This window comes from Ruminococcus sp. YE71 (assembly GCF_900119155.1).
Lineage (GTDB): Bacteria > Bacillota > Clostridia > Oscillospirales > Ruminococcaceae > YE71.
Genome location: NZ_FPIR01000012.1, coordinates 57,277 through 114,947, shown reverse-complemented (window position 1 = coordinate 114,947; position 57,671 = coordinate 57,277). Strand labels below are relative to the sequence as shown.

Sequence of the window (57,671 nt, the reverse complement as noted above, 5' to 3'; positions counted from 1 at the left end):
TCGCTCTCGTCGGGGGTGAACAGCGGTCTGTAGCAGTCGCGCAGGTCTTCGGGCAGGTAGGCGATAAGCCTGTCGGCAGCCTTCTGCTCGATCTCCTCGTAAACGGAGCGTATCTCTTTGTTGTAGTACTTGATGGGGGTCGGCAGGTCGCCCGTGATTATCTCGGAAACGTCGTGATACATGGCGAGCAGGGCGCAGCGCTCGGGGTCAACGCTGCCGCCGAACCGCTTGTTGCGTATCAGTGCGAGAGCGTGGGCGATGAACGCCGTTTCAAGGCTGTGCTCGCTGATGTTCTCGGTGATGGTGCTGCGCATGAGTGCCCAGCGGTTGATATATTTCATGCGCGAAATGAATGCGAAAAACTGTGCGGACATGATATTCTCTCCTTTACTCGTCGGTCTCGTAGACTATGCTGCCCGAATGGCAGATGCAGATGTTCATCTCAAGGAAGCCGTCGGTATCGGGCAGGTCGAGAAAGCCGCCGAGACTGACTGTATCATACCCGAAAGTCTCGTCCACTATCTCGAAGGTGAACTTCCAGTAACGCCCGATAAAATCGGTGAGCATCATCTTCTCGCCGCCGAACTTCCCCGTCTCACCGTTTCGGCTGAGGATGTAGACAACGCAGAAGTCGGGGTCGGGATGTTCGTAAGTGACGGTGCCGTTCACCCGCGGATACGGTTCGAGCACCGAGGTAAGACCGTTCTCAAAGCTGAGCCGTATCCCCGACTCAACGATCTCTATCCTGCTGACCCTCGCGTCGTGCAGACTGTAGGGAGCACCCTTTTTCGGCTTGAAATTCGTGGTCATCGTTCTCACTTCCTCAGACAAAAATGACGGGAGCATAAGTTCCCGTCATTGTGATTATTAACCGATCTGTACGATGCTGAGCAGTACGCCTGCCGCAACTGCGGAACCGATAACGCCTGCAACGTTCGGACCCATAGCGTGCATCAGCAGATAGTTTGTGGGGTTCTCTTCCTGACCGACCTTCTGAGCAACACGGGCAGCCATCGGAACAGCCGAAACGCCTGCCGAACCGATCAGCGGGTTGATCTTCTTGCCCGAAGCGAGGTACATTACCTTACCGAGCAGCACGCCGCAGGCAGTAGCCAGCGAGAATGCGATAACGCCGAGAAGGATTACCTTGCCGAATGCAAGAGTGATGATGTTGTCGGCTCTGGTGGTAGCACCAACCGAAGTGCCGAGGAAGATTGTGATTATGTTCATGAGCTCGTTCTGAGCGGTCTTTGCGATTCTGTCGCAGCAGCCAGATTCCTTCAGCAGGTTACCGAACATCAGCATACCTACCAGCGGAGCAGCGTCGGGTATCATCAGCGCGATAACTACGGTAACGAGGATTGGGAAGAGGATCTTCTCGGTCTTGGATACCTTTCTGAGCTGACCCATAACTACCGCACGCTCCTTCTTGGTGGTGAGCGCTCTCATTATAGGAGGCTGGATGATCGGCACGAGTGCCATGTAGGTGTAAGCCGCAAGTGCGATGGTACCAACGCCGATATTATCGGTCTTGGACAGCAGCTTCGAGGAAACGAAGATAGCGGTAGGACCGTCAGCACCGCCGATGATAGCGATGGATGCGCACTCCGCAGCGGTCATGCCGAGCAGAGCTGCACCGATGAAAGTGAAGAAGATACCGCCCTGTGCAGCCGCACCGAGCAGGAAGCTCTTGGGGTTAGCGATCAGCGGACCGAAGTCGGTCATAGCGCCGATGCCGAGGAATATCAGCGGCGGATAGATCTGGAGCTTTACGCCCAGGTAGAGCATATCCAGCAGTCCTCCGTGCCGCAATATGTATCCGAAGTCTAAGTAGTGGTCGTTAACGAGCTCGTTGCCTGTAACGGGGTCAAGTTCTGTTCTGGTCGCGTACTCCCAGAATTCAGAGTGATACATCCCTGCGCCGGGAAGGTTGGTCAGCAGCATACCGAAGGATATCGGCAGCAGCAGCAGCGGTTCAAAGCCTCTTGCGATAGCGAGGTACATAAACACGAACGAAATGAGTATCATGATTATGTTCTTCCAGCCGCCGTCAACTAAGAAGCCTGCGAAGCCCGATTTTACACACAGATCGTAAAGTGTGTTCAAAAAGCTCTCAATTATAGCCATATCGGTCAAACATTCCTTTCAATTGAATTTTCTTCAGAACGGTCTTGTCGCTTCGGCGAGACCGGCAGCACTCCACGCATTCCTGCCCGAAGGTGCGCCGCCCGAAGCCTTTATGCTCCGTACAGCGAGCTTTTTGCCTGTCTGTGCTCCGTATGCGGCGATCGCTGCCGAGATGACAGCCACGATCTCTTCCTCGATACCGTCCTCGACTACGGGTGCGGGTGCAGCCTTTACCGCGACCTCAGCGGTCTTGGGAGCTGCTTCGGCTTTCTTTGCGAGCTCTGCCTCGGCTTTTGCGGCAGCCTTGGCATTTACCGTCTCAAAGATCTTACCGTAGCACCATACGAGTGCGATAAGCAGGATGAGTGCCACAAAGACAACTGCGATACCCGTGAATACGACCGATGCGACGGTCTCACCGCCGAGATTTTTGTCGGAGGTCTTCAGGAAATACGCAGCGTTCATGCAGAAACTGTTGTTCATACATATTCTCCTTTGCTTGCTTTTTTTGGATATTCTTACAACCAATCACTATTTATTATACACCAAACTATCATAAAATGCAAGTCTTTCGACAGAGTTTTTGTTATTAATTTATCAAAATCATTTTGAATTTTCATGTCCTATATGATGAATATTTGTTTAATTGGTATTGTACACACTTTGTCTACACCGCGTTAAAGGATTATCTCCATCAGTCTGTTATAATGTAGTATCATACTATGTCAAACACCCACGGAGGTACCCCATGCTCAACAAGCTCAACGAAAAGATCACCGATTATATCCCGAACATACTTTCGGCGCTGATGATACTCATCATCGGTTACGTGGTGATAAAACTGCTGCTGAAACTGCTGAAGACCGCTTTTTCCCACTCGAAGCTCGACGAAACGGGCTGGACTTTCCTGCTCTCGCTGACCAAGGCGGTGCTCAACGTCATCCTCGCGGTCATGATACTCGCCCAGCTGAAAGTCCCCATGTCCTCGATAATCACCGCACTCGGCACCGCGGGACTTGCCATCGTCGTGGCGCTTCGTGACAGCCTGACAAACGTCGCAGGCGGCTTCATCGTCATGTTCTCCCGCCCCTTCAAGGTCGGCGATTACGTCGAGATTGCGAAGAAAGAGGGCACCGTCAGCCAGATCTCGATCCTCTACACCAAACTGCTGACCCTCGACAACAAGGCGGTCATCATCCCGAATTCGACTGTCTCCTCGGCGACGGTGACGAACTACACCCAAGAGGAGCTCCGCAGGCTTGAACTGCGTTTCAGGGTACCGCTCGACTGCGATTTCCGCCTTGCGGAGGAGGTCATCCTCGCGACCGTAGAGGCTCAGACCCTCGCGCTTCAAAAGCCCGACAAGCCCTACATCCGCGTCAACGCCCACAACGAGGACTCCCTCGAACTGCTGCTGAGGGTCTGGGTCCGCTCCGAGGACTACTGGGAGCTTCGGTTCGGGCTGCTCGCCGATGTCAAGGTCGCTTTCGACGAAAACGGTATCGCCATCCCCTTCCCCCAGCTGGACGTCCACGAGAAATAAGTCACCCGAACAGCTCGTTTTTCAGTTTCGCAAGCTGAGCCGCTATCCGAAGCTGACCGTCCAGCACGCTCCCGAGTTCGTCAAAACGCTCGTGCGACAACAGCCCCCCGACACTCTCGCAGGTCTGCATCGCGGTGCGCTTTGCGGTCGTGAGCACGGCTTCGACCGCCGCTCTGTCATTGTCCATCCGAGTCACCGCCTTCCATCACACTTCGTATCAGCGCCGAATGCCCCGCCGCTGCCGCCGTCAGCTTTTGCAGCTCGTCCCGAAGATACGGCGACACCGCCCGCCCCGCACACAGCCGCAAACTACACTCCAGCTCCGCCGAAGCCGCCAGCATCCTCTCAAGATTTTCCTTCTCACTCACAAAATCACCCCGCCAGTAGTATGCACTGACGGGGCGTTCTTATTCACTCAGGCGACTTTTTAAGCTTCAAGAGTGCTTTTCTCTGGGGGAAACCTTTCTGAAGAAAGGTTCTCCCCCAGACCCCCTTCCAAAGACTTTTAATATGTCGTTCGTTTGTTGTGGTCGGAAATATAGTCCCTTGACATTTCAAGAGATGTCAAATGACAAATACTCTCAAATGGTGCGTTACACTCTACCTAACGTCTTTTTGGCAAGTGACGCGCAATTGAAGAGAAGAACCACTATCTTCCCGACCAATACTACCTGCGAAAGAACCACCCACAGCCAAAAAGTATTAAAAGTTTTAGTGAGGGGGTTTGGGGGAAGACCCTTTTTCAAAAGGGTCTCCCCCAAGACGTCCCGCACTCTCCCCCCTGCCGAAGGAATCGGTAAGGCAGATAGTGAGGACGCCTACTTTTTCTGCGGCGGACTTTTTGAGGAGGGAGGCGCATTTGTCGAGGGTAGCGCCTGTTGTGAAGATGTCGTCGCAGATGAGGATGCGCTTTCCTTCGAGGGTGCGGGCGGGGTCGGTGAGGAAGTAGGTCTTGTCCGCCGACGCGAAGCGTTCACTCATGCCGCGTTCGTGCTGAGCCATGCGGCTCCGACGGCGACCGAGCAGGGTGCCGTCGTAGGGGACATTCAGCTGTTCCGCCATCGCTTCCGCGAACACGCGCGCCTGGTCGTAGCCGCGTTCAAGGCGTTTCGAGCGGTGCATCGGCACGGAAGTCACCAGGTCTATCCTGTCGAAGCCGTCCGATTCGAGTTTCAGCACCAGCCGTTCCGCAGAATACGCCGCAAGACTGAGGGCAGCTTTGTCCTTGAAGTTCAGCACCGCCTCTCTCGCCGTCCCGTCGTAGAAAAACAGGGCGTTAGCATAGTCGAAGGACGGGTGAGCGCCGTTTATCTCGGGCGGGAACATCGCCTGCCACGGTGTCTCGGGCAGGTATTCGAGCTTCGCCGCGCATTCCTCGCAGAACACCATATCCATCGGCACCGCCTTGTTGCAGGCGACGCACTGATTCGGGAAGAATACGTCAAGTATCAGTTCCGAAAAGCGTTTCATCGTTAGTTTCACCGCTGTCAAGCTCCCTGAGCATCTCTTTCAGGCAGGTATACCTGAGCATACGCCTGTTGTTGTCTATCATGTGGTCAACAAGCTCGTTGTCGCCGACGATTATGAGCAGTTTTTTCGCTCTCGTGACCGCCGTGTACAGCAGATTGCGGTAGTAGAGCTTGTCGAAGCCCTTGAAAAGGGTGAGGATGACCGCCTCATACTCGCTGCCCTGACTCTTGTGGACGGTCACGGCGTAGGCGAGTTCGAGGTTTTTGAGCATATCATATGTGTAGTCGGCGATGCGCCCCTCGAAATCGACTTTCAGCGTCTTGTTTATCTTGTTGCAGGCGATTATCCGCCCGATATCGCCGTTGAAAATGCCTGCGCCGCTCTCCGACTTCGAGCCCACCGTCTTTTTCCAGACGATGTCGTAGTCGTTCTTCGTCTGCATGACCTTGTCCCCCGTGCGGTAGGTGAAAAACTCGTTTGTGAGTTCGCTCTTGCCTGCCGCAGCAGGATTCAGCTCGTTCTGGAGCAGCTTGTTCAGCTCGTTCGTGCCTGCGGGGCCTTTCCTCGTGGGGGAAAGTATTTGTATATCGTCAAATGACGAGTAGCCGTAGGCTTCGGGCAGGCGCTTCTTGCAGAGCTCGGCCGTAAGCTGCTGCAAGTCCGCGAAATCCGTCCTGCGCATGAAGAAAAAGTCGCTGTCCTTGCGGGTCAGGTCGATATGTTCGCCGTTGACTATCTTGTGCGCGTTGGTGACGATGGCGCTCTGCTGAGCCTGTCGGAATATCCTCGTCAGGCGGACGACGGGCATAACTCCGCTGTCCATGATGTCTTTGAGCACGTTGCCTGCGCCGACACTCGGCAGCTGGTCGGAGTCGCCCACCAGCACCAGCTTACAGGTGAGCTTGATGCCTTTCAGCACCGACTCGAAAAGCCGCGTGTCCACCATCGACATCTCGTCGATGATGAGCGCGTCGCAGTCGAGCATATTCTTCTCGTCGTGAGCGAATTTCAGTTCCCCGTCGGCTGTGGGCTTGACTTCGAGCAGACGGTGGATGGTCTTGGCTTCGCAGCCCGTAAGGTCGGTGAGCCGCTTCGCCGCCCTGCCTGTGGGGGCAGCCACCATGACATTCATGTTCAGCTTGTCGTAGAGGTCGATTATCGCGTTGAGAGTCGTGGTCTTGCCCGTGCCCGGGCCGCCCGTGATGACGAGAAAACCGTATGACAGTGCAAGATTTATCGCCTCACGCTGTTTTTCCTCGTAGCTGATGCCGTTTCGCTCCTCCGCCTTTTCGATGACGTCGGTAAAGTCCATCCTGCTGTCGTAGGAGCACTCCTTCATGACGGTCAGCCGCTGAGAGATGTAGTTCTCTGCCGCGAAATAATCGGGGAGCATGATGAATTTCCTGCCGTCCTTTATGTAGCAGAACAGCTGTTCGTCGTCGAGAAGCTCGGTCAGCACCCTGTTGAACAGCGAAGCGTCTATTTTCAGGAAGCCGCAGGTCAGCGGCGACAGCCTGTCGAGGGGCAGGCAGGTGTGCCCCGAGTCGGCGTTGAAGGAGAGGGCGTACTTTATCCCTGCTGACACGCGCTCGTCACAGTCAGGCGCCATCCCGAAGGTCTTTGCCGCCGCGTCGGCGTTCTCGAAGGGGACGTCGATGCCGTGGCCGCACAGCAGATACGGGTTCGAGCGTATCAGCTCCTCTGCCCTGCCGCCCCACTTCCTGTAGGCGGCGATGCCTGCCTCCATCGGGATGCGGAACTCGCTGAGGAATATCATCAGCGACCTGACCGCGAAGGCTTTCTTGAACTCCGCGGCTATCTTTTTCGCCCTTCCCATCCTGATGCCCTCTATCTCGCAGAGGCGTTCGGGCTCGTTCTCCATTATCGTGAGGGTATCCTCACCGAAGCGATCGACGATGAGTTTCGCAGTCGCCTTGCCTACGCCCTTCATCGTGCCGCTGGCAAGGTATTTCTGTATCGCGGCGGCGGAGCTCGGCAGGCGGCGCTCGCATATCTCGCACTGGAACTGCTCGCCGTACTTCTGGTTGACGGTGTAAAATCCCGTGCAGGAGAGTTCCTCGCCCTCCTCCACCATTCCGAGATTGCCGACCACGGGCACAAGCTCTGATTCGCTTTTGAGCATTATCACGCAGTAACCGTTACTGTCATTCGAGTATATGACGGCGTCAACTTCGCCCTCTATCTTTATCAGTTCTTTGTTTTCCATTCTGCTCCTAAGTGTAGTAATTCCTGATCATGTAGTCTCTGAGTGCCGAGATATGCACCGTCTCGACCTGTGAAAGTTCCTGAGCGAGTTCCTTGGCAAGGAATGCGTTCGGACAGCTCGTATTCGTGACGAGAAGTATCTTCTTCGCGTCGATATCATCCGCGAACAGCTCATCGTGACGGCAGGCGCGGACCCTCAGTTCAAGCCTGTCATCGTCGGGCTGAACGGGAATGAGTATCAGCGCGTTCACACGGGTGCGTTTCAGACCTTTCCGCACGCGGACCGTAACGCTCACCACCGCCGCCAGCACGAGTGCCGCCAGAAATACCGCTTCAAACATAGTATCACCGCCTGTGGGTTTTACTACATTCTATGCGGAAGAAATTGCAGCTGTGAATCCGTCACCTACAGCTGTCACCTCTGACAGACTGCGGATCATCCCGAGACGTGACAGGTTCCGTATCAGACGCCGCGCCACTGTTGTCAGCACTGTTCAGAAGCTCGTCGAACGCCTTCCGAAACCGCTCCCTGTTCCTTCGCTTCAATTTTATGGTGAAAACGCCCAGCACGATGACTGCGGCAGCAAACAATAAAAACGGCATGACTATCTCCCAAGATCAAATGTACCAAATAAAAACGGGACGCTCCCGTGACCGAAAGCGTCCCCTATTACGCACAGACTATCAGCCCTTAGCCTTCTTAGCTGCGATGTCAGCAAGAGCGTCCTTTCTGGAAAGGCTGATCTTGCCCTGATTGTCGATGTCCATTACCTTAACGAGGATCTCGTCACCGATGGAAACAACGTCCTCGACCTTCTCAACTCTCGAATTGTCGAGCTTCGAGATGTGGCAGAGACCGTCCTTGCCGGGAGCGATCTCAACGAATGCGCCGAAGTTCTTGATGGAAACTACCTTGCCCTTGTAGATAGCACCGATCTCGGGGTCGTTTGCGATGGTGTTGATGATCGAGATAGCGCGGTTAGCCTTGTCAAGATCAAGACCCGAAACGAATACGTTGCCGTCCTCGTTGATGTCGATCTTAACGTCGCAGTCAGCGGAGATCTTCTGGATGACCTTTCCGCCAGAACCGATGACCTCACGGATCTTGTCAACAGGGACCTTGGTGGTGAGCATCTTGGGAGCCCACTTGTTAACGGTAGCGCGGGGCTCGGGGATAGCCTTGAGCATGATCTCATCAAGGATGTAATCTCTTGCCTTGTGGGTCTTAGCGAATGCTTCCTTGATGATATCGTAGGTCAGACCGTCTACCTTAATATCTACCTGGATAGCGGTGATACCGTTCTTGGTACCGCCTACCTTGAAGTCCATATCGCCGTAGAAGTCCTCAAGACCCTGAATGTCTACCATAGTCATCCAGCTGCCGTCCTCCTTGGTGATAAGACCGCAGGAGATACCTGCAACGGGAGCCTTTATCGGAACGCCTGCGTCCATCAGAGCGAGAGTCGAACCGCAGATAGAGCCCTGAGAGGTCGAACCGTTGGAGGAAAGGACCTCGGAAACCATTCTGATAGCGTAGGGGAATTCTTCAACAGAGGGGATAACGGGCACGAGAGCCTTCTCAGCCAGTGCGCCGTGACCGATCTCACGTCTTCCGGGGCCTCTGAAAGGCTTGGTCTCGCCTACCGAGTAGCTGGGGAAGTTGTAGTGGTGGATGTATCTCTTGGAGGTCTCCTCGTCGATGCCGTCGAGTTTCTGGCAGTCGCTTACGGGACCGAGTGTGCAGATGGTGAGCACCTGAGTCTGACCTCTGGTGAACAGACCCGAACCGTGAACTCTCGGCAGCAGACCAACCTCGGAAGCAAGCGGTCTGATCTCGTCGATTCCTCTGCCGTCAACACGCTTGCCCTCGTAGAGCCAGTTGCGGACGATCTTCTTCTGGAGCTTGTAGAGAACTTCGTCGAGCATAGCAGCCTGATCGGGATACTGCTCGTCGTACTTCTCGTGAACAGCGTCGTAGATGGGCTTGAGTCTTGCGTCACGAACGGTCTTGTCGTCGGTATCGAGAGCAGCCTTTACCTGCTCGCCGACCATAGCGTCAACAGCGTCGAGCAGATCGTGGTCGATCTCCATGGACTGGAACTCGAACTTCGGCTTGCCGATCTGAGCCTTGATATCGTTGATGAAAGCGATCATCTTCTTGATCTCGGTGTGACCTGCAATGATAGCCTCAAGCATCTGATCGTCGGGGATCTCGTCAGCGCCTGCCTCGATCATAACGACCTTCTCCATCGAGCCTGCAACGGTCAGGTTCAGGCGGTTGTTAGCTCTCTGCTCAAGGGTCGGGTTGAGGACGATCTCGCCGTCAACGAGACCAACGCTGATACCTGCGATAGGGCCGTTCCACGGGATATCCGAAATGGAGATAGCGATGGAGGCAGCGCACATACCTGCGATCTCGGGCGAGCAGTCGGGGTCAACAGCCATTACGGTCATGACTACCGAAACATCATTTCTCATGTCCTTGGGGAACAGAGGTCTGATGGGGCGGTCAACCATTCTGGAAGCAAGGATAGCCTTGTCGGTTGGCTTGCCCTCACGCTTGGTGAAGCTGCCGGGGATCTTGCCTACAGAGTAGAGCTTCTCCTCGAAGTCAACGGAGAGGGGGAAGAAGTCGATACCGTCACGGGGCTTAGCCGAAGCGGTAACGTTCGCCATAACGACGGTCTCGCCGTAGCGTACCCAGCAGGAGCCGTTCGCAAGTCCGCAGGTCTTGCCTGTTTCTACAACGAAGGGGCGACCTGCATATGTAGTTTCAAATTTTCTGTAGTTTTCAAACATCTTAGCAACCATTCCTTTCGATTTACGATGTGGAAACGGTGAACATTTAGCAATAAACACAGCGCAAAAACATTCATATTCTTGCACTCTGTTTATCGCTAAGGGCGTTCACCGCCGCCGTTTCAAATGACCTTAAAAAACACGCAAAGGCAGAGGCGGTAAAAAAATACCGCTCTGCCTGCCTGTTTTTATCGAATTACTTACGGATACCCAGCTTGTCGATAGTAGCTCTGTATCTCTCGATGTCCTTGCTCTTGAGGTAGTTGAGAAGGTTTCTTCTCTTACCTACCATCTTGAGAAGACCTCTTCTCGAGTGGTGATCCTTCTTGTGTACCTTCAGGTGCTCGGTAAGATCGTTGATGCGCTTGGTAAGGATAGCGATCTGTACCTCGGGGGAACCTGTGTCGGTCTCGTGAGTTCTGTTAGCTTCGATAACAGCTGTCTTTTCGTCTTTTCTAAGCATTTTGAAATACCTCTTTCTCGGGGGTCTGCCCCATGATTTCCTGCAAGGAAGTAAACGGCAGGTATGATTCTCCGTGCGGAGCTTTACCCGTAAACTGCCTTTGCGGATATTTTGCCGTGAACGTATTTTCACAACAGATATAATTATACACTATTTCGGTGTGTTTGTAAATAGCGTTCACAAAACTTTTACATTTCCCGTATCAGATAAGACCGTTCTGCTGCTTCGCTGCGGTCAGGGTGTTCTGCATCAGCATCGCGATGGTCATAGGTCCTACTCCGCCGGGAACGGGAGTTATCCAGCCTGCCTTGTCCTTGCAGTCCTCGAAGTCAACGTCGCCGCAGAGCTTGCCGTTCTCGTCCCTGTCCATGCCCACGTCAATGACTACCGCACCTTCCTTTATATAGTCGGCGGTTATCATCTTGGGTCTGCCGACTGCCGCCACAAGAATGTCGGCCTGTGCGCAGACCTCTTTCAGGTTCTTGGTCCTGGAGTGGCATACGGTAACGGTGCCGCTCTCGTGAAGAAGGAGCATCGCCATCGGCTTGCCGACGATGTTGCTGCGTCCGATGACTACGCACTGCTTGCCCGATACCTCGACGCCCGTCGAGTGGATTAGCTCCATAACGCCTGCGGGGGTGCAGGGCAGGAAGCTGTAGTCGCCTATCATTATCTTGCCCACGTTCACGGGATGGAACGCGTCAACGTCCTTTTCAGCCTTGATGTTGTCGATTATCACCTTGTCGTTCAGGTGCTTCGGGAGAGGGAGCTGAACGAGGATGCCGTTCACCTTCGGGTCGTTGTTGAGGGCGTCCACCAACTCAAGGAGCTGTTCCTCGGTAGTCTCGGCGGGCAGTGCGTACTCATACGACTTGAAGCCCACAGCTTCACAGGCGAGCTTCTTGTTGCGGACATACACCTTTGAAGCAGGGTCGTCGCCCACGATGACCACCGCGAGGCCTACCTCGATGCCCTTGTCGGCTTTGAGTGCGGCAGCTTCCTCGGCTATTCTCGCCTTAACGTCTGCCGAGACCTGTTTTCCGTCGATTATCTTGCTCATATTGAATCCGTCCTTTCGGTAAAAAATTATTCCTTATCGGTGCTCTCGGGAGCGTTGTCCGCTTCCCTGCTCTCCTCCTCGTCATCGTCTGCGAGGATTGAAGTATATCCGTCATCCTCGGGCTCGGAGGACGACGCGCTCTCCGCGAAAATCCCGCCGAACTTCTCCGCGTACTCGCTCCTGAGCTTTTTCAGTTCGGTCTCGTTCTTCGCGGCCTTGGCAGCTTTGATCTTCGCCTTGAGTTCCTTCTTCTCGGCGTGCAGCTCGGCAGCCTTCTTCTTCGCCTCTTCCTTGGCGGTCTTGCCGAATTTTCTGTCGAATTCCTTCTCAAGCTCGGCGAAGCTCTCGCCCTTTTTCTTTGCTTCGGCTATCTTCTTTTTCAGCTCGCTGCGTTCCTTCTCGTTGGCCTCGTAAGCCTCTACTGCCGCAAGCTGACGCTTGGACAGCTCGGTCTGATAGAAGAACTTGTAGTTCGAGCGCTTTACAGAGCTGCGGAATATGATTATCAGCACGATGGACGCCAGCACACAGGTGCCTGCCACCAGCTGCGATACCTTTATGTTCGCGATGTAGAGCGAGTCTGTGCGGGTGCTCTCGATGAAGAAGCGGCCGAGACCGTAAAGACCTGCATACATGAGGAATATCTCGCCGTCGAACTTGCGGTGCTTGAAATACAGGTGCAGGAAAAGCAGGCAGATGCCGCACCACAGCGATTCGTACAGAAAGCAGGGGTGAACGGGCACATATGAGTATACCTTCTGACCGAGATCGTCGAAGTGCAGGGCGATGTAGTCGGAAGTCGTCTTGCTCATCATTCCCCAGGGGAGAGTGGTGTTCGAGCCGAAGGCTTCCTGATTGAAGAAGTTGCCCCAGCGTCCGATGCCCTGTCCTATGAGGAAGCAGGGAGCGGCTACGTCCAGCATGGTCGCCAGCTTCAGACCGCGCAGCTTCGTCACGATGCCGCCCACGAGTATCGCGCCGATGAGTCCGCCGTAGATGGCAAGGCCGCCGTCGCGGTAGCGGAAGAACTCGCTCCAGCCGATGTCGTCATTGAACGCGATATAGTAGGCTCTCGCGCCGAGTATCGCGCCCACGAAGCCCGTCAGCACCGCGTCGGTAGCTCTGTCGGGGTCGATGCCCACCGACTTCATCCTTCTGAAACCGTAGAACATCGCCAGCAGTATTCCCACTGCGATGAGAAAACCGTACCAGTATATCGTGAAATTCGTGCCCGGTATCGTCAGCAGCTCGCGCTTGACTGTGATGCCCTCACGGAAGATATTGTTTCCGCTGCCGAAGTTCGGGAAGAACACCTTTTCGGGGTTCTCTTCTATCTTTTTTTGCAGTTCTTCGCTGACCTGCTCGACGAAGTAGATTGCTGTCTGATGCATTTTACATTCATTTCCTTTCCTAAAAGGGTCCTATCTGATGACTGAGAGTGTCATCCTGTTCTCACCGAACAGTTCCTTCGCTGCCCTGTTCACGTCGTCAAGTGTTATCTGTCCGAGGGCGCGTTCCTGTGCGAAGGCGTTGTCGCCCACGAAGTAGAACGCAAGCATATTCTCGGCGTAGGATTCGGGGCTGTTCATGCTGCGGACGCCTGCTCCGAACTCGACCTTTTTGAGCAGTGCGAAATCCTCTTCGCAGAAGCCGTCGCGCTTTACGCGCTCTATCTCCTCGCAGATGAGGGAGCATACGCGGTCGGGGTCATCCGACTCGCCCGAGATTATGAGCGAGAAGAAACCTCTTCCGTCGAACACCTCATGGGCGAGCGGTCCCACCACCAGCTTTTCATCGCGCAGGCGCTTAGCCAGCGGCGACATCCTGCCTGTCAGCAGCGAGAGCATCAGCTCCGCCTCGGTCTCCTTTACGATAATATCGCTGAGCTCGCAGGCCTCACACTTGAAGCCGATGCTGAATATCGGCACGCCCACGCCGAAGTTCTCCTCGACCAGCGGCTCGGCAACGGTCAGCGGTTCGTCGGGCATCTTCACCTCGGTGTGCTTGTCCTCGCAGGGTTTAAGGCACTCGTCGCAGAGGGCGATGACCTCGTCAACGTCAAGGTTTCCCGCCACTGCGAGAGCCATATTGTGCAGGTCGTAGAAGGCGCTGTAGCATTTGTACAGCAGCTCGGGGGTTATCTTCTTTATGGATTCCTCGCTGCCTGCGATGTCCACCTTTACGGGATGCTCGTGATACATGGCGTTGAGCAGGTTGAAGAAGCAGCGTCTTTTCGGCAGGTCGAGGGTCATGCGTATCTCCTGCGCGATTATGCCCTGTTCCTTATCGACGTTCTCCTGCGTGAAATAGGGCTTCTGCACGAATTCCAGCAGTATCTTCAGCGATTTGAGGTAGTTCTCGGTGCAGGTGAACAGATAGATGGTGTTCTCAAAACCTGTCATGGCGTTGCCGTCCGCGCCCGTCTCGGCGTAAAGCTCGAAAACGTCGCTGTCCTCGTTCTCGAACAGCTTGTGTTCGAGGTAGTGTGCGATGCCGTCGGGGACGGTCACGAAATCCTCATCGTCGGTAGTCTTGAAGCAGTTGATTATCGAGCCATAGTTGGTGCCGAACATGGCAGCCGTGGTCACGAATCCCTCCATCGGCGCCAGCAGCAGGTCGAGCCCCGACTTGTGGTGAACGAGCTTGTAGCTGTCACCTGTGCGGGGGTCGGTGATGATCTCTATCGTGGTCTTACTCATCCTCATCGCCTCCCTCTGCGTCCTTGTCTGTAGGTTCGAGCGTGTAAACTGTGTCAAGCGCAAATGAACGTATCGCTTCGATGACCCGCTCCATCGTAACGGCTCTGACCTTTTCCTCCGCCTCCTGCGGCGTCAGCAGGTCGCCCCTGCCGAACCGTGTGAAGAACCAGGAATTCTGGTCGTCGCTGAAATCATTTATCGAACGAAGCGTACCTATATAGTAACGCTTTGTATCCTCTAACTCTTCCTCGTCTATCTCGCCCTGCTGCATCAGCGTCAGCTGGCGAAGTATCTCTGCACGGGCTTTCTCCTCGTCGCCGGGGGCAACGCCGCTGTCTATGACCATGGTGCCCTTGCCCTCTATCATACTGGACTGGCAGTAGTAGCAGAGGGACATCTTCTCGCGGACGTTCATGAACAGCTTCGAGAAAGGTGTGCCGCCGTATATCAGCACCGCGAGCTTAACCGCGAACTCGTCCTCGCTGGCGGATTTGCATACCAGTACCAGCTTCGACTGCTTCTGGTCTATCTGCTCGGTGACGTACTCGGGCTCGGGCTTGAGGGGGGACAGGGATGTCAGCCCTCTTATATCCTCGCCGTCATAGTCCCTGCTCCCTGCAAATTCCGTGAGCCTTTCGGAGACTATCCGCTGTGCCTCGGTATTCGTGCCGCCTCCGCAGAAGCTTACGGTGATAAAGCCCTTTGCGAGCATATCGCGGTAGACCTCCGATACATCCTCAGCGGTCATGGCAAGAGCGGTATCCTCCTCGCCCAGCAGCTGCACCGCCGAGCTCTCGCCCCTGAAGGCGATCTCCCCCGCACGTCTGAGGGCGTAGGTGTGCCTGTTGTCGGCTGCGCTGCGTATCTTGTTCACCAGCTCCTGACGTGAATTCTCAAACAGCAGTTCATCGAACACGCCGTCCTTCATATGCGGCTTGAAGATGCAGTCCAGCATGAGCTCCGCGCACTCGGCGGTTATGCCCTCGCCGTTGAGGGTGTACCTGTCGCCGATGCTGCTCATGGTGATGCCCGACACCTGATAGTTCCCCAGCTTGTAGGAGAAGGAGAACAGCGACGCTCCGTAAAGCTCCGCGAGCCTGCGCGAGAGCAGCGTCTTGTCGGGGTATGCGGCGCAGGCATCTGTCAGCATCGAGATGACCGTCCAGCGCTTCTGAGTGGTCTCCTGCTCGATAGGCAGGATGAACCTGACGATAATGGTCTCGGTATTGAACTTGCTGTCCGCAGTCGTGGTTATCGAAAGCCCTTTAACGGGTCTTTCCTCTTTCAGTTCAAATGACATATATACATTTACTCCGTTCTGTATCCGAATCACTTACTGATATATTATATCACACATTTTCCGTGTATTCCATACTTTTCACAAGAATTTCATTCGACAACGGTATACATAAGGTTTTCCCAGTGGAGCTTCACGCCCTCGTCCGCTTCCTCGGGAAGAAGTGCGCGTGCTATGAACAGCTCCTCACCGCTGTCAGTATCCTTAAGAACGGCGTAATCGCCGTCTATCCTTGCTACGATATAATCCTTCGCTTCCATCAGGGTCTGTACTCCTTTCGTTTCATAAACATGACGCTGCGTGCGCCCACCGTTTTTTGCAGTTCCTTGATAAGCTCTGCCGACAGTCTTACCCGCGGCGCTTCTTTAAGGGTCAGGGATGCGCGTTTGTCCGCAAGGAACACCGTGAATCCCGAACCGTTCTCGGAGCGGTATCTCAGTGCGATGCGTTTTATCCGCGCTATCGTCTCGGTCTCATATGACTCGGTGCGGACGCACAGCCCCCTGCCGCCGCAGGAAAACAGGAACCTGTCCCCCGACTCGATGACTTCGGCGATGAGCTTCGGTGAGTCGCCGTCCTTAGCCGAGACTCTGCCGATGATATGCACGGCTGTCCCCTGTTTCAGCAGACCACGGACCGCGTCGTACAGGTCGGCGAACACGATGACCTCACATACGCCCGTCTTGTCCGAGACGGTCAGGAAGCACATCTCGCTGCCGTTCTTCGTAAGATATGGCTTCGCCGAATCCACCTGCGCCATCAGCTCGGCAGCAGTGTCGTTTTTCAGCCCCTCGGTCTCGTCCGCCGAGGATATCTGCGCCGCCGTGAGCGCACCGCAGGCGTCCGCAAAGGGCATATACCCGTCCAGCGGATGCCCCGACAGGTACATACCCGTCACCTCATGCTCGAACGCCAGCAGCTGTTCGGGCGGAAATTCCTCGGCGTAGGGTACCTGCTGTGCGGCTTTGTCCTCGCCGCTCTCCATCGAAAAGAAATCCAGCTGACCTGCCACGATGTTGCGTGCGTTGTACTGCGACTCGCCGAGCATCACGTCGTAGATGAGCAGCATCGAATGGCGCGTGTGCCCGAAGCAGTCGAGAGCGCCGCTTTTTATCAGCGACTCCAGCATCTTCGCGGACATACCTACCACCGACATCCGCGAGCAGAGGTCGGCAAGCGACTTGTAGCTGCCGTTCTCTGCACGTTCGGCGACGAGCCTTTCGGCAAAACCCTCGCCGAGACCCTTAACTATCATCAGCGAGATGCGTATGCCGTTCTCCTCGGCGGTGAAATCCACCGAGCTCCTGTTGATGTCGAGGGGCAGAAGCTCAACTCCGCTCCTGCGCACCTCGGCGATATATTCGGGCAGCTTATGGGGCTTATCGTAACGGGTAACGGTCATGAGAGCCGCCATATAGTGCCTGTAGTAATGTGTCTTGAGATAAGCGTTCTGATAGGCGATGGTCGAATATGCCGCCGCATGAGACTTGTTGAACGCATAGGACGCAAAGCTTTGCATCTCCTCGAAAACAGAGATTGCGGTCTGTTCGGGGACGCCGTTCGCTATCGCTCCGCAGACCTCGCTGTCGCCGTAGATGAACGCCTTACGTTCCTTCATCAGCTCCTCGTGCTTCTTCTTCGCCATTGAGCGGCGGACCTTGTCGGCGCGCCCGAGGGAGTAGCCTGCCAGTGTGCGGAATATCTGCATGACCTGCTCCTGATAGACGATGCACCCGAAGGTCTCGGCGAGTATATCCGCCAGCAGGGGGTGCTTGTAGGTCACGGCAGAGGGGTCGCGGCGGTTGCGGATGTAGAGCGGTATCGACTCCATCGGGCCCGGGCGGTATAGCGACATGACCGCCATCAGCTCCTCGATGTTCTCGGGGCGTATCTGCATGACCACGTTGGTGATGCCCTCGCTCTCGAACTGGAAGATGCCCTGCGTCGTGCCCTTCGCGAACAGCTCGTACACCTGTCTGTCGTTGTCGAGTATCTTCCGCAGGTCGATGCCTCCTGCCGACTTGACGCACTTGTCCATGACCGTCAGATTGCTCACGCCGAGTATATCCATTTTCAGCAGTCCCAGTCGTTCGAGGTTCGGGGCTTCAAACTGGGTGGTGACCTGCTCGTCCTTCATGTAGAGGGGCACGCAGTCGGAAACGGGGTCTTTGGTGATGACCACTCCCGCCGCGTGGGTCATGGTGTTTCGGGGCAGGCTCTCGATACGCAGGGAGTTTGCGATAAGTCCGCGGTACTCCGCCGAGCCGCTGTAGAGCGCCGCAAGCTCCTTAGAGTGCTTCAGCGCGTCGGCAAGGGTCATCCCCCTCGGGATGCTTTTCGCGGCGGTGTCGCCCGTTTTGTAGGGCAGACCCATCACCCTCGCGCAGTCGCGGACAGCCTGCTTCGCGCCGAGCGTTCCGAAGGAGGTTATCTGCGCAACGTGGTCTGCGCCGTAGAGTGCGATGATGTGCTTTATCATCAGGTGCCGCTTCTCGGTGCAGAAGTCGATGTCAAAATCGGGCATCGAGACGCGCTCGGGGTTGAGGAATCGCTCGAAGATGAGCCCGTACCTCATGGGGTCGATGTCGGTGATGCCGATGCAGTATGCGACAAGGCTCCCCGCGCCCGAGCCGCGTCCGCAGCCTACGGGGATGTCGTGGGTCTTTGCGTAGCGCACCAGCTCCCACACAATGAGAAAGTAATCCACGAACCCCATGCGCTTGATGACCGACAGCTCGTATTCAAGGCGTTTGCAGGCTTCCTCGGGTCGGGAGCCGTAGCGTTTTTCGAGGCCTTTTTCAGCCATCGAGCAGAGGAAGGCGGTGTGGTCGGCCTCGTTCGGCAGCTTGAAGAAAGGCAGCTTCGTCACGCCGAACTCAAAGTCGAAAGAACAGCACTCTGCGATACGCACGGTGTTTTCGACAGCTTCGGGACAGAGGGAAAACAGCTCCGCCATCTCGTCACCCGAACGCAGGTAGTAGTCATCGCTATCACGCTTCAGGCGTCCCGTGTCGCCGAGGGTAGTGCCCGTGTTGATGCACATGAGTATCTCCTGTGCGCTGCCGTCGGTCGATTCAAGGTAGTGGACGTCGTTGGTGGCGCAGAGGGGTATCCCCGTCTCCCGCGAGAGCCGTATCAGCTTCGGGAAAACGCTGCGCTGTGCATCGGAATCGTGGCTCTGTATCTCGATGAAGTAGTCCTCACCAAACAGCCGACGGTATCTGAGAGCGGTCTCTTTCGCACCCTCCGTGTCGCCGTCGGTCAGCTTCCTCGACACCTCTCCCGAAAGGCACCCCGAAAGACAGATAAGCCCCTCGTGATATTCCTCAAGGAGCTTAAAGTCTATCCTCGGCTTTCGGTAAAAGCCCTCGGAATAGCTGAGCGTAGAGAGCTTCGACAGGTTGCGGAAGCCCTCTTCGTTCTTGCACAGCAGTATCAGGTGGCAGGGCTTCTCCCCCGTGCGGTCGAAGCGCGAAGAGGGCGAAACGTACATCTCGCAGCCGATTATCGGCTTTATCCCTGCCTTTTTGCAGCTGTCGTAGAAGGCGACAGCACCGAAAAGGTTGCCGTGATCGGTGATCGCACAGGCAGTCTGTCCAAGCTCTGCCGCACGCTTCGCAAGCTCGCTCACACGGCAGCAGCCGTCAAGCAGCGAGTATTCGGTATGAACGTGCAGATGTACGAATTCGGTCACGGTCGTTCACCTCGTTTCAGCTCTCGGAAGAATCCTCGGACTTCTCTTCCGATGTTTTTTCGGACGACTTTGCAGCAGGATCATCGGGCGCTTTTTCCAGAGTGGTCACGATGATCTCGTTCCAGGAAACGTCGCCGTATCTCAGCACGTACAGGCAGACAACGCGTCCAGCCTCACCGCTCTCGATCATCGAGTAAAGCTCCTCGCTCCTCGGATGCTCGCTGGGGATGTCGTCGGTGTGCTCGTAGGTAAAGGGCTCGCCGTTGACGAAGCAGATCATATCTGCGCTGTCCATATAGCTGACAACGCTGTCGGGGAAGGAGTTCACGAGCTGGTCGCGGGTGATGCCGATGCCCTTCTGTCCGAGAAGCGTCACATCATGCTTGTCCGCGTTGCGGAGCAGGTAGTTGACTGCCATGATATTTCGGTCATCGACCATATCCTCATGCTCATCGACAAGCACGAGGTCTTCCTCGTTAACACCCTCTGGCAGCTTGTAGGTCTCGAATTCACGCACGGAGAACTCGTCCCCCAGCACCTCTGCGACAGCATCCTTACCGTCGGCAAAAGGTATCTCCTTGCCGTCGATGGTGAGTAGTACCGAGCAGTCGAGCTTTTCCTCGGTGCCTGACGAAGAAGCTTCGGCGCCCGAGGGAGCATTCTCCTCAGAAGAAACGCTCTCAGCCGCGCTCGCAGTCTTCTCAGCGGCAGATCCGCTGCTGTTCTTGTCCTCCTGCTTGTTTCCGCAGGCTGTGAGCATCAGTGCTGCCGCAAAAATCGCGATGGCTTTTTTCATAACTTAGTCCTCCTTATATCGTCAGCTATCTTAGCTATTTTCTGTAAACGGTGATTCGCACCCGAGCGCGAGATCGGCGGAGTCAGTGCCGCGCCGAGGTCGGCAAGGTTGAAATCGGGGTTCTCATAGCGCAGCATCGCTATCTCGCGCAGGTTGTCGGGCAGAGTGTCCAGCCCCATCTCCGCGTCGATAAGTTCGATGTCCTCTATCTGCTTTTCGGCGGCGCGAATCGACTTCTCGATATTTGCGTTCACGCAGTTGACGCCGCGGTTGATATTGTTGCGCATATCCTTGTATATCTTGACGTTCGTCAGCTCAAACGATGCCGAAGTCGCCCCCATCAGAGCCAGCATATCTATAATGTTGTCCGACTCCTTGAAGTACAGCACCTGATGATTCTTTCGCTCGACGTGCTTTGCCAGCATATCGTACTTTTCGAGAAGGGTCAGACCGAGGAAGTTGCACAGCTCCAGATCGGGGAGCGCCATTTCCATATGGTAGCCCTTATTCGGGTCGCTTATCGAGCCGCTGGCAAGGTACATCCCCGCTATCATGAAGGGCAGCAGGCTGTTCTTCGGGTACTTCGGGTCGAGCCGCTGTCTGCCCTCGCCTATCCTGAAATAGCCGAGCAGTTTACTGCGTGCATCCGCGGAATTGACGGTTATGCTGTACATCACCGTGCCGCCGCCGCGTTCTGTGGGCACGACCGTGAGGTTGCCCTCGCCGCAGATGCGGCTGACATTCACCGAGAACATCTCGGACACCGAGACCGTCTCGGTCAGAAGCGTTATCTCGTCCTCGTTCAGTATATTCGTACACAGAAGAAGTCCGTAAAGGCAGGCATCTGCCTTAGCGGACGAATTGATCCTTGATATGATCTCCTCTTTAACCCTCTGCGAAAAGGAAAGCTCCATAGTTTCCGACATCAGCTATCTATCCTTATCAATGCTTTTCTATATCCCTGTGGCTGACCCTGACCTTATGACCCTCGCTCTGGAGATGCTTGCCCACAGCCTCTGCGAATGTAACACTGCGGTGCTTTCCGCCCGTGCATCCGAAGCCGATGACCAGCTGGCTCTTGCCCTCTTTCTCGTAGAGTGGTATCATGAAGTCGATGAGGTCTGCCATCTTTTTGTACACTTCTTTGGACTCGTCGAATTTCATCACGTAGCCCGAAACGTCCTCGTCAAGACCCGTCTTGTGTTTCAGCTCGGGAATGTAGAAGGGGTTCGGCAGGCATCTCACGTCGAAAACAAGGTCGCCCTCGCCGAACACGCCGTACTTGAACCCGAAGGAGCGGACGTCGATGACCATATGTTCGCTGTCCTCGCCCTCGAATATCGAGTGCATCCTCTTGCGGAACTCGGCAGTCGAGTAGTTCGAGGTATCGATATAGTAATCGCTCATCGCCTTTGCGGAAGTCAGCAGTTCCCTTTCGAGCATTACAGCGCGTTTGAGGTCGCCGCCCGCGGTCTCGATAAGGGGGTGCTTTCTGCGCGTCTCCTTGTAGCGTCTTGCGATTATCGCGTCGTCGGATTCAAGGAAGAGTATCTTCAGGTTGAGCTCGCTCGTGCGCAGTGTATGCACCGCATCCTGAAACGCGTAGAAGAAGTCTCCTCCGCGGACATCTACAACGAACGCTGCCTTTTCTATCTTATTAGCCGTCCTGCAAAGCTCGATGAACTTCGGTATCAGCTCGGGGGGGATATTGTCTATGCAATAATATCCAAGATCCTCAAGCACATCGACAGCCATCGACTTGCCCGAACCTGACATTCCCGTTACGATAACGAACTGCATTTACGTTCACCTCTCCTTTTTACTTATACGGGATTATCCTTACCTCGCACTCAAGCGAATAACCCGTTCTTTCCTTGATGGTATCCTGTATCATCTTTATAAGGCTCGTCACGTCATCACAGGTCGCGCCGCCCTTGTTCACCACGAAGCCGCAGTGTTTTTCGGACACCTGTGCGCCGCCTATCGTCTTGCCGCGAAGTCCGTTGTCCTGAATGAGTTTCCCTACGTAAACATCCTCCTCGGGACGCTTGAAGGTAGAACCTGCGTTCGGGAAATCGAGAGGCTGTTTGCTCCTTCTGCAACCCATGAGGCGTTCCATCTCGGCGCTGATCTCATCCTTGTCGCCGTGACTGAGTTTGAAATCTCCGCTGACGATGACCTCATCCGACTTTGCGAAGCGTGAGCTGCGGTAGGTAAAGGCAAGTTCATCAGCAGAGTAGGTATGGAACTCACCGTTTCTGTCAACGGCAGTAACGCTCTCGATAACGTTTCTCATCTCGCCGCCGTAAGCGCCTGCGTTCATGAATATGCCGCCGCCCACCGTTCCCGGGATGCCGTAAGCGAATTCAAGACCCGTAAGGCTGTGCTCCAGCGCCTTTGTGCAGACGGAAATGAGCTGTGCGCCTGCTTCGGCGCGGATAGTGTCATCCGAGATAAGCTCTATCTTTCCGAAGGTCTTGTCGAGCAGTATCACCGCGCCGTCGAAGCCCTCGTCGGCGCAGAGCATATTCGAGCCCTTGCCGATGATGAGCGTCCTGATGCCTTTTTCACCCGTGAAGCGTCTGAGAGACGCAAGGGCCTCGGCACTGTCGGGAACGATCATCAGCCTGCACGGACCTCCGATACGGAATGTCGTATGTTTGCTGAGCGGTTCGTCACGCATGACGGTACATCCAAGACCCTCGGCAAACTCCGATAATTCGTTAAAATGCATTTGTATGCTACCTGTTCCTTTCAAATGTATAGATCGGGGTGCTTAGCGCGAACCCTCTCGTGTATTTTGTCCCAGCTCGTGTTCTCCACGAGCCCGATGGGGAAACCGAGCTCTTCGATGAGCTTTTCCGATCGGGGCACCATGCCCACAAGCTCACAGTAATGTGCGTCGGTATCCACCACCACGGGGATCTCGTACTTTTTGCATATCCGAAGCATCTCTGCGCACACCTTTGCCGCGCCCGATCTGTACACAAGCATATTCTCGTTGACCTCAACGAGCTTATCGTGCTCCTTGAAGGCTTTCAGACACTTCTCCATATCGAATGGGTAAGCAGGGTTGATCGGATGTCCTATTACGTCGATGTACGGATTTTCGGCGGCGTGCAGATACGCGGAAGTGACTGCATCGGCATCCATCTCGCCCACCACCGAATGGTGAAGCGAAGCCACGCACCACTCCATCTTTTTCAGCAGCGTTTCATCCATATCGACACCGCCGCCGCTGCCAGTGATGTTCAGTTCAACGCCTTTGAGCACATACACGCCGCTTATCGCTCTCGGCAGGCACTTCATGTTCTCGAAATGCCATATGTGGGGAGCGTCCTGCGTGCCGATCATGTGATCGGTCATAGCGATGGCCTTCAGACCGTAGCGCGAGGCATAGCGGCAGTTCTCCTTAATGGTGGAGTACGCATGGGTAGACGCGCAGGTATGTGTGTGAAGATCTGCTTCTATCAGCATAGTATCACCTTACATATAGTCCCAGTTCTTGACCTTATCCTTGGTATCCACCTGAAGACCGAGGTTATCGAGAAGTTCCTGAGCGGCGTTGTAGCCCATCTTCTTCTGACGGTTGTTCATAGCGGCAACTTCGAGGATAACTGCAAGGTTACGTCCGGGCTTTATCGGGATGGTCAGCGACGGAACGCTCACGCCGAGTATCTGTGTGAACTCGTTGTCAACGCCCATACGGTCGTAGACCTTGTTGGAATCCCAGGGTTCGAGCTCGACTACCATGTCGATCTTTTCGGTGACCTTAACGGCACCCATACCGAACAGTCTGCGGACGTTGATGATACCGATACCGCGTATCTCAAGGAAATGGCGGATATTGTCGGGGGACGAGCCCACAAGACTAATGCTCGAGACGCGTCTTATCTCAACAGCGTCGTCAGCTACCAGACGGTGACCTCTCTTGACGAGCTCGATAGCGGTCTCGGACTTACCTACGCCGCTCTCGCCGACGATCAGAACGCCTTCGCCGTAGATCTCGATGAGAACGCCGTGGCGGGTTATCCTCGGTGCAAGGCGGACGTTCAGCAGGCTTATCAGCGAAGCCATGAAGGTCGTGGTCGATTCCTTTGTCCTGCCGATAGGTATCTCGTATTTCTTTGCGAGATCGACCATTTCGGGGTAAAGTTCGTGACCGCGTGCGACGATGAACATAGGTATGCGTGTCGCGAAAAGGGTCTCGATCTTCTTGTAACGGGTCTCCTCATCAACGCTCGCAAGGTATGCGAACTCCATGTTTCCGCATATCTGTATACGTTCTGCGTTGAAGTACTCATAGAAGCCCATCAGCTGTAATCCGGGACGGTTGCAGTCGTTGTCCGACACGTATATCTCCTCTGCGGGCTTCGGGGAATAAACGAGCTCAAGGTTCAGTTCCTTGACAAGCTCTGCTATAGTTACGGTAAAGATCTCCGCCATTTGTATCATTCCTTTCTGTTGGTTATTATCCTTGATAGGGGGTGTTGTTTCTTGGGTGTTTGGTGGGTCTGGTTTTTGGTTTTTGTGTTTGGTCGGGTTTTTATCAGGCTTGCGCCTGATCTGGTCTTTGGCTCGAATCGCTTGCGCTCTCTCGCCAAAATATGATCGGCAAATCGTTTGTTACTGCGGTATCGTTCGGGGCTCTCATGCCGTGCTTTTTTGGACGGTATGATTTGGATTTGCCGATCATATGGCTTTTGGGGGTTCGAGTGTTCGTTTACGGGTGGTTTGTGGATGACACTCGTTTCGTTTCGCCTTCGGCGAAAATTGGAGCTCTGCTCCAAACCACGCCAAAGGCTTCCGCCTCTGGACTCTGACCAGCTTCGGCAGCTGGACCGCCTGAGTCTCTGGCGTTTTCCGCTTCATTTGTGCGGACTTGCAGTCTTTCCTATTTCTTTTTTACAGCTTTGCCAGGCCTTTATTGATAAGCTCCTGTGCCGCAGTCAATATTCCTATCTTGCCCGACGGGTATGTTATGCCGCCTTGCAGCCATGCCGCAAACGGCTCACGTATCGGTGCATCCGCCGAAAGCTCTATCGACGCGCCCATCGTGAACGCTCCAGCCGCCATGATAACTCGGCTCTCATATCCGGGCATATCCCACGCTTCGGGCGATACGAAAGAATCCACGGGTGAACCCTTCTGGATCCCCTGACAAAACGCCGTCAGACGCTCCTCGTTCTCAAGACAGATAGATGCGATTATATCTGTACGTTTTTCTGTACTGCTCGGGAAAGTTCTGAAACCGAGGCTCTCGAACAGCGCACAGGCGAAAACGCTTGTTTTCAGCGCCGCTTCAACAACCGTCGGAGCGAGGAAAAATCCCATGAACATCTCTCTGCTCTGTGTCAGCGTACAGCCGACTTCCTTTCCCGCACCGATGCAGGCGAGTCTGTCAGCGCAAAGCTCCACAAGGTCTTTTCTGCCGCAGATATAGCCGCCCGTTGACGCGATGCCGCCGCCCGGGTTCTTTATCAGTGAACCCACGATGAGGTCTGCGCCGACTGCCAGCGGTTCGCGCTTCTCCACGAACTCGCCGTAGCAGTTATCCACGATAATGATGATGTCGGGGTTCGCTTCGCGAGCCGCCTTTATCACCTCACCGATAACATCCACCCTGAACGACGGACGCAGCGAGTAACCTCTCGAACGCTGTATGTAGCCGACTTTCTTGCCTGCCGCGTTCGCTCTGATGCCGTCAAGGTCGGGGGTACCGTCGGCTTTCAGCTCCACCTGAGAGTACTTCACGCCGAAATCGGTCAGCGAACCTCTTCCCTTCTCGCCGCGGATGCCGATGACTTCTTCCATCGTGTCGTAGGGGCTTCCCGTCAGCGAAAGCATCTCGTCACCCGGACGAAGCACGCCGAAAAGCGCGGTAGACAGCGCGTGAGTGCCGTTAACGAAGGTGTGTCTCACCACCGCGTCCTCGCCACCGAGAGCCTGCGCGTAGACCGCGTCGAGGGTCTCGCGTCCGATGTCGCCGTAACCGTAGCCCGTCGTACCCTTCATGCAGCTCTCGCTTACGCGGTTGTCGATGAAGGCTTTGAGCACCTTTGCGCTGTTATATTCGGCGTTCTCGGCAAGCTCTGCAAAGCTCGCCGCCGCCTTTTTCTCCGCCTGCTGCGCAAGTTCGAGCAGTCGGGGGTCAAAATCAAAAATATCTGTCATTCTATTACTCCGTAATTAATTTAGATCTTCTCCGAGGTCGATATGTATCCCTCGTCGGGCAGCGTATGCGCAAAGCACATCGAAAACGCCTGTCACGCCCATCATGCCCGCGCTGTCAACAGCTTCGATGATGTCCTCTTCGGGAACGTCGGGCTGAGACATCGAATCGAGCAGGGCGCGTGCGGTGTCGGCATCCTCTTTCATAACGAGCGAACCGAGCACGTCACGCAGATTCTCCTTCACATACTCAACTGCCTTTTCGTTCCGCTCAGCTCCGAGGGCTGCGTACATGACGTTCAGTGTGTCATAGTCAAGTGTGCCTTTCAGACTGAAGCTGCGGTCTCCGAAGACGACCGTTCTTAGCGAATCGCAGTCCCAGAAACAGCTGCCCGGACCCTCGCCTTCGTCAAACTTCTTCCGGAAGCTCACGCCGATAGGAAGCCGTATCTTTTCGAGAGCGATGCATTTGCGGAAGGTGTCGAAAGCGTCGATGATGCGCACGCTGTCGGGTATGTATATCTCTTTCAGCGAGGTGCAGTTCGGGAACGCCCTGTGTTCGATCATCTTCACCGTTTCGGGTATCTTGACAGATCTCAGCGCGGTGCAGCCCTCAAACGCGAATGAACCGATCTTCGTCACGCCCTCGGGGATCTCCATCGAGGTCAGCAGCTCGCACTTCTTGAACACATTGAAAAACTCGCCTGTCAGTCTGTCGGGCAGAGTAACGTCTTCGAGTGCGGTGCAGTCGGCAAACAATCCGCAGCCTATCTGCGAGCCGTTCATGCTCTTTGGCAAAACGGCTTTTTCAAGTGCAGAACAGTCGTAGAAAACTCCGTCGCCCATCTTCGTCACGCCCTCGGGGACGATGACCTCGCGAAGCGAAGCACAGCCCCTGAACGCATCCATATCGATCTCTTTCAGCGAGGACGGCAAAGTGATCTTTGTGAGACATTTGCAATCCTTGAACGCTCTCCTGCCGATCCTTGTGATACCCTCGGGAACGACGAATTCCTCAAGGTCGTTCCTGTCCTTGTACTGACCGTCGGCGATCTCGGCAGGCTTTTCCTCCCGCTTTTCTTTTTTCACAGGCTCGGGATAGGGAACGGTCTGAGGTCTCACTGCCGTCTGCCGGCGCTTTTCATTCTCCCGTTCGATAAGCATATCACCTGCCGTCATTCCGAGCTTTATCAGCAGGGTCTCAAGTAATCCCATCAGGTCATCTCCGTCTTTTTAATGTTCTCTGTATTCCTCTTTCAGCTCGAACACGCGGTCGTGGGCTATCGCCTTGAAGCCTATCTCCTCGTAGTAGCTGACACGGTGCGGACGCGCGAACAGGCGCACCTCAAAACCGTCGTTCGTCAGGCGCTCGCCTATCCAGTAAAGCAGGCGGCGGGCGTAGAAGCGTCCTCTGTATTCGGGCAGGGTCGCGACGTGACCGATGAGCGCCTTGCGGTCGATTATATACTGTATCGTCGCTGTCGAACAGCCCGTTCCCGTCTCCTCTTTCATCAGGAACGACTGGGAAAGACCGTGGCGCACCCTGTGGGACGTGTCGGTTATCCACAGGTCGTAAGCCTGCGCAAGCGTCGGGAAGGACACGCGCAGGATGTCGAACACCGCGTCAAGGCTCGGGCACTCGTCGATGTCAAGATCGGGCAGAGTTCCTTTCGAGCAGAATGCGAACTGTGTGCGGTCATCGGGCGAGTAGAGGTCTGCCAGCAAAGGTCTGAGCCTTTCGGAATAGACGGGGTCTATCTCCACCGAGCAGGGCTTTGTCATGTGGATGAAGATGGAGATATCTTCGAGCTCCGCATCGGTGAATGTGACTTCCATCATATCGCAGATGACGGTCGAAGCATTGAACACCGACAGCAGACCAACAGGCTCATCATCCCTGCTTATCACGAATATGCGCGAGAAATCATAATTTATACCGTATGCCAGAAAATGCGATTTTATGCGCCGCCCGTAGTGGGTGGCTTTGAGCCTGTCGAAAAGCGAGCTGTCGGCTTCCGTTAACTGATATATCATAGCTTTTGTATCCGTTCCGCCAGCTCTGTGACCAGCTTGTATGCGTTAGTCATGTCCTCTTCCGCGATAACGCAGGAGGGCGAATGTAAGTATCTGCAAGGCAGAGAAACTGCCGACGTGCGGACTCCGCCGCGCGACTTATGTATCGCGCCCGCGTCGTTGCCGCCTGCGACCACAGTCTTGGTCTGGCAGGGTATGCCGAGAGAATCGGCAGTCTCGAACGCGAGACGGTAAAGCTCTCTGTCATAGATGGTGTGTCTGTCCATGTAGGAGACAACGGGACCCTTTCCGACCTCGCAGACCCGCTTCTCTCCAGATGAGGATGGTATGTCTGCGGCGGTAGTGGATTCGAGCACTATCGCAAAGTCGGGGGCAACGGTGTAAGCCGCGGCAGTCGCACCGCGCAGTCCGACCTCTTCCTGCACCACGAAGGTGAAACAGGTATCGTACTCAAGGTCGGAGTTTATCATCTCGATCATCATGGCACAGCCTGCCCTGTCGTCGATGGCTTTGGACTTCACGCGTCCCTCGCCGAAGCGCAGGAACGACGAATCGAACACGACGCTGTCGCCGGGTCTCACCAGCTTCATCGCTTCCTCGCGTGATGTCACGCCGATGTCGATGCAGAGGTCGCTGTGGTCGGCAGCCTTGCTGCGCTGTTCCTTGGTGAGGTTGTGTACCGCGATGCCCGCGATAACGCCCAGCGTCTTCTTCTCTCCCACGTAGACGCGCTTTCCGAAGAGCACACGGGGGTCAACTCCGCCCACTTCGGCAAATTTCAGTGAGCCGTCCGAGCAGATGTGGGTCACTATCAGACCTACCTCATCCATATGCGCCGAGAAAAGCAGCTTGTGCTTCGGGGTCTGTCTGCCCTTTTTGAATGCGATGATGCTTCCGAGAGGGTCAACGCTGTACTCGCACTTGCCCTTAATAGCCTCAATGATATAGTCGCGGACTTTTCCCTCGTCTCCCGAGATGCCGTCCAGCACGCACAGCTCTTCGAGCCTTTTGATAAGCTCCATCAGAAAGCCCCCCTTTCACAGAATGCCGCCACCAGCGCGGCTGTATCCTCAACGTCCGAGAGCTTCACAGCCTCGACGGGGGTGTGCATGAATTTTATCGGTATCGACACGGTGCAGGAAGGTATGCCGCCCTTCGATATGGTTATGGAATCCGCGTCCGTGCCTGTTCTGCCGCCCATCACTTCTATCTGATAGGGCAGACCCTCGGCTTCGGCGGTGTCGGTAAGGCAGTCGGAGAGCCTTCTCGAAAGGGTGGGAGCGATACCTATCATCGCGCCCTTGCCTATCTCGCCGACCTCTTCCTCGCTCTCGCCGTGAACCTTGCCGAAGCTGACGTCCAGCACCAGCGCAAGATCTGCGTCGGAAGTGAATGTGCCTGTCTTTGCGCCGTTTCCGCCGACTTCCTCGCCCACGGAGAACAGCACCTTGATATTGTAAGCCGACTGCTTTTCCGCGAGCTTATCGAGTGCCATCAGCACCGCAAGCACGCAGATGCGGTCGTCAAGAGCCTTCGAGGTCACGAGTTCGCCCATTTCGGCAGGCTCGTTCTCGATAAGCACCCTGTCGCCGAGGGAGATGAGCTCCTTCGCCCTCTCGCCCGAAAGACCAGTGTCGATGTAAAGTTCATCGACAGGTGCGACCTTGTCGTGCTCACTCTGGAGATGGGGCGGAACGCTTGTCACCACGCCGTACAGTTTTTCCCTGCCGTATATCGTCACTTGTGAAGCAGGCAGGACTCTGTCGTCGATGCCGCCGCACTTTGAGACCTTCAGGAAACCGTCGTCGGTGATGTATGAAACTATCATGCCTATCTCGTCGATATGCGCGTTGAGCAGAACAGTCTTTTTGCTGCTGTCATGTTCGCCTATCTCACAAAGCACGTTGCCGTTTATATCTATCGAGGGCTTGCCGTAGGCTTCAAGCAAAGCCGCGCAGGTGCAGGCGATATTCTTTTCCTCGCCCGAAACTCCGTCAGCTGTTGTCAGCTCGTAAAGCACCTCAGCCCATGTCATTTTTTCTTCCATTTTTATATGTGACCGTCCTTTATCCTATCAAAGCTCGCTGACAAGACGCTTGAAGTGCTTGCCGCGCTCCTCGAAGTTATTGTAAAGATCAAAGCTCGCACTCGCAGGAGAGAGCGAAACTATGTCGCCCGCAGTCGCGAAGCGGTAAGCCTGATATACCGCTTCCTCAAGGGTCTTGACGTTGATTATCTTGAGTCCGCTGTCGGGATAGAGGGATGAACCCTTGACTGCGGCTTCTATCTTCGGACCTGTAGCTCCGAGCAGTATCAGAAGCTTTACCTTTTCGTTCACAAGGTCAGCCATCGGCTCGTAGGGGATCTTCTTGTCGTATCCGCCCGCGATGACGATGATCTTCTGATCGAAGGAGTTGAGACCTGCCATGACTCTTGTGGGGCTGGTGGCGATGGAGTCGTTGAACCACTTCACGCCGTCAAGCTCTCTCACGAACTCGATGCGGTGCTCAACGCCGCCGAAGTTGATCGCGGTGTTCACGATGCTCTCGATGGAGACCTCGCCCCATACCGCCGAGATAGCGGTCAGGTAGTTGTCAACGTTGTGGATGCCCGGGATGCGGATGTCGTCCTTGTGGACTATCTCTGTCACAACGCCCTTGTCGGTATAGCAGAGCATACCGTCCTCACGCAGGAACGCGCCGCGCTGTGTGTTGCCCGAGAGTGAGAACTTCACGAGAGTGCCGCGCACCAGCGGAGCGAGCTTCATGGTCTCCTCGTTGTCGGCGTTCAGCACCGTCTTGGAGAAAGCGTTCTGGTGACGGATGAGGTTGCACTTGGAGTCGATGTACTCTTCCATAGTGCCGTGAACGTCGAGGTGGTTGGGGGAGATATTGGTAATGACCGCAACGTCGGGGGACTTGCGCATCGAGATCAGCTGGAAGCTGGAAAGCTCGACTACCGCAACGTCAGATTCGCTCATGGTCTCGACGATAGGCAGGAGTGCCTTGCCGATGTTGCCGCCGAGGTGAACGCGTCTGCCCTCAGCCTTGAGGAACTCGCTGATGAGGGTGGTGGAGGTGGTCTTGCCGTCGGAACCCGTCACCGCATATATCTTGCAGGGGCAGAGGTCGAAGAACACTTCCATCTCGGAAGTAACGACAACGCCTGCCTCGCGTGCCTTTGTCAGCACGGCATTGTTGAAGTACATACCCGGGGTGCGGAACACGATGTCGCAGTTGAACACCTCGTCGAGGTAATTCTCGCCGAGTGCGAACTCAACGCCCTTGGCAGAGAATTCGTAATACAGATCCTCGGGAAAATGATCCTCGTCCTTCTTATCCATGATGACTACTTTGATGCCTTTTGTGAGAAAAACTCTTATGAGCGCGGTGTGGGAAACGCCCGTTCCGATGAAGCCCACGCGCTTATCCTTGATGGAATTGAAAAATCTCTGTGCCTTTGTCATGATTACTCTCCTTTTGTGTTCATTGTTCGTATTGTTTACATAACTTTCCCATTTTAATGATACTCTTTTCTATTATATATCATCATCAGTGAAATTACAAGAGTTATCCATGAAAATTAACATCTTTTATAACTATTTTGCTTTTCGGCAGAGATATTTTGGGGCAATTAATGAAACACACGGCTCTGTTGTGTTGTCGAATATTCACAAATCACGGTTAGGATATATGGTGAAAAGTATCTATATTAAGCCGCACCTATTGCAAAATGACTAAGTTTGTGTTATAATATTATTATCGAATTTGTATAATTGGAGGTATAAGATCATGGTAATAAGAGACGATATTTTTTATGTCGGCGTGAACGACCACCAGCTCGACCTTTTCGAGGGTCTGTACGACGTTCCCAACGGCATGGCATACAATTCATATGTGATAAAGGACGAAAAGACCGCGGTCATGGACTCGGTGGACAGGAACTTCGGTGACGAATGGATCGCGAACATCAAGGCGGTGCTCGGCGGTTCCGCACCCGATTTTCTCATCGTTCAGCATATGGAGCCCGACCACAGCGCGAACATCGGCAGATTCGCCGAGGAATTCCCCGACGCAAAGATCGTCGGCAACGCAAAGACCTTCACGATGATGAAGAGATTCTTCGGCACCGATTTTGCAGACAGACAGGTGGTCGTTAAGGACGGCGAGACTCTTTCGCTCGGCAGTCACGAGCTTAAATTCGTGTTCGCGCCCATGGTACACTGGCCCGAGGTCATGATGACCTACGACAGCACCGCAAAGGTGTTCTTCTCGGCAGACGCCTTCGGAAAGTTCGGCGCTCTGGACGTTGAGGAGGACTGGGCTTGCGAGGCAAGACGCTACTACTTCGGCATCGTTGGCAAGTACGGCGCTCAGGTACAGGCTCTGCTCAAGAAGGCGGCGGCTCTCGACATTCAGACCATCTGCCCTCTGCACGGTCCTGTACTGTCTGAAAATCTGGACTATTATCTGAATCTGTACAACACCTGGTCGGGCTACGGAGTTGAGAGCGAGGGTCTGTTCATCGCCTACACTTCCGTTTACGGCAACACCAAGAAGGCTGCCGAACTGCTGAAAGAAAAGCTCGAAGAAAAGGGCTGCCCGAAGGTCGCTATCGCCGACCTCGCAAGAGAGGATATGGCTGAGTCGGTCGAGGACGCTTTCAGATACGGCAAGCTGGTACTCGCTACCACCACCTACAACGCAGATATTTTCCCGTTCATGCGCGAGTTCATCAACGACCTGACCGAGCGCGGCTATCAGAACCGCACCATCGGCATCATCGAGAACGGCACATGGGCGCCTATGGCGGCAAAGATTATCAAGGCGAAGTTCGAGAAGAGCAAGAACATCACCTTCACCGAGACTACCGTCACCGTGAATTCCGCGCTCGACGCGGCTTCCGAAGCGCAGATAGAAGCACTGGCGGAGGAGCTGACCAATTAGAAGGAACGCTGTCAGCAGCTTCCGTCCGATGGTGCGAACATCGATTTATCCCCCGAAAAGGAGGGCAGGATTATGTCACAGTATGACCCCACCGCTTTGTTCAAGTTAGGCTACGGACTTTACGTCATCACCTCAAACGACGGCAGCCGCGACAACGGCATGATATGCAACACCGTTTCGCAGGTGGCGTCGTCCCCAGACAGGCTCGCAGTCGCGATAAACAAGGCGAATTACACACACGATATCGTTAAAAAGACAGGCTTCATGAACGTCAACTGCCTCACAGAGGACGCGCCGTTTGACCTGTTCAAACAGTTCGGCTTCCAGAGCGGCAGAGACGTGAACAAGTTTGAGGGCGAACAGGTCTTCCACACGGGCAACGGCGCAGCATTACTCACAAAGTTCATCAATGCGTTCATCTCGCTCAAAGTGACAGACTATATCGATATGGGCAGCCACGGTCTGTACATCTGCGAGCTGACAGATGCGTCCGTGCTTAACAATAAACCGTCGATGACCTACGCATACTACCACGCGAACGTCAAGCCGAAACCCCAGGCAGCAAAGAAAAAAGGCTTCGTCTGCAAGATATGCGGCTACATCTATGAGGGCGACACCCTGCCCGAAGATTTCATCTGCCCGCTCTGCAAACACCCCGCATCAGACTTTGAACCGTTAGAATAACCGTATACCGCCGAGCGGGTGGTTTACCGCTTAATGAGTGCAGAAATTATTGGGGAAAACCCTTTTGAAAAAGGGTTCTTCCCCAAACCCCTTTCCTAAAACTTCTGATGTTTTTTGGCAAGGGGTATACTTTTTTAGAAAAGAACTGCGAACTTCCAAATTTGTACTTTTTTTGGAAGAACGATACCCCTTGCCAAAAAAATATTAAAAGTCTTTGGAAGGGGGTCCGGGGGAGAACCTTTCTTCAGAAAGGTTTCCCCCGGTAAGTCCTGCACACACCAAGCGTTAACCACCCACTCAGCGATAATACGACTTTTGCGCCGTCACTTGTGGCGGCGATGTTTTTGGAGGAAATACCATGCCCGAGATAATCACAGGACGCGCTCACAGCAGGCGCGATGAGTTGCTTTTCGATAGGATACGTGAAGCTGTCGGCGGCGGGGACGTCATCGTCATCGTGCCCGACCAGTTCTCATTCGAGGCAGACAGGCAGCTGTACGACCTGCTCGGAGCGAAGAGCTTCAACAGCATCGAGACCGCAGGCATCACTGCTCTCGGCGAGAAGATAGGCAGAGAGTACGGCAGCAGCGGACTTGCGCCCGCAAACAGCAACTCGAAGCTCATCGCCATGTACCGTGCGCAGTCGAAGCTGAGAGCCGACAGCAGCGGGATGAGCGTTTTTGCGCGGTCGCTGATGAGGCCGAAGTTCGTAAGCGACTGCATAAAGCTGTCGGAGCAGCTAACACGCTCGGGCGCGGACGCGGCGGCACTGAGGGCGGCTGCGGAAACGGGCGGCTCGGCGTCGCTGCGGCTGCGTGATTCGGCGGCGGTGCTCGAAGCCTACAGGCAGGAGCTTGCGGAGATGGAACTGAGGGACTCGGTGTCCGAGACGGCTTATGCGGCGGAACTTGTGCGCGAAAACAATCTCTTCGGCGGCAAGCAGGTGTTTTTCTACGCCTTCGCGAGCTTTTCGCGGGACGAGCTGGAGCTTGTGCGGAGCATCATCCGCAACGCGGCTTCGGTGACATTCTCGCTCCTGTACGACGAGGTGAAGGACTCCGCCGACCCCTTCCGCGACACGATGCGCACCATCGAAAACATCCGCCGCATCTCTCAGGAATGCAACCGCGATGTCACCCTCACGCCCGTCGGCGACGTGGCACAGACCGAACCCCTCAGACACATCAACTGCGGCTATTTCGGGTACGGCACGCCGAAAGCCGCACATGAAGGTCTCGTCACCGTGGCGGCGGCTTCGGACATCTACGAGGAGTGCGACTACATCTGTGCGAAGATAACAGAGCTGGTCAGGGACGAAAAGCTCGGGCTGGACTACAGCGACATCGCAGTGTTCTGCGGCTCCCTGGAAGAGGACGCGAGGATACTTTCCTCAGCCTGCTCGAAGTACGATATACCCTGCTTTGTGGATATGCCGAAGACCGCTCTTCGGTCGATACCCGGGCGCTACCTCATGAGCATCCTCGACGCCTGTTCGGGCAGGACTTACCGCACCGAGAAGGTGCTTCGGCTGATAAAATCGCCGCTGTCCATGTTCCTCTACTACGACGCCCTCGACATTGAGGAATACTGCATTACCTGGGGCATCGAGGGGGATATGTGGAAAAACTCATTCGAGCGCGGTGACGGCGGCTACTTCAAAAAGCGTATCGACGAGACGAGAGAGCGCGTTATCGCGCCACTGGAAAAGTTCCGAAAGGCGGTGAAGAACACCACTGCCGACGGGATATGCAAGGCGCTTTATGAGCTGCTGGACGAGCTTGAGATGTCGAAGCAGATATACTCGCGCCTGCAAAGGGTGCCCGAGGGCAGCAGCACCGACCTTGAAACGGTGCGCACCTTCAAGCAGGTGTGGACGGGCATGACCGAGGCGATAAAAAGCATCTACCGCGATATGTCGGGGCAGAAGATGACCCTCACCGAGTTCACCGAGCTCATCACACTCATGCTCGACTCGATAAAGCTCGCGAATCCTCCGCAGGTGACGAACTGTCTGCGCGTCGGGTCGGCTGACCATTCGGTCATGTCGGACGTGAAGGTGCTGTTCATCATGCACGCGAATGAGGGCGTGTTCCCTCCCGAAGTCAAATCCGAGGGTCTGCTGGGTGAGAAAGACCTCGGCATCCTCGAAAAGCAGGGCATCACCCTCGAAATGTCGCCGAATGTGCAGATAGACAAGATACGTCTCGGGCTCTACTCGGCGGTGACGCTGCCGAGCGAACGGCTGTTCGTGACCTACAGCGACTTCGACCGCAAGGGCGACGCAGCACTTCCTTCCTCTCTGACCCACACGCTGAAGGACATTTTTGAGGAGCTCGAAACGCTGCGCATCTGCGACCTGCCGTTGATGTTCTTCTGCACCTCCTACAAGACCGCTTTCAGCACATACCTCGAACACTGCCGCGACAAGACCGCGGAGTCGGCTTCGATACGGGAAGCGCTGATGAAAGACCCCATCTACCGCGACAGGCTTGCAGCCGTCGAGGAAGCCGCGAAAGCCCCCGACGACAAGCTCGGCAAAAAGACCGCGGCAGAGCTTTTCTGTCCCGACAAGGATCTGCGGCTCTCGGCTACGAAGATAAACACCTACTACAAGTGCCCCTTCTCCTACTTCTGCAAGTACGGACTGAGGATGTCGCTGCCCGAAAAGGTGGACGTGGACAAGCGCTACATCGGCAGCATCGCCCACAAGTGCCTTGAGATAGTCATGAGCCGCGAGGAAAACGGCAGGCGAGTCTACGACACCGACTTCATCACCCGCACCGACGATGAACTGCTCGCCATCATAAGCGAATGCACCGACAGGTTCATCGACGAGGAGATGGGCGGCGATTTCGGCAAGACGAAGGGCTTCGGGCTCTCGGTGGCGGCGATAAAACGCTCGATAAAGAACATGGCGGTGAACTTCCGCGAGGAGCTGAAAAGCTCGGGATTCCTGCCTGCGGCATTCGAGTTCAGCCTTGCCGACGGCAGCGGCGAGCCGATGATAAGCCTGCCCGTTGACGAGGACACTATCATGAAGCTGGTGGGCTGCATCGACCGCGTTGACCTGTTCCAGACCGAGGAAGCGGCGTGGATAAGGATAATCGACTACAAGACGGGAGCGCAGAAGTTCAAGCTTTCGGAGGTGTATCACGGGCTCGACCTGCAAATGCTGATCTACCTGCTGGCGGTCACGACGGGCTGCTCGGACATCGGCAGGGGCGAAAAGCTGCCCGCGGGCATCATGTACTCCCACGTCAAAAGCGTCGCACCGTCACTCACCCCCGACAAGACCGACCCCATCAAGGACTCCCCCGAGAGCCTTAACGAGCTGCTTCGCGAGACCCGCGCCAAGACCTACAAGCCCGACGGCATCATGGTGGGCGGCGAGGTGCTCAAAGCCATGAACACGGACAGCGGCGGCGTTTACACCATCTTCAAGCTGAGCGCGAAGGACGGCAACCCGACCAAGACTTCCGTTCAGCCAGTCCCCGTGGAAAAGCTCATCGCGATGGAAGAGTTCGCGCTGGAAAAGGCGGCGGAAATGGCGACTCACCTCAAAAACGGCGACATCAAAGCCGACCCGATACGCACCTTCACAGACAACGACGGCGACCCCGAAAAGGGTCAGCTGCCCTGCACCTACTGCGACTACAGAGCGGTCTGCCGAAGCGCCGACCCCCTCGAACCCAGAACAGCCTGGCTCCGTGACGGAGACAAACTCGACGAACTCCTCAACAAACGCGTCGGGGAAAAGCTCAAAAAACAGTAATCCAAGCCCCTTGGGTGTTTCTTGGGGGAAACCCTTTTGAAAAAGGGTTATCCCCCAAACCCCTTTCCTAAAACTTTTATTACTTTTTGGCTTTTGGCGTTACTTCTTTGCTTTGTGCTGAACGGGAAGAGTGACGTTCTTCTCTTCGATCGTGCGTCCCTTGCCAAAAAGACGTTCAATGGTGGTCTACGCTTTATTTGGTGTTATCGCTCAAAAAGCGGAGGATGCAAGCCCCTGCCTACATAACACGTCCTTTGAAGCGGAGAGAGCCTATCTTCCCGACCTCATCCATCAGACGACATATTAAAAGTCTTTGGAATGGGGGCCGCCTTAGCTTCGCACGGCAAGGGGAGAACCTTTCTTCTAGCCGTGCGAAGCTAAGGCGGGTTTCCCCCAGTAAAACCCGCACTAACTCCCTGTAAGAAGAAAAAAGACCGAAGTCTCAGTTGAAACTTCGGTCTTTTGATTATTTGTTTATGCCTGTGAATCGCTTCACGGCGGGGACGCGGCTCACGACCGCTTCAAACAGGACTACCGAGGTGATGACTCCGCCTATGCCCTGCACGATGTTTGAAGGCACGCCTGTCAGCGCGGCAGCCGCCGAACCGTACAGGATACCCTCGAACAAAGCGTAGCCTGCGACCATGATAATCTCGGCGGCGACGGCAGCGATTATCCTCGACGGGAAGCTGTTCAGCTTTCGGCTTATCTTCGTATAGAGTACCGCCGATGCCACAGCCATCAGCGCCTTTATGATAAGAGTCGCGCCTGCGTAGACCGTGTAGCCCGAGATGATGTCGGCAAGCGCCGAACCGATTCCCGCAGCAGCCGCACCGTAAACGGGTCCCAGCAGCCATGCCGAGATGTTCACGAAACAGTCGCCGAGGTTGATGTAGCCCTTGGTCGGGGTGGGAATGCGGATGACCATTGTGGAAACGGTCACGAAAGCCGCGAGAAATCCGCTTACGACCAGAAGCCGCAGCCTGAGATTTTTGCTTGTGTTGGTATTCATTTTTTCATACACTTTCCTTTCCTCAAATGTATTTCTTTAAGGCAATACCGCACAATGGTTGCGCGGTGTTGCCTTAATTATACCACCGCACTATGAATTTGTCAACCTTAAAAAGATGACAACGTTATCATTCTGCGAAATGCGGCGGCGGAAGCGGTCGGGACAGCGGACAGCACGGGCGCCCCGTATGCCCCTGTGCGTAATTTACCGAGGAATATCTCTCCGTCGGATGACAACTCAAACGTTTCAGTTAAAATTTTCATATACGTATTTGACACATTAACAAAAAGTTTACTTGTTTTTTCGTCAAAAAATCAATATCATGCAGAAAATTACTATTTTAATATTGCATTTTTTGGCGTGTTGGGTTAAAATAAATATAATAGGTATAACCGCGCTCTTTCATGTGCGGTAAGTATCTTCCGCTAAAATTTTAATATCTTAACATACAGGAGGTCAATGGCTTATGAAATTTGCTGACGGATTCTGGCTCAACCAGCGCGGCTACGAGGTCAACTACGCCAATCAGGCTTACGAGGTACACCCCATCGAGAACGGTTTCCTCGTTGTGGCTACCCCTTCGGTCATCTACAACCGTGCGATGACCCTCGGCGGCGCGAACCTTGAGATCAGATACACTTCCACTCAGGAGAACTGCATAAAGGTGAGCATCACCCACCACAAGGGCTACGCTGACCACGGCCCGCACTTCGTTCTGAACGAGGGCAGCTTCAAGCCGACTGTCGAGATAGACGACAAGCAGGCTGTGCTCATCTCGGGCGACACCAAGCTCGTTCTCTCCCGTGAGAACTGGAGCTTCACCTACTTCTATAAGGACAAAAAGCTGACCAGCGGCGGCTGGCGTTCGACGGGCGTTATCATGGAGAGCGCGTTCAAGGCCGAGGCAAGACTGCACACTCAGGCTGACGACAGCTTCTGGAGCTACCCTGCCGACGCTCACCGCACCTACATCCGCGAACAGCTCGACACTACCGTCGGCGAGTACTTCTACGGCTTCGGCGAGAAGTTCACCACCTTCACCAAGAACGGTCAGAACGTCGAGATCTGGAACGCCGACGGCGGCACCTGCTCCGACCAGAGCTACAAGTCCATACCCTTCTATGTATCTTCGAGGGGCTACGGCATGTTCGTAAACAGCACCGACAAGGTGAGCTACGAGGTATGCTCGGACACCGTTTCCAAGATGTCCATCACCGTTCCGGGCGAGAACCTTGAATACTTCGTGTTCGGCGGCGAGACTGTCGCTCAGGCGCTCGAAGGCTACACCACCCTCACAGGAAAGCCGAGCCTTCCCCCCGCATTCTCCTTCGGTCTGTGGCTGACAACTTCGTTCACCACCTCTTACGACGAGGACACCATCAACAGCTTCATCGACGGCATGGTCGAGCGTGACATCCCGCTTCAGGTGTTCCACTTCGACTGCTTCTGGATGAAGGAGTTCGAGTGGTGCAACTTTGAGTGGGACACCACCCAGTTCCCCGATCCCCCCGCAATGCTCAAGCGTCTGCACGAAGAAAAGGGTCTGCACACCTGCGTGTGGATCAACCCCTACATCGGTCAGCGCAGCAAGCTGTTTGACGAGGGCATGGCAGGCGGCTACTTCATCAAGCGTCCCGACGGAAGCGTGTTCCAGTGCGACGAGTGGCAGCCCGGTATGGCGATCGTTGACTTCACCAACCCCGAAGCCTGCAAGTGGTACGCAGGAAAGCTCCGCGCTCTCTGCGAGATGGGCGTTGACACCTTCAAGACCGACTTCGGCGAGAGGATACCGACTAAGGATATCGTCTACTTCGACGGCAGCGACCCCATCAAGATGCACAACTTCTACACCTACCTCTACAACGAGTGCGTGTTCAACGTTCTGAAGGATTACTACGGCGAGAACAAGGCCTGCCTGTTCGCACGCTCGGCGACCGCAGGCGGTCAGAAGTTCCCCGTTCACTGGGGCGGCGACTGCTCGGGCAACTACAACTCGATGGCTGAGGTAGTACGCGGCTGTCTGTCGCTGTGCATCTCGGGCTTCGGCTACACTTCCCACGATATGGCTGGCTTTGAGGCTACTGCCACCGCTGACATCTACAAGAGATGGGCTGCGTTCGGTATGTTCAGCTCCCACAGCCGTCTGCACGGCAACCAGAGCTACAGAGTGCCGTGGCTGTTCGACGACGACAGCAAGGCTCCCGATTCATGCAGCAACACCCTGAAATTCTTCGCGAACTTAAAGGGCAGACTGATGCCTTACATCTGGGCGCAGGCTATCAAGACTCACGAGACAGGCGTGCCTGTCATGAGAGCGATGGTCATCGACTACGCGAACGACCCGACCTGCCTGACCCTCGACCGTCAGTATATGTTCGGCGACAACATTCTCGCGGCTCCTATCCTCAACGACGAGAGCATGGCGCTCTATTACGTTCCCGAGGGCAGATGGACTGACATCATCACAGGCAAGGTGCTCGAAGGCGGCAAGTGGTACAACCACAAGTGCAACTACCTTGAAATGCCCGCACTTGCTAAGCCAAACAGCATGATCGTCTACGGCGACTTCAAGAAGGACATAGAGTACGATTATCTGGACAATTCCGAGATCGTCATCTACGAGCTTGAGGACGGCAAGTCGGCATCCGCAAGCGTCTACGACATCGAAGCAAACAAGGTATTCGAGATCACCGCGGCTCGCAAGGGCTCGAAGATCGAGCTGTCCTTCACCGAGACAGGCAAGAGCTTCACCGTCAGAGTTTCCAACACCGACAAGTCGGTAAAGATCACTTCGGGCACTTCCGCAGTTATCGAGCTCTGATAAACACAGGTATACAACAAAGAACCCCTTTGCAGTCTGCAAAGGGGTTCTTTTTTTGTCGGTCATTTTCTTTCGAGAAGGGCTACGCACTCGACGTGCTGTGTCCTCGGGAAGAAATCCACCGCCCGAACGCTCACTGTCCTGTAGCCGAGACGCTCCAGCTCGGCGCAGTCGCGGGCGGCTGTGGACGGATTGCAGGATATCATAACAATGCGCGTCGGCTTCATGTCCGCCATCACCGCGAGGGTGTCGGGGGTACAGCCTTTTCGGGCAGGGTCTGCGATTATCACATCGGGACGCTCGCCGCGGTCGTAGAGCAGCTTCGCCGCCCTGCCTGCGTCGGAACAGATGAACTCGGTGTTGTCAGCGCCGTTGAGACGGGCGTTCTCCCGCGCGTTGTCTATCGCCTGAGGAACTATCTCCACGCCGATGAGCTTCTTCACACGGCTTGCCATCGAAAGCCCTATCGTGCCCGCGCCGCAGTAGAGGTCGAGCAGGGTGTCGTCTGCGCCGAGATCGGCAAGCTCCGCCGCGAGCCTGTAGGCGCGTTCCGCCTGCACGGTGTTTATCTGGTAGAAGGAGTGGAGTGAGATGCTGACCTTGCAGCCGCACATCTCGTCGTAGATGACTTCCCTGCCCGTCAGCAGCAGCGAACGCTCGCCGAGTATCACATTTGTGCGGTCGGGGTTGATGTTGAGCTGAAACGACTTTATCTGCGGAAAACGCTCGGTCAGCAGGAATGCCGCCCGTCTGAAAAGCTCCTCGCAGTCGGCAGAGGTCACGACCGCCGCCGCCATTATCTCGCCGCTGTGAACGCCCCTGCGCAGGAAAATGTGCCGCAGACAGCCCTCGCCCGTCAGCTCGTCATAAGCCGAAACGCCCTGTTCGGTGCAGAAACTCAGCAGACCTTCCGCTATTTCGATAAAGACCTCGGGCAGCAGAGCGCAGTCGGTCTGCTCGATCACGCGGTGAGAACGCCGCGCGAAAAAACCGATGAACAGTCTTCCGTCCGCGTCCTGCGAAACGGGCAGCTGTGCCTTGTTGCGGTAGCGCTCGGTGCGCTCCGAACCGATGATGGGCAGGAATTCGGGGGTCAGCTTTCCTATCCGCGTGAAGGCGTCCGCGACGAAGCGCTGCTTTTCGGTCAGCTCGCGCTCGTAGGTCATGTGACGCAGACAGCATCCGCCGCATTTTCCGTATACCGCGCATCCGCTGTCGCAGCGGTATCCCGACGGCTCGGTCAGGCGTTCGACCTTGCCGTAGCAGTAGCTTTTCGCTGTCTTGACTATGCGGCAGTCTATCCTGTCGCCCGTGCAGGTGTCGGGCACGAACACCGCCATGCCCTCGTGTCTGCCGACGCCGTTTCCCTCGCTCGTGACCGAATCTATCGTGAGGGGTATGATATCATTTTTTCTGAGCATAGAAATCCTTTATCTCTTCCTTGCGTTTTATGACCGTCCCGAAACGGCTGTTGTAATCCACGGGGTACTTGAAATTGAAGATGCGCTCCATGCGTCCGCCTGCGGTATCGACCAGCTTTGTCGAAGCCGCCGCGCCCACCGCGATTATCGTCTGCACCTCTTCCATGATGTAGATGTTGTACAGGCTCTCGTGCCCCGGCTTCACCCAGCCGATGTTTTCGAGGTTGTCTATCATGTTCTTCTGACGGTACATATAGTAGGGCTTGTAGCCCGATTCGTAAAGCCGCTCGGTGGCGTGGTCTACCATGAAGGAAGCAGGGCTCTTCATGAAGGTCTGCTTCTCGTCCGAGCTGTTGAGGTTCGAGGAGCGCTTGATGGACAGCGTGTGTACCGTGATGCTCTCGGGCGACAGGCGGATGAGCCCGTCGATGGTGGCTCTGAAGCTCTCGGGAGTATCGGTGGGCAGACCCGCGATTATGTCGGTGTTTATCGAGGTGAATCCCGACTTTCTTGCAAGCTCGAAGCTGTCGAAGAACTGCTGTGCGGTGTGGCTTCTTCCGATGGCTCGCAGAACGTCGTCGTTGAGCGTCTGCGGATTAACCGAGATGCGCGTGCAGCCGTTTTCCTTTATCGCCGCGAGTTTTTCCGCCGTCACAGTGTCAGGTCTGCCCGCCTCGATGGTGTACTCGGTAACGAGGGACAGATCGAAGCTCTCGGCGACCGTACGCATTATCCTCGCCAGCTGTTCTGCCGAAAGGGTGGTGGGAGTGCCGCCGCCGAAGTAGACGGTATCAGGCAGCATCCCGAGGGACGCGGTTATCTCCCCCGTGCGGCGTATCTCGTCGCAGAGATTCTCGATGTATGGAGGTATCAGCCGCTTGACCGACTGACCCTGCGCCGACTGTGAAATGAACGAACAGTAGCTGCACCTCGTCGGGCAGAAGGGTATCGAGACATACAGCCCGAAGGTCTTGCCGCCGCTCTTTTCAAGGCGCGAGAGGATGGGTTTCTGCACCTCGGCGGTGTCGCAGGCGATGGCGCACTTGCTGTCGCTCACGAGGAACTTCTCCTTCAACAGCTTTATGGCGCCTTCCCTGTCGAGCCCCGACTTCATGGCGCGGTGAACCTGCTTGACGGGCCGCACCCCAGTGAGGATCCCCCACTCGGATGTGATGCCCGTCAGCCTGCTCATGCAGAGATAGAGCAGCTTGCTCATGACGAACTCGCAGACCTCGTCGTCCGAACCGAGGGGCAGCGTCACGCTCTCACGCTCTGTCCTGCCGTCATATCTCACATTGACGCTGACCGTTATGCCGTCACCGTCGGAAGACAGGCAGAACTCCGCCATCTCGTCCTCGGCTGGTATCGTCAGACCGTTTTTCTGTTCTTCGGGCGTCATGTACACAAAGCTGAACTTCTGCGCGGGCAGGAACAGCTTCATCACAGCTTCCGTCTGGTACTTGAACCGATTACCGATGTATATCAGCTGCATATCAGCGACCTGCCTGTTTCAGATAGATATTGCAGACGCGCTCGGCGTCAAGGGAAGTCTCGTCCATGTGACCCGGGAGTATCCTGAGATTGCCGCCCAGATCCCATATTACTTTCAGCGACTGCATGAGCTTTTTCGGGTCGCCGTCGGGCAGATCCGTCCTGCCTACGCTGCGGCAGAAGAGGGTATCTCCCGAGAACATCACGTCCCCAATGATGTAGCATACCGAACCGCTGGTGTGCCCCGGAGTATGCACGACATCGAACTCCAGCTCATCGAGCTTGATGATGTCGCCGTCAGCCACAGTCTCCGCCATACCGTAAGTGCGACATCCGCGCACCCTGAAATACTCGCCCAGCATCTCGTCGCCCAGTGCGAGCTTTGCGTAGTCGGCTTCGTGAATATAGACCTCGCAGCCCGTCTTGTCAACGAGGTCAGCCACCGCTCCCACATGGTCGAAATGTCCGTGAGTGAGCAGTATCTTTTTCAGCACAAGATGGCGCTTTGTGATCTCGTTATAGATATAGTCCGCATCGGCAGGCGCGTCGATGAGCACGCAGCTGCCCGATTCGGCAGCGACTATGTAGCTGTTCGTATCGCAGACGCTGAGCGGGTCGAGCTTTATAAGTTCCATGTAAATTCCTCCTTTGGTATCGGTCGTGTTCAAACGTCCATTCCAAAAACAGGACTGCCCGTCAGAGACAGTCCTGTGCGATCTTTATTTTCCGCTTCTCTCTACCGAGATAACGTTAGTTATCTTCTTGAGCTTGTTGATGACGTTGTTCAGCTGTTCCATGCCTGCTACGCTAATGGTGATAGACAGGATGGCGTTGCCGTTTTTCAGCTCGCGGGAGCTCGATTCGTAGATGTATATGTTTATCATCGCAAGTGCCGACGAAACGTCAGCCAGCAGACCTATCCTGTCCACCGCGATGATGTCGAGAGTGGTCTTGAAGTAGGTGGATTCCGACTTCATCTCCACCCAGCGGACGGGTATCCACCTCTTCGCCTGTTCGGGGTCAGCCGACTGGCTGAGGTAGTTGGTACAGTCGGTCTTGTGTACCGAGACGCCGTGACCGCGGGTGATGAAACCGATTATCTCGTCCCCCGGCAGCGGATTGCAGCACTGAGCAAACTTCACGACGCAGTCGTCGATACCGTCCACGATAACGCCCGACTTGCTCTTCACCATCTTCGGCTTGATGTCTTCCTGAGTGACCTCGGGCTTTTCCTCGCAGCGCTTTACGTATTCGAGTTTAAGGCGCTGCATCACCTTCGACAGCTGGACTCCGCCGTAGCCTATCGCCGCGAAGAAGTCCTCAAGATTGTCGCAGTTGTGGCGCTTCATATCGAGCTTGAGGAAGTCGTCCAGCTCCTCCTCGGAAACTCTGATGCCGTGCTTTCTGAACTCGCGTTCAAGAGCGTTCTTGCCCTCGAAGATGTTCTCCTCGCGGCGTTCCTTCTTGAACCAGGAGCGTATCTTGGACTTGGCTTCGTTGGTCTTTGCGATGTTCAGCCAGCTTCTCGAAGGGCCGTGGCCCTCAACATTCGTGGTGATGATCTCGATGATCTCGCCCGTCTTGATCTGGTAGTCGTAGCTGACCATCTTCTTGTCAGCCCTTGCTCCGCACATCTTGTGTCCCACCTGCGTGTGGATAGCATATGCGAAGTCGATGACCGTCGCGCCGACGGGAAGGGTTATCATGTCGCCCTTCGGGGTGAATGCGAAGACATCCTCGGGAGCGAGGTCGTTCTTGATCGCCCTGACGATCTCCTCGACGTCGTTGGACTCCTGCTGCGACTCGATGATCTGTCTGACCCATGCGATGCGGTTGTCGTCCTTGGAGTTGGTCTTTATGCCTTCCTTGTACTTCCAGTGCGCCGCGATGCCGTATTCAGCCATGCGGTGCATCTCCCACGTCCTGATCTGAACCTCGAAGGGCACGCCCTCGCGTCCGATGACTGTGGTGTGCAGCGACTGGTAGAGGTTCGGCTTCGGCGTGGAGATATAGTCCTTGAAGCGGTTGGGTATCGGGCGGAACATATCGTGGATGATACCGAGGACGTTGTAGCACTCGGGGATCGTGTTCACGATGATGCGGACAGCGTAGCGATCATAGACCTGATCGATGTCCTTGCCCTCCTTGTAGGTCTTTTTGTAGATGCCGTAGGTGGACTTGACTCTTCCGTCGATCTGCGGCATGGGTGTGAAGTTCTCACGTTCTAGGCGGTCGTGTATCTTGGTCTTTATGGTCTCCACCAGAAGTTCGCGGTCGGCGCGGCGGAGCTTCATCTGCTCCTCGATCTCCATGTAAGCGTAGGGGTCGAGGTAGAAGAACGCCAGATCCTCCATCTCGTCCTTGATGGAGCTGATACCGAGCCTTCGGGCTATCGGCGCGTAGATGTTCATCGTCTCGTGCGCGATTGTGCGGCGCTTTTCCTCGCGGCAGTATTTGAGGGTGCGCATATTATGGAGACGGTCGGAGAGCTTGATGATGATGACTCTGATGTCCTCGCTCATGGAGATGAGTATCTTGCGGATGTTCTCCGCCTTCTGCTCTTCCTTGGTAAAGATCTCGACCTTTCCCAGCTTTGTAACGCCGTTCACGAGCATAGCCACATCGCTGCCGAACTGTTTTTTCAGCTCGTCGAGGGTGCAGTCGGTATCCTCGACCACATCGTGCAGCAGGGCGGCACAGACGGTATCGGTATCCATGCCGAGCTCCAGCAGGATATACGCTACCGAAAGGGGATGAGTGATATACGGCTCGCCGCTCTCACGCTTCTGATCGTGATGATAGTGTTCGGCAAGCTCATATGCCTTGACGATCTTATCGAGATCGTACTGCTTTTCGCTGTCGAGTATCTTTCTCAGCAGAGCGTCGAACGTGATTATCTCGTCCGTGCCCGCAAGATAGTCGTTCTCGACATCCTTTTCTGGGATAGTCTGCGGCACAAGCGGCGGTGTGACCGTCTTTTCAGCCGAAACGTTTTTTTCCTTACCCTTTTCCTCCATAAAAACAAACCCTCCTTTTCAAAGCCCGACGAAAGCCGCATGAGGCGCGCGCTCCCCCGTCAGAGCTGTTGACCGTACTTTTCCTATCCTACTTCTTATATGCCTTTATTCATAACTCATCAGCCGTTCTCTTCGAGAAGGCTTCCGAGATACCTCATCGTCCTCGTCTGCTGCAAGTCTGCCTTTCCCTTGACAGGCAGCAGTTTTATCTTTCCCGACGACGGAGAGAACTCCGCCAGTCCCGCTTCGCAGAATACGTTCACCGTCAGTTTCAGCTTACAGTAATTTATCTGCGGAGAATTCATCCTCATAAAGAGGTCGTCTATATTCATCTCGCCGAGACCCGTCAGCTGCTTGTACACAACTGCCATATCGTTTCTCTGCGGTATCATCCTCCGGAGCAAGTTCTGAGGAAACTTTGCCCCGCTCATGAGCTGTTCGCAGCAGTCCTTTGCAGCGATGTATCTGTTTGTGTCCATCCCGTGTGGAATGATGTCCTTGACCTTGACCGACAGCGTTTCCCTGCCGCCGAACTCGTTGACCTCCACGCTCGCCGCGATATCGACGTGCGCACCCTGCGAGCAGAAAAGCTCGTCGGGGGGCTTCGAGAATATCAGCGCTTCCGCCCTGACGCCCTGATAGGTTATCATGAGCTTCGTGTGCTTTCCTCCCGACAGCGGATAGACCGCGTTCACGGTGCAGTCGGGCAGCAGGAACACGGGCGCGGGATTGCCGACGCCGAAGGGCTGCAACGCGTCAAGGGAGCGTATGGCTTCGATGTTCATATCCTCCCTGCCCAGCACCATATCGCACTCGGTCAGCGCACATGGCATCTGCTTCACCTGCGAAGCGTACTCCGCCACCAGCCGTCTGAACTCGGGAATATCCTCTTCCTTGAGCGAGAGACCGCCTGCGCATTCGTGGCCGCCGTACTTTTCCAGCACCGCGTGCGCGTAGGTGAAGCAGCTGTGGATATTGAAGCCCTTGAGGCTTCTCGCGCTGCCCCTTGCGTTGCCCTCGTCGTCCACGGACAGGATGACGTTCGGCTTTCCGTAGCGCTCCAGCACCCTCGACGACACGATACCGATAACGCCGTGATGCCAGTTCTTTCCCGTTATTATCAGCACCCTGCTGTCGAGCAGTTCGGGCTGCGAGTCGATGGTGCTGCATATCTCGGCGTATATCTCGGCTTCGGTCTGCCTGCGCTGTTCGTTCAGGCTCACCAGCTGTTCAACGAGCTCTGCCGATTCGTCGGGGTCCTCCGACAGCAGAGCGTTCAGGGCTATCATCGGCGACGCGAAACGTCCCGCCGCGTTTATCCTCGGCCCTATCTGAAAGCCGAGCATCCCCGAATTTATCTTGTCGCGCTTTGTCCCCGAGCGTTCGATGAGCTCGGATAGCGCGTGGTTCTCGGTATTCGCAAGATACAAAAGACCCTTGCGCACAAGGACCCTGTTCTCGCCCGTCAGCGGCACCAGGTCAGCGACCGTTCCGATGGCGCATATATCCGAATACTGTTCGATTATCGCTTCATAATCGCCGCCGTCGAGGGCTGCGCAGAGTTTCAGCGCGACTCCAACGCCCGCAAGGTCTTTGTAGGTGGACGGACAGTCCTGACGGTGGGGGTCTACGCAGGCTTCGCACCTCGGCAGTGTCTCGGGCGGCTGATGGTGGTCGGTGATAACCAGCTTCATGCCGAGAGCGTATATCTCCTCCGCTTCCTCAACGCAGGAGATGCCGTTATCCACCGTCACGATGAGTTCAACGCCGTCATCGTGCAGCTTGCGGATATTGTCGATGCACATACCGTAGCCGTCGGCACGTTCGTTGATAAAGCAGGTAACGTTCGCGCCCATGCTGAGCAGATAGCTGTAAAGTATAGCCGTCGAAGTAATGCCGTCGCAGTCGTAGTCGCCGTAGATGCATATCTTCCTGTAGGAATCTATGTACTCGTTGACGGTGTCGGCAGCCTTTTTCATATCCGCGATGATGAAAGGGTCTTCAAGACCGTCGGTGCTGAAAAAATCCGCGACCTGCTGAAAATCGCAGAACCCCCTCGCCGTCAGCAGTCTGAGTGCCAGCGGGCTGAGGTCGCACCGTTTTGCGAAGTCTCTGACGAGGGCTTCATCGGGCTTGTTTACTATCCATTTTTTCATTATTTCTTATCCGTTCCTAACTCATTTTCAAAAATGTATATATAGAAGATTATACCATACAACCCCTCTGATTTCAACACCCTGCGCCATTAATTCAGAAAGAATTAACATACAATTCCGAACGTCTGTTCGGGTCAGAGCCGTATGCTGACCTCGCCCGAACAGAGCCTTCCGCGGCTGCCGTCGGGAAGCTCGATGAGCAGCGCCGCCGAGTCGTCGATACCGACTGCGCGGCAGGGATATTCACCCTGAGCGGTCACGGCGGTCAGCTCCCTTCCGATAAGCATCGAGCGTTCGCGGTACTCGCTGACATCGGTGAAATTTCCGTCGGAATAGAGCTTAAAAAGCTCCGCCGCCAGTGCCGCCGCGAAGCGCTCCTCGAAGCCTTCGGGGGCTTCGCCGTCGTATAGTGCACCTGCCCTGTCGGCGATCTCTGGCGGGAAACCGCCCTTCGGATGCGCAAGGTTCACGCCGATGCCTGCCACCGTCCATTCCGTCAGCCCGTGTTCGATGGCGCTCTCGCAGAGGATGCCGCAGACCTTGCGGTCACCCACATAAACGTCGTTTACCCACTTTATCTTCGCGGTCAGGTCGGTAGTCTTTTCGACAGCGCGGCAGACCGCCACCGCAGCCGCCGTCGTGAAGAAAAGCGACTGCTCGGGGGGCGTTTTCGGACGTATCAGCACTGACATATACACGCCGCTGTCGGGCGAGAAAAAGCTCCTGCCGAGCCTTCCCCTGCCTGCGGTCTGGCGGCGTGCTATGAGCAGATACCCGTCCCTGTCGGTCTCCGCCGCGAGCTTTTTGAGCACATTGTTGGTCGAGTCGGTCTCGCAGATGACATCGATATCGTAGCCACAGCCCATCTCGGCAGCGAGTGTACGTATCCGCTCCGCGTCAAACTCTTTCGGCATAAATTCACTTCCCCTAAAAAATCGAGAGCGGCACATACCGCTCCCGTTGTTGTTATCAATCAATGACAGTAGCCTTAGTTATCACGATAGGCTTTGTGGGCGAAGACGGATAGCCGTCAGAACCCGTAACGCGCTCTACATCGAGGAACTTGTCAACTACCTCCATGCCCTCGGTGACCTCACCGAATGCCGCGTACATACCGTCGAGAGAACCCGAACAGTCGTCATAGCAGATGAAGAACTGGCTGGACGCACTGTCCATGTCGTAGCCGCCTCTTGCCATAGACACAACGCCGCGGGTGTGGCTGAGACCGTTCTCGACGCCGTTTGCAGCAAATTCGCCCTTGATGTTGCGGTCAGAACCGCCCATACCTGTGCCCTCGGGGTCGCCGCCCTGCGCCATGAAGCCGTCGATGACGCGGTGGAAGGTCAGACCGTCATAGAATCCCGACTCGACGAGCTTCTGGAAATTCTGACAGGTTATCGGGGCATACTCGGGGTGGGTGGTTATCACGAAGCTGCCCACCGACTCGCCGTCGATGGTGATGTCGAACTGACACTTCACGCTCTGAACCTCGCCGTCTACCTGAGTGATGACTCCGCTCTCATCTTCGCCGCCCTCGCTGCTGAACTCGAACTTCGAGCTTGAACCCGAGTTATCCTCGTCGGCAGAATGAGCCTTCTGATTCTTGTCGGCACAGCCCGACATAACAGCGCAGATCACAGCCGCAGCTGTCGTGAGTAATGTTATACGTCTTAACAGTTTCATACTTTTTCACCTTTCAAAAAAAATAATAATTTTTCGGTAAGACTTATTATATCACACACCAAAAGAATTGTCAAGCACCGCGGAAATAACGCAGATACGCCGCAGGATTAAAAAATTCAGATTATCGTCATTAAATAAACACATTAATAAAATATAATGAGTACTATGATTATTTAAAACCGAAAGGATATTCAGGATATGATAAAGAAGTTCACTGCGCTCTTTGCGGCGCTCGTAATCACTGCTTCGGCTTTCTGCGGCTGCTCCAAGAGCGACAGCAAGGACTCCTCGTCCACATCTTCGGGAAGCGGCGCGACGACCTCGTCCGAAAGCAAGGCTGAGTCTGCTGCCGAGAGCACTGCCGACGCCCAGAACGTTCCCACGGCTTCCCTCACCATCGACGGCGAGAAGGTCGATACCACCGACCTCGTGATGCTGACCGTTGACGGCAGAGATGTCAGCTTCGACGAATTCAGATACTATTACTTCACCGCTGTTCAGCAGCTGAGCCAGACATACGGCACTTCCCTCGAAAGCCTCGCCGCTACCGAGGACGGCTTCAAGACCCTGATGGAGCGCGTGATAAACAACATCAAGCAGGACTACGTTACATACAAGGTCTGCGCGGATAACGGCATCACCCTCACTGACGAGGACAACGCCGCCAACGAGGAATCCTACAACTCCTACAAGTCCAACGCAGGCAGCGATGAGAAATTCGCAGAGGCGCTGGCTTCCGCTTACATGACCGACGAGGTGTTCCGCAACAGGATCGCGCTTGCGTCTCTTTATGTCAAGGCAGAGGATCAGCTGTTCACCAACGAAGGCAAGTTCGCTACAGGCAAGGAAGAGTTCAGGACCATCGTTCAGGACCCCGAACAGTACGCCTGTGTACGTTCCATACTCATCCCCTACTGCTGCAAGGCAGAGATAACCGACGAAAGCGTTTCTTCGGCGTTCGACACCTACGACCTCAACGGCAAGTATCAGGCTAAGTCCTCCGCTTACGAGGCGCTCAGCGAGGATGAGAAGAACAAGGTCAAGGAGCAGACCAAGAAGCTCGCAGACGATGTTCTCGCAAAGATCCAGAAGGGTGAGGACTTTGAGAAGATGCTCAGCGAATACGGCTGGGATCCGGGTATGGAGTCCAACACTCAGGGCTACTACATGAACCACAACACCAGCTTCGTTCAGGAATTCCTCGACGCGTCCTTCGCACTTAAAGAGGGCGAGGTAAGCTCGCTTGTTGAGAATTCGAGCTACGGCTGGTTCATCATCAAGAGAATGCCCATCGACATGGATTACGTTGAGGAGAACATCGACTCGATGATAATCGAGTACGATACCCCCAACATCGAGAAGCTGTACATCGACACCATGGAGAAGATGGACGTCAAGTACTCCGACTACTACAACAAGCTGGACATCAACAGCATAACCTGATAACACAAGTACCCGAATAAGCCGCTTATTCGGGTATTTTTATGGGACAAAGAAAATGATAGACACCGAAAGATTTGAAAGAGCCTGCTCGGAAGTGACGAAGGAAGAACACGAACGCTCGGGCATCGGCGTGCTCAACGAAAAGACGCTCCATGCTGTCCTGAAACGTTACTATGAGCCCGATACCGACCGCCACGAGATACCCGTCGGCAGGTACGTGGCGGACATCATCGGCGAGGACGGCATCATCGAGATACAGACGGGCAGCTTCACGCCCCTCCGCCCGAAGCTCGAACTCCTGCTGGACTTCGCGGACGTGACCGTCGTTTATCCGATGGCGGCTGTCAAATACATCAGCTGGATAGACCCCGACACGGGCGAGATGTCCGCGCCGAGAAAGTCACCGAAACGCATGAAGCCCATCGACGCTTTCTATCAGCTGATAAGGATAATGTACACCCTCGACAATCCGCGGTTCCATCTGCGGCTGGTCATGCTTGAACTGTACGAACAGCGGCTGCTCAACGGCTGGTCGAAGGACAAAAAACGCGGTTCCCGCCGACAGGACAGGCAGCCCGCGAAACTGCTCGACGAGATTTGCATCGACTGCCCCGAGGATTTCGATATGTTCATCCCCGAGGGGCTTGAGGAACGCTTCACGATAAAGGAATTCGCCAAAGCCGCAAAAGTTCCCTACGACCTCGCACAGCGCACGATAAAGGTGCTCTGCTACCTCGAAAGGCTCGCCCTCGTGGGCAAAAGAGACAGGGAGAACCTATACTCGGCAAAGAAAAGCTGACGGACGGCAGGGATTTTTGTGTACAATTTTTCGGCTAAATGGGTTGATTTTTTCTTTTGGGTATGCTATAATAAAATTTGCACCCCGGTCTGACAAGGCGCGGGCAAAACAAAATGATAAGGGAAAACAGCATGAACATAAAGAAACAACTCCGCAGAGTGACAGCCTCATTCCTCGCGGCTGCCATGCTTGCCGTCAGCTTCGGCTCGGTGACGGCAGATGCGTTCAACTTCACCCCCGTGAAGGTCGAGAAGGACGAGAACGACAACTACATTAAGCTCGAACTGCGCTCCGAGTCGGTATATATGCTGAACATGGACACGGGCGAGGTGCTCATCGACATCGACAGCACCAAACAGCGCGTGCCTGCTTCGCTGACAAAGATAATGACCGCCATCGTGCTGCTCGACGAGTTCGGCGGCGACGAGAGCAAGCTCAAAAGCACAAAATACTCGGCAGGCACCGAAGCCTTCGACGACATCTACGGCACGGGCGCTTCCACCGCCGACATCTACCCCGACGAAGAGGTCACCTGCTACGACCTGCTGGCGGCGCTCATGATACCTTCCGCCTGCGAAGCCGCAAACATCATCGCTTTCGGTATGTGCGGCTCGGTGGACGCATTCGCGGACAAGATGAACGCTAAGGCGGCGGAGCTCGGCATGACCGACAGCCACTTCTCCAACGCACACGGTCTTTCGGGCGACAATAACTACACCACCTGTCAGGACCTTGCAAAGGCCTGCACATACGCCATCGAGACTTACCCCGTGTTCAAGGACATAGTCTGCATGAACGACTACACCATGTCCGCCACGAGCGTTCACCCCGACGGCACTTACATCTACAACACCAACTATATGCTCAACCCCGATTCGGCGTACTTCTACTCCTATTGCAGAGGTATCAAGACGGGTACCCTCGACCTTGCGGGAAGATGCCTTGCCTCCTATTCGGTCAACGACGGCAGCAGATACCTCATCATCTCCATGGGCGCACCACTCAACAAGCTGGATGAGGATTACCAGAAAGGCTACGACAACCCGGGCTCGGTATACGCCTACGACACCGTTTACTACAACCTCGTTGACCATATCAACCTCTATCAGTGGGCTTACAGCTACGTCAGCAGCCGACAGATAGTCAACAAGAACAGCGAGGTCGGCGAGGCGAAGATAGAGTACGGCGAAAACGGGAGGGATTACGTCACCCTCAAACCCGAGGAGGATTTCTCCATTGAGCTGCCCGTTTACGTCGAGGACAAAGAGATAGAACGCAGCATCGAGATCTTCGACAACGTCATCGCTCCCGTCAAGAAGGGCGACAAACTCGGTGAGATAACCATCAGCTACGAGAACGAAGAGGTGGCGAAGATCCCCCTCATCGCGACTGATACGGTCGAGCGCTCAAAGCCCGCCGAGAGGATAGCCGTTGCGAAGTCCTTCAAGCACAGCACACAGTTCAAGGCGGCGCTTTTCACCGTTATTATGTTCACCGTTATATTCGTGACAGCGCATATCGTAAAGATGCAGAGACGCTATATGAAGCGTATGCAGCGCCCCGCACCCGAACAGACGCGCAGACGCGGGGAATGAAATTTACAGTTCATTCGTTTTATTTGCGTTAATTGTTAATATATTGACTGTATAATGTCATATAGAGTTTTAAACCGAATACAGTTCAAATCCTATGAGCAGAAGTAAGTAACCCCTGCGGATGTTTTCAGAGAGTATGCGGTCGGTGTGAGCATACAGCGGAGGCTTGGGCGAATGGATCTGTGAGGAGCATCGTTAAACACCCCTGTGGTGAAGTACCGATCGCCGCGTTTCCTGCGTTAGTGTGACAGGGTATTTCCCTTTTGTGTAAGGGCGTACCTGCTGAGGCGGCTTCATGCCGTGAATTTGGGTGGCACCACGATAGCAATCGTCCCATAGCAGAATAATATCTGCTATGGGGCTTTTTTATTTTCCAAGGAGGTCGAATTTATGCTATACCCCACTAAAGAAGAAGTGAGAGAGCTGCTCCGCGAGTACAAGAACGTACCTACTTTCTACGAGCTGCTGATGGATCATTTCACCCCGATACACCTTTTCAATGCACTGCACGCAGCATATGAAAACTGCTTCATCCTCGAATCGGTGGATAACAAGGATCAGTGGGGACGCTGGTCGTACATCGGTATCCAGCCGAAACAGCGCATAACTCTCGACAAGCACGTTGCGGCTGTTGAAGAGCTTTCGGGCGAGCGCGAGGTCACTCAGTGCGACGACCCCATCGCTTTCTTCAACAACATCATCGAAAAGAACCGCGCACCGAAGTTCCCCGACAGACCTAAGCTCACGGGCGGTCTGATGGGATACTTCTCCTACGATATGGTGAGATACTTTGAGAAGAAGCTCACCAACGTTCCGAACGACGACCTCGGTCTTCCCGACGCGGAACTGTTCAACTACGACAAGCTGGTGGCTTACGACCACCTCAGCAACAAGGCGATAATCATCCTGAACATCTCGGCTGACGACGATCTTGACAAGAAGTACGCCGAGTGTGAGGAAAAAGTCGGCGAGATAATCGGAGTGCTGAAGAACTACGTTCACAAGCCTACCGAGGAAAAGCCTGACGTCAAGGTCTCGGAAGTCAAGTCCAATATCTCCAAGGAACAGTACATGGCTAACGTAAGAAAGGCCAAGGAGTATATCGTCAACGGCGATATCTTCCAGGTAGTTCCTTCACAGAGATTCGAGATCGACAATCCCCCCGACAGCTTCGACGTTTACAGAATGCTCCGCACCACCAATCCTTCGCCGTATCTGTTCTATTTCAGCTGTCTTGACTACGCTTACGCAGGCGCTTCGCCCGAGATGCTGGTCTCGGTAAACGACGGCACCATCGTGAACCGCCCCATCGCAGGCACCATCAAGCGCGGCAGGACAAACGACGAGGATCTCGCAAACGAGCGTCAGCTGGTCAACGACCCCAAGGAACGCGCAGAACACATGATGCTCGTTGACCTCGGCAGAAACGATGTCGGCAAGGTATCGGAGTTCGGCAGCGTTGAAGTTCCCGATCTTATGACGGTGGAGCGCTACTCAAAGGTAATGCACCTTGTTTCCAGCGTCAGGGGCAAGCTCGCAGAGGACAAGAAGCCGATGGACGCGCTGATGGCTGTCCTCCCCGCAGGTACCCTCTCGGGTGCGCCGAAGGTAAGAGCGATGGAGATCATCGACGAGCTGGAGACCACCAAGAGATGCCTCTACGGCGGAACGGTCGGCTACCTCGCATTCGACGGCAGCATCGACACCTGCATCGCGATCCGCACGGTGCTCTTCCGCAACGGCAAGGCATACGTTCAGGCAGGCGGCGGCGTTGTGCTCGATTCCGACCCCGAGAAGGAGTTTGAGGAGAGCGTCAACAAGGCGATGGCAGTAGTCAACGCAGTCAAGGAAGCGGCAAAGCTGTGATCTGCAAGGATCTGAATGAAGTCCGCGCCAACATCGACCGCATCGACAGCGAGATGATAAAGCTGATTGCCGAACGCGGGAGCTATGTTTCGCAGGCGGCGGCGTTCAAGAAAGATGAGGACGGCGTCCGCGACAGCAGCCGCGTCGAGAAAGTCATCGAAAAGGTAAGGCGCAAGGCCGAAGAATGCGGCGCAGACCCCGATATGGTCGAGGCTCTCTACCGTGAAATGATCGGCAGATTCATCAAAAAAGAGATGGATGAATTCAAAAAAGAACAATAATTATTTCTATAATGAATCGTAAGGAGTAATATACCAATGGCAGAAAACAACATCATCTTAACAGGCGACCGTCCTACAGGTTCGCTGCACTTAGGTCACTACGTGGGCTCCCTCAGCACAAGAGTGAAGCTCCAGAACACGGGCAAATATCAGCCCTTCGTAATGATCGCAGACTTACAGGCTCTCACCGACAACGCCGAGAACCCTGCAAAGATCAGAGAGAACCTGCTCGAAGTAACTCTTGACTACCTCGCAGTCGGACTCGACCCTGCTAAGACCACCATCTTCGTTCAGTCCCACATCCC

The 57,671-nt window shown here is 55.0% G+C and carries 49 protein-coding genes and 1 other annotated feature (2 of these 50 only partly in view); of the genes, 12 read left to right on the top strand and 37 right to left on the bottom strand.

The window, feature by feature from the left end; genetic code table 11:
- The 4 genes in view from yfbR to BT142_RS12070 are tightly spaced (at most 57 nt apart) and all read right to left on the bottom strand, a layout consistent with a single transcriptional unit that may run on beyond the window.
- Positions 1-374, bottom strand: partial view of a 5'-deoxynucleotidase gene (gene yfbR, locus BT142_RS12085; RefSeq protein ID WP_072418454.1) — the 5' portion only. Its footprint begins 211 nt before the window's first position; 374 of the gene's 585 nt are visible here — the first part of the coding sequence; the start codon lies at positions 372-374; the stop codon falls past the left edge of the window.
- A 13-nt stretch (positions 375-387) separates the two neighbouring features.
- On the bottom strand, positions 388-810 hold the full coding sequence (locus BT142_RS12080) for a hypothetical protein (RefSeq protein ID WP_072418453.1): 423 nt from the start codon (positions 808-810) through the stop codon (positions 388-390).
- Between the two features lie 57 nt (positions 811-867).
- The gene (locus BT142_RS12075; RefSeq protein ID WP_072418452.1) at positions 868-2,127 is read right to left on the bottom strand and encodes a sodium ion-translocating decarboxylase subunit beta; all 1,260 of its coding nucleotides are present in this window, start codon (positions 2,125-2,127) and stop codon (positions 868-870) included.
- Positions 2,128-2,160: 33 nt separating this feature from the next.
- Complete coding sequence (locus tag BT142_RS12070) at positions 2,161-2,610, bottom strand: OadG family transporter subunit (RefSeq protein WP_084659455.1); 450 nt, start codon at positions 2,608-2,610, stop codon at positions 2,161-2,163.
- Positions 2,611-2,875: 265 nt separating this feature from the next.
- Here BT142_RS12070 and BT142_RS12065 point away from each other — a divergent pair, with 265 nt between their 5' ends.
- Positions 2,876-3,670, top strand: a complete 795-nt coding sequence (locus BT142_RS12065; protein WP_072418451.1) for a mechanosensitive ion channel family protein — start codon at positions 2,876-2,878, stop codon at positions 3,668-3,670.
- Between the two features lies 1 nt (position 3,671).
- On the opposite strand, the gene BT142_RS12060 is transcribed toward BT142_RS12065, so the two are convergent.
- The 5 genes from BT142_RS12060 to BT142_RS12045 form a co-directional block, all read right to left on the bottom strand.
- Complete coding sequence (locus tag BT142_RS12060) at positions 3,672-3,857, bottom strand: hypothetical protein (protein WP_072418450.1); 186 nt, start codon at positions 3,855-3,857, stop codon at positions 3,672-3,674.
- The gene (locus BT142_RS18750) at positions 3,847-4,038 is read right to left on the bottom strand and encodes a hypothetical protein (protein ID WP_139182228.1); all 192 of its coding nucleotides are present in this window, start codon (positions 4,036-4,038) and stop codon (positions 3,847-3,849) included. Before BT142_RS18750 ends, BT142_RS12060 begins: the two co-directional genes overlap by 11 nt.
- A 343-nt stretch (positions 4,039-4,381) precedes the next feature.
- Positions 4,382-5,140 (bottom strand): ComF family protein, encoded by a 759-nt coding sequence (locus BT142_RS12055; protein WP_072418449.1) that lies wholly within the window; start codon positions 5,138-5,140, stop codon positions 4,382-4,384.
- Positions 5,112-7,367, bottom strand: a complete 2,256-nt coding sequence (locus BT142_RS12050) for an SF1B family DNA helicase RecD2 (RefSeq protein ID WP_072418448.1) — start codon at positions 7,365-7,367, stop codon at positions 5,112-5,114. Before BT142_RS12050 ends, BT142_RS12055 begins: the two co-directional genes overlap by 29 nt.
- Positions 7,368-7,374: 7 nt before the next feature.
- Positions 7,375-7,707 carry a hypothetical protein gene (locus BT142_RS12045; protein ID WP_072418447.1) on the bottom strand — a complete coding sequence of 111 codons (333 nt, stop codon included), beginning with the start codon at positions 7,705-7,707 and terminating at the stop codon, positions 7,375-7,377.
- Between the two features lie 13 nt (positions 7,708-7,720).
- On the opposite strand from BT142_RS12045, the gene BT142_RS19115 reads away from it, so the two are divergent.
- Complete coding sequence (locus BT142_RS19115; RefSeq protein ID WP_139182227.1) at positions 7,721-7,960, top strand: hypothetical protein; 240 nt, start codon at positions 7,721-7,723, stop codon at positions 7,958-7,960.
- Between the two features lie 90 nt (positions 7,961-8,050).
- Here the strand turns inward: BT142_RS19115 and BT142_RS12035 are convergent, their stop codons facing one another.
- The 20 genes from BT142_RS12035 to murD form a co-directional block, all read right to left on the bottom strand.
- Positions 8,051-10,165, bottom strand: a complete 2,115-nt coding sequence (locus BT142_RS12035; RefSeq protein ID WP_072418445.1) for a polyribonucleotide nucleotidyltransferase — start codon at positions 10,163-10,165, stop codon at positions 8,051-8,053.
- A gap of 196 nt (positions 10,166-10,361) precedes the next feature.
- On the bottom strand, positions 10,362-10,628 hold the full coding sequence (rpsO, locus tag BT142_RS12030; RefSeq protein ID WP_072418444.1) for a 30S ribosomal protein S15: 267 nt from the start codon (positions 10,626-10,628) through the stop codon (positions 10,362-10,364).
- A gap of 202 nt (positions 10,629-10,830) precedes the next feature.
- Entirely contained in the window at positions 10,831-11,688 is an 858-nt protein-coding gene (gene folD / locus BT142_RS12025; RefSeq protein ID WP_072418443.1) for a bifunctional methylenetetrahydrofolate dehydrogenase/methenyltetrahydrofolate cyclohydrolase FolD, read from the bottom strand.
- 26 nt (positions 11,689-11,714) lie between these two features.
- Positions 11,715-13,079 (bottom strand): prolipoprotein diacylglyceryl transferase, encoded by a 1,365-nt coding sequence (lgt, locus tag BT142_RS12020; protein WP_072418442.1) that lies wholly within the window; start codon positions 13,077-13,079, stop codon positions 11,715-11,717.
- Positions 13,080-13,109: 30 nt separating this feature from the next.
- Entirely contained in the window at positions 13,110-14,387 is a 1,278-nt protein-coding gene (locus BT142_RS12015; RefSeq protein ID WP_084659454.1) for an EF-P 5-aminopentanol modification-associated protein YfmH, read from the bottom strand.
- On the bottom strand, positions 14,380-15,687 hold the full coding sequence (locus BT142_RS12010; protein WP_072418440.1) for a M16 family metallopeptidase: 1,308 nt from the start codon (positions 15,685-15,687) through the stop codon (positions 14,380-14,382). The genes BT142_RS12015 and BT142_RS12010 overlap by 8 nt, the downstream gene beginning before the upstream one ends.
- Positions 15,688-15,776: 89 nt before the next feature.
- Entirely contained in the window at positions 15,777-15,944 is a 168-nt protein-coding gene (locus BT142_RS18745) for a DUF3006 family protein (RefSeq protein ID WP_072418439.1), read from the bottom strand.
- Positions 15,944-19,378: a DNA polymerase III subunit alpha gene (locus BT142_RS12000; protein ID WP_072418438.1), complete on the bottom strand. Its 3,435-nt coding sequence runs from the start codon at positions 19,376-19,378 to the stop codon at positions 15,944-15,946. Before BT142_RS12000 ends, BT142_RS18745 begins: the two co-directional genes overlap by 1 nt.
- A gap of 16 nt (positions 19,379-19,394) precedes the next feature.
- Positions 19,395-20,174 (bottom strand): hypothetical protein, encoded by a 780-nt coding sequence (locus BT142_RS11995; protein WP_072418437.1) that lies wholly within the window; start codon positions 20,172-20,174, stop codon positions 19,395-19,397.
- Positions 20,171-21,100, bottom strand: a complete 930-nt coding sequence (gene whiA / locus BT142_RS11990; RefSeq protein ID WP_072418436.1) for a DNA-binding protein WhiA — start codon at positions 21,098-21,100, stop codon at positions 20,171-20,173. Before whiA ends, BT142_RS11995 begins: the two co-directional genes overlap by 4 nt.
- Before the next feature lie 16 nt (positions 21,101-21,116).
- Entirely contained in the window at positions 21,117-21,974 is an 858-nt protein-coding gene (gene rapZ / locus BT142_RS11985) for an RNase adapter RapZ (protein WP_072418435.1), read from the bottom strand.
- A 19-nt stretch (positions 21,975-21,993) separates the two neighbouring features.
- Positions 21,994-22,908 (bottom strand): UDP-N-acetylmuramate dehydrogenase, encoded by a 915-nt coding sequence (murB, locus tag BT142_RS11980; protein ID WP_072418434.1) that lies wholly within the window; start codon positions 22,906-22,908, stop codon positions 21,994-21,996.
- A gap of 20 nt (positions 22,909-22,928) precedes the next feature.
- Positions 22,929-23,651: a phosphatase gene (locus tag BT142_RS11975; RefSeq protein ID WP_072418433.1), complete on the bottom strand. Its 723-nt coding sequence runs from the start codon at positions 23,649-23,651 to the stop codon at positions 22,929-22,931.
- A 9-nt stretch (positions 23,652-23,660) separates the two neighbouring features.
- Positions 23,661-24,620, bottom strand: coding sequence for an HPr(Ser) kinase/phosphatase (gene hprK / locus BT142_RS11970; RefSeq protein ID WP_072418432.1), 960 nt, complete (start codon positions 24,618-24,620; stop codon positions 23,661-23,663).
- 459 nt (positions 24,621-25,079) lie between these two features.
- On the bottom strand, positions 25,080-26,348 hold the full coding sequence (locus BT142_RS11965; protein ID WP_072418431.1) for a methionine gamma-lyase family protein: 1,269 nt from the start codon (positions 26,346-26,348) through the stop codon (positions 25,080-25,082).
- Positions 26,349-26,363: 15 nt separating this feature from the next.
- Positions 26,364-27,560: a leucine-rich repeat domain-containing protein gene (locus tag BT142_RS11960; RefSeq protein ID WP_072418430.1), complete on the bottom strand. Its 1,197-nt coding sequence runs from the start codon at positions 27,558-27,560 to the stop codon at positions 26,364-26,366.
- An 18-nt stretch (positions 27,561-27,578) separates the two neighbouring features.
- Positions 27,579-28,379, bottom strand: a complete 801-nt coding sequence (locus tag BT142_RS11955) for a GNAT family N-acetyltransferase (protein WP_072418429.1) — start codon at positions 28,377-28,379, stop codon at positions 27,579-27,581.
- Positions 28,376-29,401 carry a M42 family metallopeptidase gene (locus BT142_RS11950; protein ID WP_175444940.1) on the bottom strand — a complete coding sequence of 342 codons (1,026 nt, stop codon included), beginning with the start codon at positions 29,399-29,401 and terminating at the stop codon, positions 28,376-28,378. The genes BT142_RS11955 and BT142_RS11950 overlap by 4 nt, the downstream gene beginning before the upstream one ends.
- Positions 29,401-30,426 carry a M42 family metallopeptidase gene (locus tag BT142_RS11945; RefSeq protein ID WP_072418427.1) on the bottom strand — a complete coding sequence of 342 codons (1,026 nt, stop codon included), beginning with the start codon at positions 30,424-30,426 and terminating at the stop codon, positions 29,401-29,403. Before BT142_RS11945 ends, BT142_RS11950 begins: the two co-directional genes overlap by 1 nt.
- Positions 30,427-30,453: 27 nt before the next feature.
- Positions 30,454-31,845: a UDP-N-acetylmuramoyl-L-alanine--D-glutamate ligase gene (murD, locus tag BT142_RS11940; RefSeq protein WP_072418426.1), complete on the bottom strand. Its 1,392-nt coding sequence runs from the start codon at positions 31,843-31,845 to the stop codon at positions 30,454-30,456.
- A 325-nt stretch (positions 31,846-32,170) separates the two neighbouring features.
- Here murD and BT142_RS19600 point away from each other — a divergent pair, with 325 nt between their 5' ends.
- From BT142_RS19600 to BT142_RS11930, 3 genes are all read left to right on the top strand, one after another.
- The gene (locus BT142_RS19600) at positions 32,171-33,325 is read left to right on the top strand and encodes an FprA family A-type flavoprotein (protein WP_242871971.1); all 1,155 of its coding nucleotides are present in this window, start codon (positions 32,171-32,173) and stop codon (positions 33,323-33,325) included.
- 72 nt (positions 33,326-33,397) lie between these two features.
- Entirely contained in the window at positions 33,398-34,009 is a 612-nt protein-coding gene (locus tag BT142_RS19595) for a flavin reductase (RefSeq protein ID WP_242871970.1), read from the top strand.
- Between the two features lie 358 nt (positions 34,010-34,367).
- A complete protein-coding gene (locus BT142_RS11930; protein ID WP_072418425.1) occupies positions 34,368-37,781 on the top strand; it encodes a PD-(D/E)XK nuclease family protein in 3,414 nt (1,137 codons plus the stop codon).
- A 466-nt stretch (positions 37,782-38,247) separates the two neighbouring features.
- Here the strand turns inward: BT142_RS11930 and BT142_RS11925 are convergent, their stop codons facing one another.
- Entirely contained in the window at positions 38,248-38,793 is a 546-nt protein-coding gene (locus BT142_RS11925) for an ECF transporter S component (protein WP_072418424.1), read from the bottom strand.
- Positions 38,794-39,259: 466 nt separating this feature from the next.
- Between BT142_RS11925 and yicI the strand changes: the two genes are divergently transcribed.
- Positions 39,260-41,614: an alpha-xylosidase gene (gene yicI / locus BT142_RS11920; protein ID WP_072418423.1), complete on the top strand. Its 2,355-nt coding sequence runs from the start codon at positions 39,260-39,262 to the stop codon at positions 41,612-41,614.
- A gap of 62 nt (positions 41,615-41,676) precedes the next feature.
- Here the strand turns inward: yicI and rlmD are convergent, their stop codons facing one another.
- From rlmD to BT142_RS19880, 7 genes are all read right to left on the bottom strand, one after another.
- Positions 41,677-43,035: a 23S rRNA (uracil(1939)-C(5))-methyltransferase RlmD gene (gene rlmD / locus BT142_RS11915; RefSeq protein ID WP_072418422.1), complete on the bottom strand. Its 1,359-nt coding sequence runs from the start codon at positions 43,033-43,035 to the stop codon at positions 41,677-41,679.
- Positions 43,019-44,527, bottom strand: coding sequence for a coproporphyrinogen dehydrogenase HemZ (hemZ, locus tag BT142_RS11910; protein ID WP_072418421.1), 1,509 nt, complete (start codon positions 44,525-44,527; stop codon positions 43,019-43,021). Before hemZ ends, rlmD begins: the two co-directional genes overlap by 17 nt.
- A 1-nt stretch (position 44,528) precedes the next feature.
- A complete protein-coding gene (locus BT142_RS11905; RefSeq protein WP_072418420.1) occupies positions 44,529-45,161 on the bottom strand; it encodes an MBL fold metallo-hydrolase in 633 nt (210 codons plus the stop codon).
- 84 nt (positions 45,162-45,245) lie between these two features.
- Complete coding sequence (locus BT142_RS11900; protein WP_084659453.1) at positions 45,246-47,543, bottom strand: RelA/SpoT family protein; 2,298 nt, start codon at positions 47,541-47,543, stop codon at positions 45,246-45,248.
- Positions 47,544-47,662: 119 nt separating this feature from the next.
- Entirely contained in the window at positions 47,663-49,699 is a 2,037-nt protein-coding gene (gene recJ, locus BT142_RS11895) for a single-stranded-DNA-specific exonuclease RecJ (protein WP_072418419.1), read from the bottom strand.
- A 134-nt stretch (positions 49,700-49,833) separates the two neighbouring features.
- Positions 49,834-50,613 carry a biotin--[acetyl-CoA-carboxylase] ligase gene (locus BT142_RS11890; protein WP_072418418.1) on the bottom strand — a complete coding sequence of 260 codons (780 nt, stop codon included), beginning with the start codon at positions 50,611-50,613 and terminating at the stop codon, positions 49,834-49,836.
- Between the two features lie 55 nt (positions 50,614-50,668).
- Positions 50,669-51,382, bottom strand: a complete 714-nt coding sequence (locus BT142_RS19880; protein ID WP_072418417.1) for a peptidylprolyl isomerase — start codon at positions 51,380-51,382, stop codon at positions 50,669-50,671.
- A gap of 198 nt (positions 51,383-51,580) precedes the next feature.
- On the opposite strand from BT142_RS19880, the gene BT142_RS11880 reads away from it, so the two are divergent.
- From BT142_RS11880 to trpS, 6 genes are all read left to right on the top strand, one after another.
- Complete coding sequence (locus BT142_RS11880) at positions 51,581-52,825, top strand: peptidylprolyl isomerase (RefSeq protein ID WP_072418416.1); 1,245 nt, start codon at positions 51,581-51,583, stop codon at positions 52,823-52,825.
- A 55-nt stretch (positions 52,826-52,880) separates the two neighbouring features.
- On the top strand, positions 52,881-53,624 hold the full coding sequence (locus tag BT142_RS11875; protein ID WP_072418415.1) for a DUF8091 domain-containing protein: 744 nt from the start codon (positions 52,881-52,883) through the stop codon (positions 53,622-53,624).
- A gap of 131 nt (positions 53,625-53,755) precedes the next feature.
- Entirely contained in the window at positions 53,756-55,219 is a 1,464-nt protein-coding gene (locus BT142_RS11870) for a D-alanyl-D-alanine carboxypeptidase family protein (protein ID WP_175444939.1), read from the top strand.
- 85 nt (positions 55,220-55,304) lie between these two features.
- Positions 55,305-55,558, top strand: a binding site (T-box leader).
- A 51-nt stretch (positions 55,559-55,609) separates the two neighbouring features.
- Entirely contained in the window at positions 55,610-57,085 is a 1,476-nt protein-coding gene (gene trpE, locus BT142_RS11865) for an anthranilate synthase component I (protein ID WP_072418414.1), read from the top strand.
- Complete coding sequence (locus tag BT142_RS11860; RefSeq protein ID WP_072418413.1) at positions 57,082-57,366, top strand: chorismate mutase; 285 nt, start codon at positions 57,082-57,084, stop codon at positions 57,364-57,366. Before trpE ends, BT142_RS11860 begins: the two co-directional genes overlap by 4 nt.
- Positions 57,367-57,402: 36 nt before the next feature.
- A protein-coding gene (trpS, locus tag BT142_RS11855) for a tryptophan--tRNA ligase (RefSeq protein WP_072418412.1) crosses the window boundary here: on the top strand, positions 57,403-57,671 show its beginning. 811 nt of this gene lie beyond the right edge of the window; 269 of the gene's 1,080 nt are visible here — the first part of the coding sequence; the start codon lies at positions 57,403-57,405; the stop codon falls past the right edge of the window.

What these genes read in the sequence shown, in the direction of transcription:
- BT142_RS12080 (WP_072418453.1), bottom strand. Translation starts at nt 810, where the DNA reads ATGACCACGAATTTCAAGCCGAAAAAGGGTGCTCCCTACAGTCTGCAC.
- BT142_RS12075 (WP_072418452.1), bottom strand. Translation starts at nt 2,127, where the DNA reads ATGGCTATAATTGAGAGCTTTTTGAACACACTTTACGATCTGTGTGTA.
- BT142_RS12070 (WP_084659455.1), bottom strand. Translation starts at nt 2,610, where the DNA reads ATGAACAACAGTTTCTGCATGAACGCTGCGTATTTCCTGAAGACCTCC.
- BT142_RS12065 (WP_072418451.1), top strand. Translation starts at nt 2,876, where the DNA reads ATGCTCAACAAGCTCAACGAAAAGATCACCGATTATATCCCGAACATA.
- BT142_RS12060 (WP_072418450.1), bottom strand. Translation starts at nt 3,857, where the DNA reads ATGGACAATGACAGAGCGGCGGTCGAAGCCGTGCTCACGACCGCAAAG.
- BT142_RS12055 (WP_072418449.1), bottom strand. Translation starts at nt 5,140, where the DNA reads ATGAAACGCTTTTCGGAACTGATACTTGACGTATTCTTCCCGAATCAG.
- BT142_RS12050 (WP_072418448.1), bottom strand. Translation starts at nt 7,367, where the DNA reads ATGGAAAACAAAGAACTGATAAAGATAGAGGGCGAAGTTGACGCCGTC.
- BT142_RS12045 (WP_072418447.1), bottom strand. Translation starts at nt 7,707, where the DNA reads ATGTTTGAAGCGGTATTTCTGGCGGCACTCGTGCTGGCGGCGGTGGTG.
- BT142_RS12035 (WP_072418445.1), bottom strand. Translation starts at nt 10,165, where the DNA reads ATGTTTGAAAACTACAGAAAATTTGAAACTACATATGCAGGTCGCCCC.
- rpsO (WP_072418444.1), bottom strand. Translation starts at nt 10,628, where the DNA reads ATGCTTAGAAAAGACGAAAAGACAGCTGTTATCGAAGCTAACAGAACT.
- folD (WP_072418443.1), bottom strand. Translation starts at nt 11,688, where the DNA reads ATGAGCAAGATAATCGACGGAAAACAGGTCTCGGCAGACGTTAAGGCG.
- lgt (WP_072418442.1), bottom strand. Translation starts at nt 13,079, where the DNA reads ATGCATCAGACAGCAATCTACTTCGTCGAGCAGGTCAGCGAAGAACTG.
- BT142_RS12015 (WP_084659454.1), bottom strand. Translation starts at nt 14,387, where the DNA reads ATGAGTAAGACCACGATAGAGATCATCACCGACCCCCGCACAGGTGAC.
- BT142_RS12010 (WP_072418440.1), bottom strand. Translation starts at nt 15,687, where the DNA reads ATGTCATTTGAACTGAAAGAGGAAAGACCCGTTAAAGGGCTTTCGATA.
- BT142_RS18745 (WP_072418439.1), bottom strand. Translation starts at nt 15,944, where the DNA reads ATGGAAGCGAAGGATTATATCGTAGCAAGGATAGACGGCGATTACGCC.
- BT142_RS11995 (WP_072418437.1), bottom strand. Translation starts at nt 20,174, where the DNA reads ATGAAAAAAGCCATCGCGATTTTTGCGGCAGCACTGATGCTCACAGCC.
- whiA (WP_072418436.1), bottom strand. Translation starts at nt 21,100, where the DNA reads ATGTCGGAAACTATGGAGCTTTCCTTTTCGCAGAGGGTTAAAGAGGAG.
- rapZ (WP_072418435.1), bottom strand. Translation starts at nt 21,974, where the DNA reads ATGCAGTTCGTTATCGTAACGGGAATGTCAGGTTCGGGCAAGTCGATG.
- murB (WP_072418434.1), bottom strand. Translation starts at nt 22,908, where the DNA reads ATGCATTTTAACGAATTATCGGAGTTTGCCGAGGGTCTTGGATGTACC.
- BT142_RS11975 (WP_072418433.1), bottom strand. Translation starts at nt 23,651, where the DNA reads ATGCTGATAGAAGCAGATCTTCACACACATACCTGCGCGTCTACCCAT.
- hprK (WP_072418432.1), bottom strand. Translation starts at nt 24,620, where the DNA reads ATGGCGGAGATCTTTACCGTAACTATAGCAGAGCTTGTCAAGGAACTG.
- BT142_RS11965 (WP_072418431.1), bottom strand. Translation starts at nt 26,348, where the DNA reads ATGACAGATATTTTTGATTTTGACCCCCGACTGCTCGAACTTGCGCAG.
- BT142_RS11960 (WP_072418430.1), bottom strand. Translation starts at nt 27,560, where the DNA reads ATGGGATTACTTGAGACCCTGCTGATAAAGCTCGGAATGACGGCAGGT.
- BT142_RS11955 (WP_072418429.1), bottom strand. Translation starts at nt 28,379, where the DNA reads ATGATATATCAGTTAACGGAAGCCGACAGCTCGCTTTTCGACAGGCTC.
- BT142_RS11950 (WP_175444940.1), bottom strand. Translation starts at nt 29,401, where the DNA reads ATGGAGCTTATCAAAAGGCTCGAAGAGCTGTGCGTGCTGGACGGCATC.
- BT142_RS11945 (WP_072418427.1), bottom strand. Translation starts at nt 30,426, where the DNA reads ATGGAAGAAAAAATGACATGGGCTGAGGTGCTTTACGAGCTGACAACA.
- murD (WP_072418426.1), bottom strand. Translation starts at nt 31,845, where the DNA reads ATGACAAAGGCACAGAGATTTTTCAATTCCATCAAGGATAAGCGCGTG.
- BT142_RS19600 (WP_242871971.1), top strand. Translation starts at nt 32,171, where the DNA reads ATGGTAATAAGAGACGATATTTTTTATGTCGGCGTGAACGACCACCAG.
- BT142_RS19595 (WP_242871970.1), top strand. Translation starts at nt 33,398, where the DNA reads ATGTCACAGTATGACCCCACCGCTTTGTTCAAGTTAGGCTACGGACTT.
- BT142_RS11930 (WP_072418425.1), top strand. Translation starts at nt 34,368, where the DNA reads ATGCCCGAGATAATCACAGGACGCGCTCACAGCAGGCGCGATGAGTTG.
- BT142_RS11925 (WP_072418424.1), bottom strand. Translation starts at nt 38,793, where the DNA reads ATGAATACCAACACAAGCAAAAATCTCAGGCTGCGGCTTCTGGTCGTA.
- yicI (WP_072418423.1), top strand. Translation starts at nt 39,260, where the DNA reads ATGAAATTTGCTGACGGATTCTGGCTCAACCAGCGCGGCTACGAGGTC.
- rlmD (WP_072418422.1), bottom strand. Translation starts at nt 43,035, where the DNA reads ATGCTCAGAAAAAATGATATCATACCCCTCACGATAGATTCGGTCACG.
- hemZ (WP_072418421.1), bottom strand. Translation starts at nt 44,527, where the DNA reads ATGCAGCTGATATACATCGGTAATCGGTTCAAGTACCAGACGGAAGCT.
- BT142_RS11905 (WP_072418420.1), bottom strand. Translation starts at nt 45,161, where the DNA reads ATGGAACTTATAAAGCTCGACCCGCTCAGCGTCTGCGATACGAACAGC.
- BT142_RS11900 (WP_084659453.1), bottom strand. Translation starts at nt 47,543, where the DNA reads ATGGAGGAAAAGGGTAAGGAAAAAAACGTTTCGGCTGAAAAGACGGTC.
- recJ (WP_072418419.1), bottom strand. Translation starts at nt 49,699, where the DNA reads ATGAAAAAATGGATAGTAAACAAGCCCGATGAAGCCCTCGTCAGAGAC.
- BT142_RS11890 (WP_072418418.1), bottom strand. Translation starts at nt 50,613, where the DNA reads ATGCCGAAAGAGTTTGACGCGGAGCGGATACGTACACTCGCTGCCGAG.
- BT142_RS19880 (WP_072418417.1), bottom strand. Translation starts at nt 51,382, where the DNA reads ATGAAACTGTTAAGACGTATAACATTACTCACGACAGCTGCGGCTGTG.
- BT142_RS11880 (WP_072418416.1), top strand. Translation starts at nt 51,581, where the DNA reads ATGATAAAGAAGTTCACTGCGCTCTTTGCGGCGCTCGTAATCACTGCT.
- BT142_RS11875 (WP_072418415.1), top strand. Translation starts at nt 52,881, where the DNA reads ATGATAGACACCGAAAGATTTGAAAGAGCCTGCTCGGAAGTGACGAAG.
- BT142_RS11870 (WP_175444939.1), top strand. Translation starts at nt 53,756, where the DNA reads ATGAACATAAAGAAACAACTCCGCAGAGTGACAGCCTCATTCCTCGCG.
- trpE (WP_072418414.1), top strand. Translation starts at nt 55,610, where the DNA reads ATGCTATACCCCACTAAAGAAGAAGTGAGAGAGCTGCTCCGCGAGTAC.